Genomic DNA, 57471 nt, shown 5'->3' on the forward strand with positions numbered 1-57471 from the left:
ACGACCTGTGGCAGTTGGTCGATGTCCAAGCCCCGGGCAGCAATGTCGGTGGCGACCAGAATACTGACTTTACCGGCTTTAAAGTTGGCCAGCGCCTTGGTGCGTGCACCCTGACTCTTGTTGCCGTGAATGGCCGCAGCCCGAATGTCGTTCTTTTCCAGAAATTCGGTCAGTTTGTTGGCGCCGTGCTTGGTGCGGGTGAACACCAGAGCCTGTTTCCAACCGCCATCATGGATCAGCTTGGCCAGCAGGGCAGGCTTGCGCTTTTTATCAACCGGATGCACTTCCTGTGTCACCGTAGCCGCTGTGGTGTTGCGCGGGGTCACGGAGATTTCAACCGGATCGTTCACCAGGCCTTTGGCCAGGGTGCGAATTTCCGGAGAGAAGGTGGCCGAGAACAGCAGGTTCTGGCGCTCTTTGGGCAGGACGGCCAGAATTTTCTTGATGTCGTTGATGAAACCCATGTCGAGCATGCGGTCGGCTTCGTCAAGCACCAGCACTTCCAGTTGCTTGAAGTTCACCGCACGCTGGTTGAACAAGTCGAGCAGACGACCCGGTGTCGCCACCAGGATGTCGGCGCCTTTGCGCAGGGCCATCATTTGCGGGTTAATTTTAACGCCACCGAAAACAACGGTGGAGCTCAGGTTCAGGTGGCGGCCGTAGGTGACGACGCTTTCCTGAATCTGGGCGGCCAGTTCGCGGGTTGGGGTTAGAATTAAGGCGCGGGTGCTGTTGCTGCGGGCACGTTCGCCGTCAGCAAGGCGTTGCAACAGGGGCAGGGTAAAGCCTGCGGTTTTGCCGGTGCCAGTTTGGGCAGCGGCCATCACATCACGGCCGGACAGTACGGCGGGGATCGCCTGGGCCTGAATGGGTGACGGTGTATCATAGCCTTGGTCGGCCACTGCTTTTTGCAGTGGCAATGACAGGCCGAGAGAGGCAAAGCTCATAGTTCGGAGGTTCTCTATTTAAAAGACAAAGATGGGTGACCCATCCTTTTAACAGGCAGGTCGCGGCGCCCGTTTTTGAGCGGCGGTGCAGCTTACAGGAAGGGGCTGCAGAACGCCATGTTTGGGTGCGGTTTAGGCTGGTGGTTGCTTGGGGTCTGTGGCGTCATGGGTTAGAAATTCGGTGGGTAATTGGAGACTTTCTTTACTTTAACTTCGGTGGCAATCGGACCACTGCGCACACCTACTGGAGGTACGCCGTAAACCCGTCCATGGGGGCTCGGAGGCCGCATCCATGCGGCCTAACGACCTCCAGTAGGTGTACCCAGTGGTCCTTGGGTCACCTGTGGTCAATTTGAGCCGAATTTCTAATCCATGGCGGGTGAATTCGAGGTTACAAATTGACACTTAGTCCTGTTTCGCTGATTTTCGTGAGTAAAAGCCGACTACTACTCGCACGCAAAGCTATCAGCCGAAGCTTCATCACCACCGGAGTATCTCGCTACTTGTGGATAAGGGCAGAGCTTACGCTCTACCTGACCCAGTTGCGCCATGGCATCGTCATTGCCGGGCATTACGCCTGCTACAACGGCTTCAGGCGCCTTAGCCTGTTCGACCCAGTCGACCAGGGCGGTGAAGAAGTCGAAATCATCCACCGTAGGGCCGCCCGCTCCGTGCGGCATGCCGGGGACGCGGTAGTAGCGGGCGAAGGCTTCTACCTGATCGTTGTTGTTGGCATCGAGTTTCTGGTACCAGTTTGTGGTGTCGTTGACGGAGAACACCGGGTCGCTGACGCCGTGGAAGATCAGCATCTTGCCGCCCTGGTCGTTGAAGTCGGCCAGGGTGGGGTTTTCTGAATCGGGTGGGGTCATGTAGTCCATGGCCGATTCTGTGTAGCGGTCGGTGGTGGCGTAGATTTTTGGGGCGTCGCTGTCGAAGTCGAAGTCGAGCAGGTACTGCTCGAGCGCCTGGGGGGTGCCGGCCACTTCGGTAGGCGGTGTGGTAAACAGCTGAGCCAGTGAGGCGGAACCCATTACGCCGATCAGGGGCTGGTTGTTCCAGGGTGGAATCGGGGTTTCCAGTTTCCAGAAACGCCAGTCGCCGGAACCGATGCCGATGTCCCAGGGCCAGTCACTGTACAGCGGCACACCCTGGGAGTTGACCGGGCCGTTGTGAATCGCTGTTAGGGCCGCGACCTGGGCTTTGCTCAGGCAGTGGCCGGTCATGGCGGCATCGCATTGCAGGGATTGAATGTTGAAGGTTGTCTGGCAGGCATCGGTGTCGGCGATGTAGCCGTCTTCGAGCCCGTCCAGTGAATCACAGGCCTGAGCGATGCCGTCGGCCACGGCTTTTAATTGCTCGCGGCTAAAGGCGGTTCTTACGTCGCCGTTGATGGCTTTGAAAGCCTGAATATCCCAGGCGTGTTGCACCGCGGCCCGGGGCAGGTTGAAGCCGGGGTAGCCGACCAGCAAGCCATCGAACGCTTCTGGCATGCGCGAGGCCGCGACCATGGCGTGACGCCCGCCGTTGGAACCGCCTACACCATAGGTGTATTCAATGCGGTTGTCGTAATAGGTTTCTACCAGGGTGGTGGCCAGCGGGTGCAGTTTGCTGACGGCGGTGTAGCCGTAATCGCGACGGGCTTCCGGGTCGAAACCAAAGCGGGCGCCACCGGCCAGGCCGGCTTCAGGGTTGGCATCACTGGCGTGGCCGGCATCACTGGAAACCACGGCATAGCCGCGGTTCAGGGCGGTATCGGATTCATCACCGCCCTTGAGTTCACCGACAGCGGGGACGACCGAGCCGTCGTTGCCGCCGTTGAACTGATGCACGAAACGCTGGTTCCAGTCGTTGGGCAGGCGCAGTTCAAAGCTGATCTGGTAGTCTTTGCCATCGGCCCCGGTGCGAGCGTGTGCGACCCCCAGTATGCGACAGTGGTCGGCGGCAAAGTCATCACCGGCGCCAACGGTTTCGATTTGGCTGATCGACAGATCGGCGCTTTCCAGGGCAGCAATACTGTCATTCGCACAGGCCAGGCCTGCGGCGAAAGCGGGTGCGGTGCCAGCGGCAAGCAGGCTGGCGAGCAGGGTGATTTTGGGTTTCACACACATCTCCTTCTTGTTGTTGTCGTGTTGTGTCGAGTCGTGTTATTTGATCATTACTCAGCGGTTAAACGCCTGTATCACTTCCTGCGGAATGGGTTGGGATTTGATCTTGTCAGGGTCTTCCGGGTCTTTACCGACCCAGACACGGGTTTCGAACCCTTCGACGGCCAGGGCATCGCCTTTCAGAATGCGGTGATGCACGTCGAAACTGCTGCGCCGGAATTCGGTAATGGTCGATTCAATCACCACGTCTTCGCCGAAGTGCGACGGAATGTAGAATTTCGAACGCGTGTCGACCATTGGAATGCCGACCATATTAAACTGCTTCAACATGTCGAATTTCGGGAAGCCCGCCTTGGCAAAGAGCTTGCCGGTGCAGGCATCGAAGTAGGCAAAATAACGCGGGTAAAACACGATGCCGGCCGGGTCGCAATCACCCCATTCGATGGTTTGTGTGTGTCGGTTAATGAGCATGGAGTGTTCCTTAATCGGTGAGTTTGATAACAGCGGCGGATGGCGTTGACTGATACATATCGTCAACCACGGCAGCGCGGTTCTCCAACACGGCGCGCTGGTTGATCGAACCTTTGTCGGTAATTTCATGAGCATCGAGACGCGGCAATTCTGTGAGCAGCACCAACCGTTCGACGCGGTTTGAACTGCCCGTGCTGCTCGCTTTCAAATCACGCAGCAACTGCTGAAAGCGCTCAATAACGGCCGGGTGTTTCACCACCTCGCTGATGTCGGCGTCTGCACCCAAACCCGCCAGCAGGCGACACTGTTCCCGCTCTGGAAACACCAGCGCGGATACAAAGGCCCGGTCGAGCCCGGCGATCACGACGTCCTGCACCACAGGTGCACCGGCGTCGATGATTCGGGCGCGTAACGGCCCGACACTGACCCAGGTACCGGTATCGAGTTTGAAATCTTCCGAAATACGGCCATCGAATTTCATGCCGCGTTGCGGGTTATCCGGGTCAATGAATTTGGCGGCATCGCCCAGGCAATAGAAACCTTCTTCATCGAAAACCTTGGCGGTTACCTCTGGCTGGCGCCAGTAGCCCGGCATCACATTCGGGCCCTTAACCCGGCATTCCAGCTTGCCGCCGTTCGGCACCAGCTTCACCGACACGCCCAGCGCCGGCAAACCGATCACGCCAGACTGAGATTCTTCCAGCGAGGCAAACATCGCCGAGGGCGCCGTTTCTGTCGCACCCAGGCCGGTCAGCATGCCAATTTTGGCGCCGATGGATTTCACCGCCAGGTTATCCAGTTTGTCCCACACATGCTGGGCCAGGCCGGCACCGGCAAAAAACATCAGGTTCAGGTCCCCGAAGAAGCGATCGCGCAAGGCATCGTCCTGTTCTAGGCGATCGGCCAGCAGCTCAAACCCCTTGGGCACATTGAAATAAACCGTGGGCGAAATTTCCTGAAGGTTACGAACGGTGCGTTCGAACAACGCCGGCGTCGGCTTGCCATCATCGATGTACAGGGTGCCGCCGTTGTACAAGACGATACCCACGTTGTGGTTACCACCAAAGGTGTGATTCCAGGGCAACCAGTCGAGCAAAACCGGTGGCTCTTTTTTCAGAAACGGCATAACACCAGCGAGCATTTCCTGATTCGAGGCCAGCATCCGGTTGGTGTTAATCACACCCTTGGGCATGCCGGTAGAACCGGAGGTAAACAGAAATTTGGCAATGGTATCGGGCGTCAGCGCCGCGTGAGCCTTGTCGACGGCATCGGTAACCGGGGTAGCCAGCAAACTTTCAAATGCGAGCGCCCCACCGGCATAACCCTTTGAATCAATGGCAATGACTTCAGCATCGTCGGCTGCAAATGCATTCAGCGCATCACCGTAGTCAGCGGCCTTATCCACAAGATAAGCACCCGGTGTCAGCAGATCACAAATGTATTTTGCCTTACCAAAATCCTTGCTGATCAGACAATAAGCCGGTGACAAAGGCGCATAGGGAATACCCACATACATGGCCGCCAGCGCCAGCAATAAATGCTCGGTGCTATTGCCACTCAAAATCGCAAGTGGCCGCTCGGGCGACAGCCCCATATCCAACAACGCCTGCGAAAGCGAACGAACCCGCTGCAGCGTTTCGCCATAACTGACCGGTTCCCATTCACCCTCGCCATTTCGCTCAGCCACAAACACCCGGTCTGGCGCCACACTGGCCCAGTGATCCAACCGCTCGATCAGCGTATCGGGATAGGCTGGCAGTTGCTCTTCGGTTTCCAGCAACTGAGTGCCATCGGAACGCTTCGTCAACCGGGCTGTCGCCCGACCAATCTCAATATCGCGGTAATCGGTTGCCATGTCCTCACCTTCTTGTTTTAAGTCACCCGGCTCTTTTTTTGGTTTTGAGCGAGAGTGTTTACTGTGGTTAACGTAGAACTTTACTTGGGGCAGTCGTTCGGGTTGCAGGCCCGCTTCACTCCGTACCCTTTGCAGGCACATCCCTGTGCCGCCAAAGGGTACGCGGGCGTCCTGCCCGCTACTGCGTGAAACGCCCCTGCAACCCTGAATCAATTGCCACTTTTAATTTTTCAAAATCTAAAAATTATTTTTCATTTAAAGGTTAAAGGTCGCCACCAAACTAAGAGCAAGCTGCCGGGTGTACCTATCCGGGGAAGTCCGCAGCATGGATGCTGCGGTCTAGGCCCCATGGACGGGTTTACGCCGACCCCGGATAGGTACACCCGGTGGCTGGCGCGAACTCAAGGCAACAAGGCCAACCCTGGAGAGGTCAACCCGGCTGGCAACACGAACGCCTGGCAACGAAGTCAGCCGAACTGGTACTTAAGAAGCCCCCGATCCGCACTTTGAACCCGGTCCAGGTGGACTCGAATTTCTGGTAAGTGGTGCGCGCAGTAGAACGCCAATAACGCTTGAACGTTGTTTCGTTCTTTGGGTGTTACGCCGTCGTCTTCGGCGGCCAGCACCGATAAGCCCAGTTGCCAGCCGAGGGCCAGAATGCCGGTGGCTTCCAATAGTGCTACTGAAGCTGCATGGAGCTGGGTGGCGTTGTTGGCCTGGTGTTCCAGCAGGTCTCGAACCGTGTTGCGCAGAGCATCGATTTTTCTTGTCAGCAGTGCCCAGTCTGATGAGCACTCCGGGTGTTCGCTGAGCGGCTGCAGATTGGTTTTTATCCGGTTCAGCCAGTCGTAAAAAACTTCGCCTTGGTCGCGTTGGATTTTTCTGAACAGAAAATCCTGAGCCTGAATGCCGGTGGTGCCTTCATAAATGGTGCTGATGCGCAGGTCACGATAGAACTGGGCAACGCCGGTTTCTTCGATGAAGCCCATGCCGCCGAAAATTTGAATGGCATCGCCGGTCAGGTGGTTCGCCATTTCAGTGACGTGTGCTTTGAAAATGGGCGTCAGTAAATCGAGTTCCTGCTGCGCTTGCTGTGACTCGGGGTGCGTTTTTTCGCGGGCGCAATCGACCTGGTGGCCCAAGTGCAGGCCAAGCATACGGGCGGCAAAGAGTCGGCTGCGCATGCCGAGCAGCAGGCGTTGAATGTCGGGGTGCTCGACCAGAGCGACCGGGCCTTTGCCGGTTTCGACATGGCGGCCTTGTTTTCGCTCCTGCGCCCAGGCCAGTGCAGCCTGGTAGGCGCGTTCGCCGACGGCTACGCCTTGCAGGCCAACGCTCAAACGAGCCTCGTTCATCATCACGAACATGACCGCCAATCCACGGTTGGGTTCGCCAACCAGCTGACCCCAGGCGCCCTGGTTGCCACCCAATTGCAGTGAACAGGTCGGGCTGCCGTGCAGGCCGAGCTTGTGTTCGATGCCGGTGCAGACTACCTCGTTTGGCTGGAGCTGACCGTTCTGGTCTTCGATGTGGCTCGGCACGGCAAACAAGGAAATGCCTTTACTGCCGGCGGGTGCATCCTGAAGGCGAGCCAGCACCAGATGGAGTTTACGTTCGGTGAAATCGTGCTCGCCGTAGGTGATGTACAGCTTGTCGCCCGTCAGCCTATAGCCGCCAAGACCGTCGGGAATCGCCCGGGTTTTCATCAGCCCCAGGTCCGAACCGGCCGCCGGCTCAGTCAGCGCCATGGTCGCGGTCCAGTCACCGCTAACCAGATGTTCGCCGTACTGTTCGATCAATTGGCTGTCGCCACTGGCCAGCAGCGCTTCGACCGCACCTTCGGTCAGCGGTTGAATCAGGCTGAACGCCAGGTTGGCGCCCTGCCAGCCTTCGGTCACTGCCATCGCCAGCACCTTGGGCAGTGACTGGCCGCCGAGCGCTTCTGGCAGACACAGACCGGTCCAGCCAGCGTCGCGAAATTGCGCGTAAGCATCAGCCCAGCCATCCGGTGTTGATACCTGACCCTGATCGAAGCGACAGCCTTGCTGATCGCCGGTCGCATTCAACGGTGCCAGTGCTTGTTCGGCAAAGCGGGCGGCTTCGTCGATGACGGCATTCATCAGTTCGTCGTCGAGTGCTTCGCAGGCGGATAACCGGTTCAGCCGCTCGCGGCCGATCAGATGCTGCAGCCCGAAACGGATGTCTTCAACCGGAACTCGATAGGCCGTCATGACTTTACCTCGCCGCCATGCGCAGGGCGCCGTCGAGGCGAATGACTTCGCCATTGAGCATCGGGTTTTCCAGAATGTGGGCGGCGAGGGCGGCAAATTCATCAGGCTCACCCAGGCGAGCCGGGAAAGGCACCGAATCACCAAGCGACTGTTGCACCTCTTCGGGCAATACCGACATCATCGGCGTTTTAAACAACCCGGGGGCGATGGTCATCACCCGAATGCCGAACGCCGAGAGTTCCCGCGCCAGTGGCAGTGTCATGCTGACGATGCCACCTTTGGAGGCCGCGTAGGCCGCCTGGCCGATCTGGCCATCGTAGGCGGCAACAGACGCCGTATTGATGATAACGCCCTGCTCCAGCCCGTCGTTTGGCGGGGTGTGCTGCATTGCCTCGGCCGCGAGCCGAATCACGTTAAAGGTGCCGATCAGGTTGACCTGAATGGCACGCGAAAAGGTTTCCAGGCGGTGTACGCCTTTGCGGCCGAGCACCCGCTCGGCACCGGGAATACCGGCGCAATTGATCAGAGCGTTTAGCGGCCCCCAGCGTTCCTGCAGCGCTGCCAGGGTGGTGCTGACGTTGGCTTCATCGGTGATGTCGGTGTGGGCAAATACGGCATTGTCGCCGAGCTCTTCGGCAAGCCGGCGTCCAGCTTCGTCGTTTACATCAGCCAGGGTAACACGGGCACCAGCGGCGACCAGATGGCGCGCCACGGCTTCGCCGAGGCCGGAGCTGGCCCCGGTGACCAGGGCGTTGAGTTCAGACAGTTTCATAACGCCCCCTTAACCCGCGTTTTCCAGCAGCACACTGATGCCCTGCCCGCCCCCGGCACAGGCTGAGGAAATGCCGAATTGCTCACCGCTTTCTTTCAACTGGCGGGCCACGGTGTGGGTGAGGCGCACGCCGGTTACACCCAGGGGGTGGCCGATGGCGATGGCGCCGCCGTTGACGTTGACCTTGTCGCGGTCGAGACCAAGCTCGCGCTCAACGGCAATATACTGGGCGCCAAAGGCTTCGTTGATTTCAATACGGCCAATGTCGGCCAGTTTCATTTTTTGCCTGGCCAAGACACTGCTGATCGCCGGGGCCGGGCCAATGCCCATGATTTCCGGTGGCACACCAACCACTGAGCCGCCAACAATTCTGGCCAGCGGTTTCAGACCGTGCGCCCGAACGTAGTCGCCGGAGGCAACCAGCACAGCAGCCCCGCCATCGACAATGGCCGAGGAATTACCGCCTGTCTGCACACCGCCAAAGGCCGGGCGCAGCTTGCTTAAAATCTCCAGCGGGCTGGGGCGAACGTGGCCATCGCGATCAAAGCTAGCCGCCCGGTCGGAGAGCTTGAGACCCCGGGTTTTATAGCCTTCGAGTGGGAATTCAGTGCTGCTGACGGATACGACTTCGTCGTTGTAAAAGCCTCTGTCCCAGGCATCGATGGCCGTGGCAAAACTGCGGGCGGCGTAGTCGTCGACTTCAGCGCGGCTGATGTCGTAGCGTTTTGCCAGCTCCTCGGCGGTGTGGCCCATGGCCATATCCGGGGCGGTGTCTATCATCGCTTCCCAGAGGAAATCACCGAACTCCACCTGGCCGAGTTTGAAGCCAGCCCGCTGGGTGTAGGAGGCCACCGGGTTGCGCGACATCGATTCGGCACCGGCGCACAGCACCAGTTTGGCTTTGCCGAGCTTGATCTGGTCGGCCGCGGTCAGAATGGCTTCAAAACCGGTAGCACACAGCCGGTGCACCAGCAGTGCCGGTGCGGTTTGTTTTACACCGGAGTACAAGCCGATGTGACGCGGCAACATAAACGCATCGAAACTCGCCTGGGCAACGCTGCCGGCAATAACGGCATCGACATCGCTGGCCGGAATACCGCTGTGCTCGAAGGTGGCGCGGGCGGCATAGATGCCCAGGTCGATCGGTGAGACTTCACGCATCACGCCGCAGTAGTCGGCAAAGGGCGTGCGCCGACCGTCGACCAAATAAACATCATCGTATTCGGATAAGAGCGCATCGCGCTCGGACGCCTGGTAAGTGTTACTCATGATCATTTCTTCCTGTTCAGAAATTGGCCTATGCGGGCCTGAACCTCGGGGCTGGTCTGGGTCATGCCGGCAACCAGCGATTCAGTAAACAAGCCGTCGTCCATCGACATGCTGTCGATCCGGCTCATGGCACTGACCATAGCCCAGTTCGACAACGGCGAATTCTGCGCGATGCTGGCCGCCAGCTCACGGGCTTTGGCTTCGCCCTCGCCCTCGGCCACGCGGTAGTGCGCCAGGCCAACCCGCTCGCCCTCATCGGCACTCAACGTTCGGCCGGTGAGCATCATTTCCGTCATCCGGCCTGCGCCGATCACTCCGGAGACCCGCACCGAGGCACCACCGCCGACGAAGATGCCGTGGCGGCCTTCCGGCAAGCGGAAAAAGGTGGAGTCTTCAGCAATGCGTACGTGGGCGGTCGCGGCCAGTTCAAGCCCGCCGCCAATCACGGCGCCTTTTAACACCGCCACAATGGGAATGCCGGCATTGGTCATCTTGCCGAACACCCGGTGCCACATCTGGGAGTGGCGTACCACTTCAAACGGCTCCCGCGCCTGATGTTCGGCCAGGTCGAGCCCGGCGCAGAAGTTGTCGCCAGAGCCCGTCAGCACGACCACGCGAATGGCATCGTCCAGCGGGTTGAACAGTGCTTCCAGTTCAAGCAGCAGGGCGTCGTTAATGGCATTGTGTTTGGCAGGGCGATTCAGACGAACGTGGGCAATGCCATCGTTGATCTCCATCGTTACCAGGGCAGTGTCGGTCATTGCGGTTCCCATCCTGATCGGGTTGGTGGCTACCGGTTAGTTAAGGTTGATACCCGGAGGCCGCCGATGAATTCATTGAGGCAAAGACTACCGATTAATTGTTGTACTTGTAAACAATTTATTTTTAATCATATTTCGCGATAAGCAACACCGGCTATGGAACAAAACGCTCTATAGAGGGCTCTAAATTAGATTTATCCGGGTCCATACTCTTCTTCAGATGGTATAAGGCCATCCAAGATTTACGCTATTTATGTTGATAAGCACAACAATATATGACATAAACAACACAGACTTTACTCGGTGCCTGACAGCGCCGATGGAACACCGGCACGACCCACAAATACAACAAGACACAAAAGAGGTTACCAAGATGCGTACTACCGGATTTCTTGCCACCCTGACCCTCAGCGCCGCGGCGCTGGCGTTTGCCACTCAGGCCGCTCACGCCGAAAACCTGCGCCTGGCTCCGGGCACGCCACCGGCTCACCCGGGCCACACACCCTTGTTTACCAGCTTCCAGGACCAACTGGCCGAAAAAACCGGCAGCCGGATGACCGGCAATATTCTGGGCACCGAAGTGGCCAACCTGGGCAACATGCGCAATGCCGTAACCAGTGGCCTGGCCGATGCTGGCATGTTCCTGCCCGCTTATTTCCCGTCGGACCTGCCAGAAATCAACCTGGTCGGTGACCTGTCTTTCCAGGGCACCAACTCCCAGGCGATGGGTGCGGCCATGACCGACTACATCGTCAACTGCGCCGACTGCCAGGACAACCTGAAAAGCCTGGGCATTGTGTACACCAGCAGCCACGCTTCCGACCTCTACCAGTTGCTGACCACAGAACCGGTCAGTGACCTCGACGACATGCAAGGCCTGCGCTTGCGTGCGGGTAACCCACAGTATGCTCGCTGGGCCAGCGCCATGGGTGCATCGCCTTCCAACACCTCGGTTGGTGAAACCTTCGAAGCCATTTCCCAGGGCATTCTCGATGGCACCATCGCGTCCTCGGCCGATCTGATCTCGTTCCGGCTCGACGATGTGATCACCCACATCACCACCATTCGCCTGGGCACTTACCACTCCACCATTTCCCATGCCTTCGGTCGCAACAGCTGGGCGCGCCTGAGCGAAGCGGACCGCAAGATGCTGGCCGAGTCATCCAGTCTGTCGAGCGCTCTGGCAACTCAGCGCTGGGCCCATGAAATGCCTGCCGAAGCCGAGGCACTGGCCCGCAGTGAAGGCATCGAGTTTGTTGAACCCAGCCAGGCATTGCTGGATGCGACGGCCACCTTTGTTGTAGACGACATGGCTCAGGTGATCGCCGATGCCGAATCCCGCTATAACCTGAACAACGTCGAGGCCAAGCTGGAACAATTCACCACCCTGGTTGATAAATGGACGGCCATTGCCAACGAACTCGACAACGACCCGGAAGCCATTGCGGAACGGGTTAATGAAGAAGTCTGGGCCAAGGTCGACTTTTCTACCTATGGTGTTCAGTAACCATTCCCTGATCTATTGTTGACTTAAGCAGTTGGCGGCGCCCCTCAGGTCGTCGCCTTTTTTTATCACTTTCTTTCAGGACATGAGTGACTTACACGATGTCGATCACCGGATTAAATCGCCTGGCCGATCAGTTGTCTCGGGCCCTGGCATTGCTGGGCACCCTGGGCATTGCCGCCATGCTGATCCATGTTACGGCGGATGTGATATTGCGCAGCACCCTGTCGTATTCCATTCCTGCCACGCTGGAAATTGTCACCCGCTACTACATGATCACGCTCGCCCTGCTGCCGCTGGCCTGGGTGGAACATCAGCGCAATATGATCGCGGTTGAAGCCGTCAGCGATATGCTGGGTGACCGCTTCAAAGCCTGGACGGATGTGCTGGTCGCGGTTATTTCATTGCTCATTTATTTTATTTTCATGGTGGCGACCTGGACCAAGGCCGTCGACCAATTTGAACGCGGTGCCTATATTATGTCGCTCGATTTCCCGATGCCGGTCTGGCCAACCTATTTCGTTATTCCCATTTCATTTGCCCTGGCTTGTCTGGTCTGCCTGATTCGACTGGTGACGACGCTCTCGGCCACCCCATCCCCCAACGCTCCGGAGTAAGGATTCACCATGTCGGTTGAAATCGGTTTTTACGGTCTGGTTGCTCTGCTGGTATTGCTGGCCTTGCGGGTGCCGGTGGCATTGGCGTTAATGGCGGTCTCGCTTGGCGGTGTGACCTGGATGATTAACTGGGATGTGGCCATCGGCATGCTCGCCGGCACGCCCTATGATTTTGTGGCCAAGTGGACGTTGAGCGCCGTGCCCATGTTTTTGCTGATGGGCTTTGTCAGTTACCACGCGGGCCTCACTGCCGGGCTGTTCAATGCGGCCAAGGTGGTGTTTCGCTGGCTGCCGGGTGGCCTGGCGATTTCCAGTATTTTTGCCAGTTCGGGGTTTGCAGCGGTATCGGGTTCAAGCCTGGCCTGCGCGGCGGCCATGGGCCGTATTGCGATTCCGGAGATGGTCAACAGCGGCTACAAGCCGAGCTTTGCCTGCGGCACCATCGCCGCCGGTGGCACTATTGGTGCGCTGATTCCGCCGAGTATTCTGATGATTGTTTACGGCGTGTTTGCGCAGGTATCCATTACTCAGGTTTTTCTCGGTGGCATCACCATTGGTCTGCTGACCGCCCTCAGTTACACCATTGTTATTTTGCTGGTCAGCTGGCGCCGGCCCGACATTGTGCCGCGCAAGCTCGAAGGGGCTTACGATTACAGCCCGGCACAGGCCATTCGTGAAATCTGGCCGGTGTTGTTGCTGGGGGTAATGGTCTTCGGTGGTTTATTCAGCGGCTTTTTTACGGCGACGGAGGCCGGTGCCATCGGTGCGGCCGGTGCCATCATCATTTCAGCCGTGCTGGGCAAGCTGAGCTGGGGGCTGATTCGAACGTCATTGCTGGAAACCCTGTCGACTACGGCGTCGTTACTGATCATTGGGGTGGGCGCCAGTATGTTTACGGTTTTCCTCAGTCTGAGTGGTTTAGCGGGGTTCATTTCCCAGGCGGTCTCGGGCTGGGACCCGACCTATCTTCAACTGATGCTGGTGGTGGTACTGATCTATCTGTTCCTCGGTCTCTTTATGGAACCCTTCGGCGCCATGCTGGTCACTTTGCCGATTCTGATGCCTATTTTCGAGCAATACGACATCAGCCTGATCTGGTTTGGCGTGCTGCTGGTAAAACTGCTGGAGATCGGGATGATCACCCCGCCCGTGGGCATGAATATCTTTGTGATACGCGGCGTCGCCAGCCAATACGCGAGCCTGGTCGATATTTTCAAGGGCGTCAGTACCTTTCTGGTGGCCGACCTGGTGGTGGTAGCGCTGGTGATTTTCTTCCCGGCGATTGTGTTGGTATTGACGGGTAGTTGAACGTTCGGGGCTTACTCTGGCGCCAGGAGTTTTTACTGGCTGGTGGGCTTGCCCTTTCTCGGTTTACTACGGTGTCAATCGTCCGTACAGGCCACCGGGTATCCTTATCCGGGGTCGGCGTGAATCCATCCGTGGAGCCTAGGCCGCAGCATCCTTGCTGCGGACTTCCCCGGCTAAGGATACCCGGCAGCCTGCACTCGGTTTTAATGCCCGGTGAGGCTGCGTTATGAACTGTGAAACTTGAAATGGTAATATGGATGCTTTGTTCCCCGGCGGGAACGAAATTCACCCCAACACTGGCACATCAACAGGAGCCCCGATGACCCAGGACACCCAAAAAATAGATGCCACCCTGTTGAACAGTCTGGTGGGCTATCGGTTACGCCGGGCGCAGCTTGCCTATTTCGAGAACTTCACGGCAACCTGTACCGAGCAGGGGGTGACGCCAGGTTTGTTCGGTATTCTGTGTGTAGTACGGGATAACCCGGGGCTGACGCAAACCGCCGTGGCCAACGCCATTGATACCGATCGCTCGGCCATGGTGTCGGCGGTCGATAAACTTGAAAAGCAGGGGCTGATCGAGCGCCGTCAGTCGGATTCAGACCGGCGTTCCTACGCCCTGTTCCTAACGGATGACGGTGTGCGGTTTACCGAGAACCTGCACAAGAAAGTACTGGCGCATGAAGCGCATTTTGAGCAGGTGATGAACAAGGGTGAAAAGGAGTGGTTGCTGGGCATGCTTGAACGCATCATCGAGCTGGACCACCCCGAGGGCTAAACACCGCCCTACCATCCGGTCAGGCCATAAACTGCCGCAGCTACCGGAAGAAGTTCACACTGGTGACTATCAGCCGGTGTACAGCCCGCCTGCGCTCCGCTAATCTGTACGGCGGTTCCCTACCCAAACCGTGTCAAAAAGGATTTAACATGATCGCACTGGTCATCGGCCTGGTTATTTTTCTCGGCATGCATTCCACCCACATTCTGGCTCCGCAATGGCGCGAATCGATGATTCGCCAGATGGGTCTGATGCCCTGGAAAGGTCTGTACAGCTTGCTCTCGTTGCTGGGCTTTGGCCTGATCATCTGGGGCTACGGCATGGCCCGGCTCGAGCCGGTCTGGCTCTGGTTCGCCCCCGGCTGGACCCGCCACCTCTCGGCGCTGCTGATGATACCAGCCTTCGTTTTTCTTGCCGCCGCTTATGTGCCGGGCAACCGCATCAAAGCCCGGTTCGGTCACCCCATGGTACTGTCGGTAAAAACCTGGGCCATTGCCCATTTAATGGCCAACGGCACTCTGGCTGACGTTCTCCTGTTCGGCAGCTTCCTGGCCTGGGGCGTGATGTATTTCATTCATGCCCGCCGTAAAGATCGGGCAAACAATACCCAATACCCGGCCAAGGGTGCCAAATACGACGTTATCGCCGTTGTCGCCGGCCTCATCGCTTATGTCGCGTTCGCCTTCTGGGCTCACCAGTGGCTAATCGGCGTTCCGCCCTTCGGTTGAGTTTTCTACAGAGGCAGTTGCGGAGTTCGAGTTGGCTCTGGTGCCAGGAGTCCGTGTCAGGCACTGGGTTCACTTATCTGGGGTCGGCGTAAACCCTTCCATGGGGCCTAGACTGAAGCATCCATGCTTCAGACTACCCCAGATAAGTGAACCCAGCACCTGACACTCAACTGGTCCCCAATTCTGAACTTGCATTCTACAAGCCTCAGCTTCTCTGCAGACCCCCAGACAAACTGATAAACTGAATATCCAATTCTTTTAGGCTCGCATTCTAAGTTGGCACTATACCAAGTGGCGGTGACCGGATTGGCCTATCCGGGGTAGTCTGAGGCATGGATGCCGAAGCCTAGGCCCCATGGATGGGTCCATGCCGACCCCGGATAGGCCAATCCGGTTGCCGACACGAACCAAAGGCAAAAAGGCCAACCCTGGCACCGGAATGCGAGCGACACCCTCAGGACATAGCCGATGATGCAATCTGACGATCTCCACCTTCACCTGCGCAATCTGGTTGTGGGTGACTACCCCCAACTTCAGAAACTGATGGACCGGGTATACGACGATATTGGCGGTGCCTGGCCGGAAGACACCATTAACCGGCTGATCAAGGATTTTCCGGACGGCCAAATCGCCATTGATGACGATGGTGAACTGGTCGGCGTGGCGCTGAGCGTGCTGGTGGACTACACCACCTTCTCCAACCCTCACAAATACGACGACCTGATTGGTCAGCGCGAGATCATTCTGAACAACACCAGCGGCGATGCCATGTACGGTCTCGATGTGCTGATCGACCCCGACTACCGTGGACACCGCCTGGGCCGCCGGCTTTATGACTCACGTAAGGAGCTGTGCCGGCAATTGAACCTGCGTGCCATTCTGGCCGGTGGTCGCATTCCCAACTACCACGAGCACGCCGACGACTTAAAGCCGACTGAATACATTGAACAGGTCGCCCGCAAGGAAATACACGACCCGATTCTGTCGTTCCAGCTGGCCAACGATTTTCAGGTAAAACGCCTGATGCGGCGTTATTTGCCGGAAGACGAGAAATCCCTGGGGTTCGCCACGCTGCTTGAATGGAACAACATTCTCTATGAGCCGGCCGACCGGGTGCTCGATAACACCAGAAACCACGCCCGGGTTGGCGCAGTTCAATGGCAAATGCGGGAGTTTGCGTCAGTTGAAGACGTATTGCAGCAAGTTGAATACTTCGTGGACGCGCTGTCAGGCTACCAGAGTGATTTTGCCGTCTTCCCGGAGCTGTTCAATGCCCCGCTGATGGGCCTGACCGATCAGACCGACCAGGTGGAGGCGATTCGCTTTCTGGGTACCTTTACCGAACGTTTCAAGACCGAAATGAGCCGAATGGCGGTCAGCTACAACATCAATATCATCGGTGGCTCAATGATTGAGGCCGATGACGATGGCTACCTGTATAACATTGCCTATCTGTTCCGCCGCGATGGCACTCAGGAACGCCAGGCCAAACTGCACATCACGCCTCAGGAGCGGCGCGACTGGATCATCGAAGGTGGCAACGAACTGGCGGTGTTCGACACCGATGCCGGACGCATTGGCATGCAGGTCTGTTACGACGTTGAGTTCCCGGAGTTAAGCCGGCTGCTGGCTGATGACGATATGGATATCCTGTTCGTGCCGTTCTGGACCGATACTAAAAACGGCTACCTGCGCGTGCGCCATTGTGCCCAGGCCCGGGCGATTGAAAACGAGTGCTATGTGGTGTTGTGTGGCAGCGTAGGAAACCTGCCCTCCATCGAAAACCTCGATATTCAGTACGCCCAGAGCGCGGTCTTCAGCCCGTCAGATTTCGCCTTCCCACACGATGCGGTGCTGAACGAAACCACGCCCAACACCGAGATGATTTTCTTCTCGGATCTCGATTTCAACAAGCTGAAACTGGTGCGCAGCGAAGGCTCGGTTACCAACCTGAAAGACCGGCGCAAAGACTTGTTTAGCCTGACCAGGCGGAATCCGAAGTAAACTTCAAGATTCGGAGTTCGCACACCAGGCTAGCGTCGGCTGCCTGGGATGCTCATGCGGGGGTATCTGAGGCATGGATGCCGAAGTTAAGCCTACATGGATGTATTCACGGCGCCCCCGCAGGAGCATCTCAGGTAGCCGGCGCGGGTTTCATGCGATGCAACTAATTCGAACTCCGAATCTTTATTAGGCGAAATCGACTCTCGCATTGAACGCAACAACAACCCGGTCTTTGCCACCAAAATACGGCAGGGCCGAGTGTTTTAGATAGGATGGAAAAATCACCACCTGCCCCGCGACTGGCTGGATGTCGTAAATGCCCTGCCCGTTCAGATAGAGACTCCCCGCATCCAGAAAATGATCGGCATTGACCCTCGGGTCGTAGAATCGGTTGACGCCACTGCGCCGGTCGAAGTCGGCATCGCCTGCGTCCAGGTAGTAGATACCGCACCAGGAGCAGTTCGGGTGGGAGTGGGCATCGTGGTAGCCGCCCGTTTGAGTGAGGTGATACCAGCTTTCGGTGATAGTAGCCTCTGCGCTGGCACCCTCGGGCCAGTGGCCCTCGTTTACGTAGGCGGCGATGTCCAGAACCAGGGACGATAGCGCCTGGTTCAACACCTGAACGTCGAGGTCGTCTGCGTCGAGAAAGTCCAGTTCGCTTTCGAACAGATGTTGCTTGGCACCCACCGCGACCTCGCTGGCTACGGCCGTTTTGTGCTGTGCGTGATGGCGATAGATGTGTGAAATCAGGTGGCTGGCAATCAGTGAATGTTCCGCCAGGGTTGCGATGAACAGGTCGCTGCCCCATAGAGGTATCGGTTCGATGACCGGTTCGTCTGACGCACTGCTGGTTGGAAAATCGTCTTGCTGAGAATCGTGACGCATGGCGAGCGGGCCTGATGTTGGTTAACGTCGAGTTCATGCCAGTGTAAGGCCGGGGACCACCTCAGACAATCACGAGCCAATGTTGCGCTGCGGGAACGAAGCGGTCGACCCAGAATAGCCAGGCCGTGGTACCCTGAACCTATGAGAAAACCCATAATCCGGAGATTTGAATGAACGCTGTTACCCAATTGCTCCAGTCCCACCGCTCGATTCGTGCCTTTACCGATAAACCGGTTCCGCAGACGCTGGTTGAAGATCTGATCCGTTGTGGCCAGGGTGCTGCGACGTCGAGCTTTATTCAGACGACGACAGTCATTCAGGTCACCGACCCGGAAAAGCGCGCCAAGCTGGCGGAATTGGGTAATAACCAGAAGTACATTAACGAAGCGCCGGTTTTCTTCGTGTTCTGTGCCGATATGAACCGCCACAAGCAAGCCTGCGAGATGCACGATGCCCCCATGCTGAGCGGTTTTACCGAGCAGTTCCTGACTGCGTCGGTCGATGCGGCTTTGTTTGCCCAGAACCTGGTCGTCGCAGCCGAATCCCAGGACCTCGGCATTTGCTACATCGGTGCGTTGCGCAACAACCCGCAAGGCGTCAGCGAGGTGCTTGGCCTGCCCGACCTGGTCTACCCGGTCTTCGGCCTCTGCATCGGCTACCCGGATCAGAACCCGGAGGTCAAACCCCGGCTGCCGGTCTCGGTGGTGCTGAAGCAAAACGGTTATGAGCCAGACGATGTTGCGACGGTGAAAGACTACGACGAACACGTCCGCCACTACTACGCGACCCGCAGCGGCAATCCGAAGAGCCAGAGCTGGAGCGAGCAGATCTCAGGCATGCTGCAAAAAGAAGCGCGGCCACATATGTTGCCGTTCTTGCAGAAGCGTGGGTTTTTGTTGAAGTAAGATGCTTAACCAACCTTGGCCCGGCGTATTGTCGGGCTTGGGGCTGCCAGTGTCATGACTTGGAAATTCGATGGCCAACAAGGCTGAAAGATTTCTTTGACTTCGGTGCCAAACGGACCACCGCGCACGCCTACTGGAGGTACGCCGTGAACCCATCCATGGGGGCTCGACGATCGCATCCCTGCGATCTAACGACCTCCAGTAGGCGCACCCGGCGGCCCTTAGTTCATTAGTGGTTCAATAATCAAGAATTTCCAAGTCATGACACTAGCGATTCGTCCCGGCACCAACTTCACCACTTACTTCTAAACCATCCACAAAACCATTTCTTGCGGCTGCTCCAAAAGCGCTTTCCAGTCATTGCAGAAACGAGCAATGGTACCGCCGTCCAACACCCGGTGATCACCAGACCAACTAACCTGGATAATGTCCCGAATTTCGAGTTCATCATCGTTGTTGGGTCTTGGCAGGCGTTGCAGGCGACCGATGCCCACGATCGCCACTTCGGGCGCATTGACGATGGGTGTGGTGACGGTACCGCCAATGGAACCGATGTTGGACACGGTGATGGTGCCACCTTTCAAGTCGTCCGGGCTCAGGCGCCCTGCTCGGCCGGCTTCGGTCAGGCGCTTTATTTCGTCAGCCAGTTCGAGCAGGCTCAGGTTTTGAACGCCTTTGATGTTCGGCACCAGCAGGCCCATGGGTGAGTCCACCGCCATGCCGATGTTGTGGTCGGCGAACTGGTGGATCTCATCGCCCGCGTCGCTCATGTGGCTGTTCACAATGGTGTGGCGCTTGAGTGCGACGGACAGGCTCTTGATAAACAGGCTCATCACCGTGAGTTTAACGCCCTGGCTTTCCAGTCGCTGGTTCAGCGAACGACGCAGCCGGGTCAGTTCGGTGACGTCGATTTCTTCTGAATAGGTAAAGTGCGGAATGGTTTGGGCCGAATGCATCATCTGCCGCGCCATGGCCGCGCGCATGCCTTTAACCGGAATCACCTCGACGTCGCCCTTGCTGGCCGATTTTGCTTTGGGCTTGGCCGACTCCGCTGGCTTGGTATTGGCTGCCGGTTCGTCTTCCAGTTGACCCATAAAGCGCAGCATGTCTTCTTTCAGTACGCGGCCATTCTTGCCGGATGCCGGCACGTTACCCAGCTCAATATCATGCTCCCGGGCGATGCGCCTCACGGCCGGAGTTGCCAGTACCTTGCGCCGGTTTTCATCGGTGCTGCTGATGCTCTGGCGCGTTTGCGTCACCGCTTCCGGTGCTTTGGGTTGAGCGACAGCCGGGGCGGTGGGTGCATGGCCTTCGTAATCGCTTAGCGCGAGCCGGAACAGGGGTGAGTGCACTTTGGCGATCTCGCCTTGTTCGACGTAGCGTTTTACGACGCGGCCTGCGTGTTTGGCAGGAATCTGCACCAGGGCCTTGTCGGTTTGTACATCGGCAACCGGTTGGTCTTCGGTGACGGTATCGCCTTCTTCGACCAGCCATTCCACCAGTTCGCATTCAACGATGCCTTCGCCGATATCCGGCAGAATAAAGTCTTCTTCGTAATCGTTTTGCGTTACGGGTTGAGCGGTCGGTTGCGCTGCTTCCGGTGTTTCCGACTGTGCCTTTTGGTCCATCTTATTCGTGGCAACCGGCGCTTCGTCGGCGATTTCCAATGCGAACAGAGGCGCATGTACTTTCGCTATCTCGCCCTGTTCAACATAACGTTTCAGCACCCGGCCCGCATGCTTGGCGGGTATCTGTACCAGGGCCTTGTCGGTTTGCACATCGGCTACCGGCTGGTCTTCGATCACGGTGTCGCCTTCTTCAACCAGCCATTCCACCAGTTCACACTCAACAATGCCTTCGCCGATGTCCGGCAGGATAAAATCTTCTTTCATGGTCCTGCTCCTTAATAATTCATCGTGGCGACAATGGCTTCAAAAACCTTGGTCTCATCTGGCATGTATTCGGCCTCATGAGACAACGGATACGGCACATCGAGCCCACAGACGCGATTCACCGGGGCTTCGAGATGCAAAAATGCCTGTTCCTGAACAGTAGCGGCGATCTCGGCGCCGAAGCCGTTGGTCAGCGGGGCTTCGTGGGTGACGACCAGGCGGCCGGTTTTCTTCACCGAGGCGACCACCGCATCGACATCCCAGGGCAAGATGCTGCGCAGGTCGATGACTTCGCAATCGATCCCTTCTTTCTCTGCCCGCTCGGCAGCCTTACTGGCCACTTCCATCTGGGCGCCCCAGGCGAGCAGGGTGCAATCCTGCCCTTCACGCACCGTTTCGGCTACGCCGATGGGCAGCTCATAATCCTCTTCAGGCACGTCACCCACGGCAGCGCGGTACAAACGCTTCGGTTCAAAGAAGATCACCGGGTTGTCGTCACGAATCGAGGCCAGCAACAACCCTTTCGCCTGATGCGGGTTGCGCGGCACAACAATTTTCAAACCCGGAGTGTGCGCGAAGTACGCTTCAGGGCTTTGCGAATGATAGTGCCCGCCGCGAATACCACCGCCGTAAGGCGTGCGAATGGTCAGGCCACCAACGTTAAATTCGTTACCGCTGCGGTAGCGAAACTTGGCGGTTTCGTTCACGATCTGGTCGAACGCCGGAAAGATGTAATCGCCAAACTGAATTTCAGCGATGGCCTTGTGCCCTTGCGACGCCAGGCCATTGGCAAAGCCAACAATGCCCTGTTCGGTCAGCGGTGTATTAAAACAACGCGCCCGGCCAAACTTTTCCTGCAAGTGGCTGGTCGCCCGGAACACGCCACCAAAATGGCCAACGTCTTCGCCAAAGCAGACGACTTTATCGTCTTTTTCCATGGCGGTGATCAGGGCGTTGTTGATCGCCTGTAACAGATTCATCTGACTCATGCGTCCAACCTCCCTGATGTTTTTGGATACTGATCCGGGTATTTGCGCATGTGCGCTTTCAGCTGTTTCAGCTGCTGACGCAAATGCGGTGTGGGTTCATCGTAAACGTCGGTAATCAGGTGATCGATGGTCGGGACCGGCCGTTTTTCGGCGGCTTTCATCGCGGCCAGAATGTTGGCCCGGTGTTCGGCGTAGAGGGTCTTCTCCTGCTCATCACTCCACCAACCCTTGTTCGTTAGCCAGTGCTTGTAGCGCAGTATCGGGTCTTTCTTGGCCCACTGGGCTTCTTCATCTTTGGAGCGATAACCGGTCGGGTCATCGGACGTGGAGTGCGCGCCGAGCCGATACGACATGGCTTCAATCAACACCGGTGCATTGTGTTCCAACGCATAGGCTCGCGCTGCAGCGGTCGCCGCATAAACTGCGAGCAAGTCGTTACCGTCAACCCGCATCGTAGCAATACCATACCCAATGCCACGCGAGGCAACGCCATCACCACTGAACTGCTCGGCCGAAGGCGTGGAAATCGCATAACCGTTGTTGCGACACAAAAAAATCGCCGGGCATTTCAGCACCGCCGCCATGTTCAGGCCGGCATGAAAGTCCCCCTCACTGGCCGCGCCTTCACCAAAATAACAAATGGTGCAGGCATCAAGGCCGTCGAGTTTCTGGCCATAGGCATAACCGGCGGCTTGAGGAATCTGAGTACCGAGGGGCGAGGAAATGGTGTTGTAATTCAGCGCTTTGCTGCCGTAGTGAATCGGCATCTGGCGGCCCTTGCCGAGATCGCGCTCATTGGAAAAGCACTGATCCATAAACTGGTCGACACTGAACCCCCGGTGGCGCAAAGCGCCCTGCTCCCGATACTGGGCAAAGATCATATCCTGAGGCTTCAGCGCACCCGCACTACCCACACTCGCGGCTTCTTCACCCAGCGAGGCCAGATAAAACGGAATGCGACCCTGGCGCTGCGCCCCAACCATGCGTTCATCCAACACGCGAATAAACACCAGGTCGTCGTACAGCTTCAACGCCATCGCTTTATCAAGCTCAGGCTCCTGCGCACCCTTATACAAGGTGCCGTCCTGCTTCAATACTTTAAAGGTGGGGATATCGAGGGCATCGCCCAGCACAAAGCCTGGCTTATGGATGCTTTTACTCATAGGACCCGTTCCTGTTCTTATAGTTTATTAACATTCAGACCGCCTTTTGGGCGCTCCCGCTTTATGTTCTATGTTGCCCAGGGGATCACCCCGGTTCTGGTTAGCTTAGGGGCTAATCGTTGGGTTGGCAGCCACTTCTGTGTACATGGCATGCGTTACCCTGTTGGGCTGGGTTTACGGTTGTGGCTTTGGGCCGCGATGGGCGCCGGGTACAGCCTTGGCGGGTCGCTGTGAATACCTCCATGTAAGCTCGGCGGTCACCTTCCATGGTGACCGACGCCCCGCCAAGGCTGCACCCGACACCCATCGCTGGTCTTGGGTGGTTACTCCCAACACTCATTCAAAACCGCAAGTTAATCTTCACCAGTGCGCTCAGTTTGCTACTCCTGATCGCTTTTTCATTTTCGCAACCATGGCAGGCGCAAGGGAATGTTGGGTATACCTTTTGTGGGCCGTTAGACCGCATGGATGCGGTCTCCGAGCCCCCATGGATGGGTTTACGGCGTGCCCACAAAAGGTATACCCGACGTTCCCCACAATCTCCCAGGCAGCTATACAACTTGCCACAGCCCTCAACCCATAGCCTGGTTAACCTTGGAAGGCACGGGCTTGCCTAGCTTTTCAAACAACCACCGACCTGTAGCCGCCAGCTCCTCAAGGTCGACGCCGGTATCGAAGCCCTCGTTTTCCAGAAGGTAGACCACTTCTTCGGTCGCGACATTGCCGCTGGCCCCGGGCGCATAGGGGCAGCCGCCGGCACCGCCGACGCTGCTGTCGAAGGTGCGAATGCCGAGGTCCAAACCAGCCATGATGTTGGCGGCGGCCATGCCATAGGTGTCGTGGCAGTGGAGCGCCAGTTGGTCGGCGTCGTGTTCGGCCAGCAACGCGGTGAGGACGGCTTTGATTTGGCGTGGCGTGCCGCGACCGATGGTGTCGCCCAGGCTGACTTCGTAGCAGCCCATATCAAACAGGGCGCGGACCACCGGCAGCACCTGCGCTGGGGTGATTTCGCCTTCGTAGGGGCAGGCGACCAGGCAGCTGACGTAGCCGCGTACGCGGACGTCGGCGGCCAGTGCCTGTTCTGCTACCGGTTTGAAACGGGCCAGGCTCTCTTTGATGGAGCAGTTGATGTTTTTCTGACTGAAGGTCTCGCTGGCGGCCCCGAAAATAGCAATGTCTTTCGCGGCGCAGGCCCGGGCGGCTTCCCAGCCTTTCAGGTTCGGGACCAGTACCGGGTAGCGCTCGACATTGTTTAGATCAAGCCCAGCCAGGACCTGATCGGTTCCGCTCATTTGCGGGACCCATTTGGGCGAAACGAAACTGCCTGCCTCGACGGTTGTTAAGCCTGCCTCGACTAACCGCCGAATCAGCTCCAGCCGGTCAGCGACCGACAGGGGCGTCGATTCATTTTGCAGGCCGTCACGCGGCCCGACTTCAACGAGATTTACCGCGGGTCTGCTCATGCGACGGCCTCCTCTTCAGAGTCCACTACAAACAGCACCTGGCCGTCTTCCACCCGGTCGCCCACTGCGAGCGAGCATTGCACCAGAGTGCCGTCTACAGGCGCAGACAGGGTGGTTTCCATTTTCATGGCTTCCATCGACAGGATCTTGTCGCCGCGTTTTACCCGGGCACCTGCCTTCTGGTGCACGGCGGTCACGGTGCCGGGCATTAATGCTTTAACCTGTCCATCGCCGCCCTGGCCATCCTCATGGGCGGCTTCAGCCTGCCACCAAACCTGGTGCCAGCGACTGTGGCCATCGTCTACTTCAATGCCGGTAGCATCGGGCCAGGCGTCCAACTGACAGCGGTGCTGACCTTCTCTGCCTTGCAGGCGGAAATGCCCGTCATCCAGATCCTCGACGGTAACGTCGCTCAGTGTCAGCGTTTCAGAGGCGCAATGCGCTTGCCAGACGCCCTGGTGCTCGGTGACCACGCATTGCTCGGTTTCGCTGCGGTTGTACAACCAGCGCCGTTGCTGAAACCGGCGCCAGCCGGAGAGCCGCTGCCAGGGGTCGGTATGACCAGCTTCCTGATGATTCTGCACCACGCTGGCGGCCAGGGCGGACCAACAAGCCGGTTGGTCTGGCTGGTGTTGCCAAAGGTCCCGGTGAGCTTCGATCCAGTGGGTGTGAATGTTGAAATCGGCGACATCGGTGGCAGCGCAGAGGCGGCGCAGGAAGTTCAGATTCGTAGTAAGGCCGACCAGTCGGGTTTCAGCCAGCGCTCGGTTCAGGCGGGCCAGGGCTTCGTCCCGGTTGGCGCCGTGCACGATGAGTTTGGCCAGCATGGGGTCGTAGAAAGGCGACACCTCGCTGCCACTTTCGATGCCGGTATCGATGCGCACACCCAGGCCCCGGGGCCAGACGACATGGCTGAGGGTTCCGGTGGTCGGGCGAAAATCCTGATCCGGGTCTTCGGCGTAGAGGCGCACTTCAAAGGCATGGCCTGCCGGGTGTGACGGTCGCTCATTCGGCAACGGCTCGCCTTCGGCGACGCGCAATTGCAGCGCAACCAGGTCGAGCCCGGTGATGCATTCGGTGACCGGGTGTTCGACTTGCAGGCGGGTGTTCATTTCCAGAAAGAAGAAGTCGCCGCTGGCGTCAACAATGTATTCGACGGTGCCCGCGCCAACATATCCAATGCTGGAAGCTGCCACTTCGGCGGCCTGCCACATGGCGTGGCGGGTCTCGTCATTCAGTGTCGGAGCCGGGGCTTCTTCGACCACTTTCTGGTGGCGCCGTTGCAACGAACAGTCGCGTTCAAACAGCGACCAGACGTTGCCGTGCGTATCGGCCATGATCTGCACTTCAACATGGCGCGGGTTAACCAGATAGCGTTCCAGTAACAAGCGGTCGTCGCCGAACGCATTGCGCGCCTCGCGGCGGGCGCTTTCCAGGGCATCGGCAACCAGCTCGAGTTTTTCAACCACACGCATGCCCTTGCCACCGCCCCCGGCCGAGGCCTTTACCAGCAACGGGAAGCCGATGCGTTCGGCTTCTTCCAGCAGGCGGGCATCGCTTTGGTCATCGCCGTGGTAGCCGGGAATCATCGGCACGCCGCGCGGTTCCAGCGTTTGCTTGGCGGCGGCCTTCGAGGCCATGGCACGCATCGCAGCAGGCGGTGGCCCGACCCAGGCGATGCCGGCTTCAGTCACGGCCTCGGCGAATTCGGCGTCTTCCGACAAAAAGCCATAACCCGGGTGCACGGCATCGGCACCGGTATCGCGCACCGCTGCCAGCAAGGCATCCCGATTCAAATAACTCTGGCTCGCGGTCGCGCCACCGAGGCAAATGGCCTGGTCAGCCTCACGCACATGCAGGGCGTTGCGATCGGCGTCGGAATAAACCGCAACGGTTTCGATGCCAAGCGCGCGAGCGCTGCGTTGAATGCGGCGCGCAATTTCGCCGCGGTTGGCGATGAGTAAACGGTGTATGCGTTTCATGAGGGTTCAATCCAGTTCGGGTTGCGCTTGTCGAGAAAGGCGGTCAGTCCTTCCTGGCCTTCGGTACCGACGCGCTGGCGGCCGATGCGCTCGGCCAGTTCATCCATCAGCGCTTCATCAACCGAGCGCTGGGCAACGTCTTTTACCAGGGCTTTGGCCATGGCCTGCGCTTCGGGGCCACCAGCGGTCAGATCGCTAAGCAGTCGCGACAGCTCGGTGGTTAAGTCTTCTTCATCGACGACTTCGTGCACCAGGCCCATGGCACGAGCTTTCTGTGCAGAAAAACGTTCACCCGTCTGGAAATACCGGCGCGCCTGCCGTGCGCCCATGGCTCGCACCACAAAAGGCGAAATGGTCGCTGGGGTCAAACCAAGCCGCACTTCACTCAGTGCAAAAAACGCATTTTTGGTGGCCAGCACAATGTCACAACAAGCCAGCAAGCCAACGCCACCACCCATGGCCGCCCCCTGGGTAACCCCCACCAGAGGTTTGCGACAGGCATCGAGTTTCTGCATCAGCGTTGCCAGCTTGCGCGCGTCGTCCCTGTTTTCGGTTTCGGTGCGATCTTTCATCGCTCGCATCCAGTTCAAATCGGCACCGGCACTGAAATGTTTGCCTTCGGCTTGCAACACCAACACTCGAACCGCCGGGTTGGCATCAAGTGCGTCAATCTCATGCGTCAATTCAGCAATCAGTTCCGCACCAAAGGCGTTGCGAACCTCGGGCCGATTCAAAGTCAGATAAGCAACAACGCCTTCGTGTCGAACAGTTAATACCTGCATAACGACTCCTGTCTCAATCCTTCAAGTTTCAGAGTTGGCCAATAGCTGAGTGCCAGAGGTCGGGTGTGTCTATCCGGGGAAGTCCGCAACATGGATGTTGCGGTCTAGGCCCCATGGACGGGTTCACGCCGACCCCGGAGAGGCATACCCGACCTCTGGTACGGACTCCTGGTACATCAGCTAAGCGAGCCTCCGAAACTTGAGTCAATTACATTCTGAACACGCCATAGCGTGTTGGCTCTGTTGGCGCATTGCGACTGGCCGAGAGTGCCAGTGCAAGCACGGCACGGGTGTCGGCCGGGTCGATCATTCCGTCATCCCAGAGTCGACCCGTGGCGTAATAGGGGTCACCTTGGGTTTCATATTGCGCCTGAATCGGTGCTTTGAATTCGGCCAGTTCCGCCTCGCTCATCGGGTCACCCGCTGCGGCTTTCTGGTCGGCTTTTACAGTGGCCAAAACGTTCGCAGCCTGTTCACCACCCATGACTGAAATACGCGCATTGGGCCAGGTCCACAGGAACCTGGGGTCGTAAGCGCGGCCGCACATGCCGTAATTACCCGCACCGAAACTGCCGCCAGTGATGATGGTGTATTTGGGCACTTTCGCGCAGGCCACGGCGGTGACGAGTTTGGCGCCGTCTTTGGCGATGCCGCCATTTTCGTATTTCTTGCCGACCATAAAGCCGCTGATGTTTTGCAAAAAAACCAGCGGAATGTCGCGCTGATTGCATAGCTCGATAAAGTGGGCGCCCTTTAATGCTGATTCCGAAAACAGAATGCCGTTGTTGGCGAGAATGCCGACCGGCTGGCCTTCGATGTGAGCGAAACCGCACACCAGCGTTGTGCCGTAGAGGGCTTTGAATTCATCCAGCCTTGAGCCATCGACTATGCGCGCAATCAGTTCACGGGCATCGATGGGTGTGCGGGTATCGTCGGGGATCAGACCGTATATTTCTTCGGTCGGGTAGGCCGGTGGCTCGGCTGGCTGCAAACCACGCTCCGGTTTTGCAGGCCAGTTAAAGTGGCGCACGGCCTGGCGTGCCTGCACCAGAGCATGATCATCGTTGTCGGCCAGGTAGTCGGCGACGCCACTGGTGCGTGCGTGTACATCACCGCCGCCCAGATCTTCAGCCGAGACTTCTTCGCCGGTGGCGGCTTTTACCAGTGGCGGACCGCCGAGGAAAATCGTGCCCTGGTTGCGCACGATGATGCTTTGGTCACACATAGCTGGTACGTAGGCACCGCCCGCAGTGCAGGAACCCATGACCACCGCAAGCTGGGGAACACCCTGAGCCGACAGATTGGCCTGGTTGAAAAAGATGCGACCAAAATGTTCGCGATCGGGGAAGACTTCATCTTGCAGTGGTAAATAGGCACCGCCGCTGTCGACGAGGTAAATACAGGGCAACCGGTTTTCAGCGGCAATGGCCTGAGCACGCAAGTGTTTCTTTACCGTCATCGGGTAATAGGTGCCGCCTTTAACCGTTGCGTCGTTGGCGACGATCAAACAGTCGATGCCTTCCACCCGGCCAATTCCTGCGATGACACCTGCGCTGGGCACGGCGTTTTCATACAGCCCCCAGGCCGCCAACGGCGCAATTTCCAGAAACGGAGAACCGGCATCCAGCAAACGTTCGATGCGTTCGCGAGGCAGGCGCTTGCCCCGAGCCAGATGTTTGGCACGCGGGCCTTCACCACCGCCCAGCTCAACCTGGTGCAACCGTTTTTGCAGTTGGTCACGCAGGTCGCGGTTCGCTTTGTCCTGTCGCTGAAACTGTTCGCCGCGCACGTCGATGCGCGATTGAATCCGGCTCATGCGCCACGCTCCTCAATGGATCGAACGATAATTAAATTCTGAATGTCGCTGGTGCCTTCGTAGATTTTGGTCACCCGCACATCCCGGGCAATCTGCTCCAGCGGGAAATCTTTCAGGTAACCATAGCCGCCGAGTGTCTGCAGCGCATCGGAACAGACTTTTTCAGCCATTTCGCTGGCAAACACCTTGGCCATGGCAGCTTCGCGCAAGCAGGGTAAACCGGCGTCTTTCAGCCGCGCCGCATGCCACACCAGCTGGCGCGCCGCTTCAATTTGCGTGGCCATGTTCGCCAGGCGAAAACTCACAGCCTGATACGTCATTAAAGGCTCACCAAAACTGGTGCGTTCCAGAGCGTAGGCACAGGCCACTTCATGCGCCGCCTGCGCCATACCCACGCATTGAGCGGCAATGCCAATACGGCCACCTTCAAGGTTACCGAGGGCAATCGAATACCCCTGGCCTTCCTTACCCAGCAAAGCATCTGCAGGCAAAGCAAGATCATTAAAAGTCAGCTGCGCCGTATCCGACGCCCGTTGCCCCATTTTTTCTTCAACCCGGCTCACTTCGTAACCGGGCAGATGCGTTGGCACCAGAAACGCGCTGATGCCTTTCTTACCCGCAGCCGGGTCCGTCACCGCAAACACAATGGCAAGGTCGGCAATCGCGCCATTGGTAATAAACTGTTTCGTGCCATTTAACACCCAACCACTGTCGGTTTTAATCGCCCGGGTCTTCAACGCCGAGGCATCCGACCCGGCCTGTGGCTCAGTCAGACAAAACGCACCCAGTTTTTCACCACTGGCCAACGGTACCAGCCATTGCTGTTTTTGTTCCGCAGACCCAAACCCAAGCAAGGGTCCACACACCACTGAATTCATCACAGAGGTAATGGTCGACAAGGCTCCATCACCCCGGGCAATTTCTTCAACCACGAGCGCCAGGGTCAAATACCCCGCATCCACACCCCCAAGCTCTTCCGGCACAGTCAGCCCATAAAACCCCTGCTGACCCATGGCCCGAATCACTTCAACCGGATGCTCACCACTGCGATCCCACTCAGCCGAATGCGGTTTCAACTGCTCGCGTGCAAAGGCCCGCGCCGCATCACGCATCATGATCTGAATATCACTTAACCCAAAATCGGACTGTACTGTCATGAAAAAGTGCCTGTCGTTTGAATCCAGTTTGCTTCGGTGCCGGGAGTTATATTCCCAGGCTTCCCTGTTGGTTCTACTTGGTTGCCGGGCATTCGTGTCGGTCACCGGGTAGGCCCTTCCGGGGTCGGCGTAAACCCGTCCATGGGGCCTAGACCGCAACATCCCTGTTGCGGACTTCCCCGGAATGACCTACCCGGCACCCGCCACTAGTCTCATGGCTTAACTCAAATTTAATCACTTCAGTCTTTGGTCTTTTTCCAAGTGATTCTGCAACCACCGTGGACCAGCTCTGGGGGTCGGGTGCGGTGCTGGCGGGCGTCGAGAGCCATGGATGGCTCTCGCCGAGCCTACATGGACGTATTTACGGCGTCCCGCCAGAACCGTAGCCGACCTCCAGAGCGACTTCCGCCACAGAACAACCGAAGCCGCCGTTCAACCACCAAGCCAACCAACACCACCCTAATCAACGTGTCTCGTTGAACAATTCGCGGCCGATGAGCATGCGTCGGATCTCGCTGGTGCCTGCGCCGATTTCGTAGAGTTTGGCGTCGCGCAGCAGGCGGCCGGTTGGGTATTCGTTGATGTAGCCGTTGCCGCCGAGTACTTGAATGGCATCCAGCGCTGCCTGGGTGGCGTTCTCGGCGGCGTAGAGGATGGCGCCGGCGGCGTCTTTGCGGGCAGTTTCTCCGCGGTCGCAGGCCGCACCGACCGCATAGACGTAGGCGCGGCAGGCGTTCAGGCGTGTGTACATGTCGGCGACTTTGCCCTGCACCAGCTGGAACTCGCCGATGGGCTGGCCGAACTGCTCGCGTTCGTGCACGTAGGGCAATACAACGTCGAGGCAGGCTTGCATGATGCCGACCGGGCCGGCGGCGAGCACCGCGCGTTCGTAGTCGAGGCCGCTCATCAGGATTTTTACGCCATCGCCCTCTTTGCCCATGACGTTTTCGACCGGGACTTTGCAGTCGACGAACACCAGCTCGCAAGTGTTGCTGCCGCGCATGCCGAGTTTGTCGAGTTTCTGGGCGGTGCTGAAACCGGGGAAATCTTTTTCGATCAGAAAGGCGGTGATGCCGCGTTTGCCGCCAGCCGGGTCGGTTTTGGCGTAAACCACCAGAACATCGGCGTCCGGGCCGTTGGTGATCCACATCTTGTTGCCGTTGAGCAGGTAGTGGTCGCCTTTGTGTTCGGCTTTCAGTTTCATGCTCACCACGTCGGAACCGGCGCCGGGTTCGCTCATGGCCAGGGCACCAACGTGCTCGCCACTGATCAGTTTGGGCAGGTATTTGGCTTTCTGGTCGGCGCTGCCATTGCGGCGAATCTGGTTAACGCAGAGGTTCGAGTGGGCGCCGTAGCTCAGGCCCACGGAGGCTGAGGCGCGGCTGATTTCTTCCATGGCGACCATATGGGCCAGATAGCCCATACCGGTGCCGCCCAGTTCTTCGTCGACGGTGATGCCGAGCAGGCCCAGGTCGCCGAATTTTTGCCACAGGTCGGCCGGGAAGAGGTTGTCGTGGTCGATTGCGGCCGCGCGCGGGGCGATTTCTTTCTGCGCGAAATCACGGACGGTGTCGCGCAGCATGTCGAGGGTCTCGCCCAGGCCGAAATTCAATGCGGGGTAGGTGTTCATAGCGAATCTGCCGTCCTGTTGGATTTGTTGTGATTGGATCAGTCGCTGCAGGCTAATTAACGTTGACGTTAACGTCAACTTAGACCAGCAGGGCAGGTAGTCAAGAGAAGTTGACGCTTTCCTGAAAGCGCCATGGCGGGCAGGGTCTGTAAAAGATGGGTCAGACGGGCTGCCCAGTGCTATAGCAATGGGGTATTGTAGCGCCAACACGAATAACCACAGGTTAACCCATGAAACACCTTCTGATTCTGCTCGTCGCTGTCACGCTGGCGGCCTGCTCTTCCAACCCCACCAAAGCCCCCTATGCCGGGGAAAACGAAGGCCTGGTGATCTTCGCGGCCGATATCGAAGTCCGTGGCGATACAGAACTTGAATACGATTTCATGTTCACCGTTGAAGACGTTGCCAGTGGTGAACAGCACCGCTTGCGCATGCCGGTTGTGGAAAACCAGACCTACGCGGTGATGGGACGGCTGACGCCGGGTGAGTATCGCTTTGTGAAACGCGAAGATGTTCGACGCGATGGCCGGGGCATTCGCCTGTTCGATATTGAGGGTGAGTTCAGTGTTGAAGCCGGGTATGTGACGCTGCCCAAGCACGTGATGGTTGAGAAGAAATTGTTCACTCGCAAAGCCGAGATTACTGACCTCGGCAGCGATGCCGCTGAAGTGCTGTTTTTAAGCGACATACTGACCGACGATACCTACGAAGGCTGGTCGTTGCTGCGCCCGGCGGAATAATCACTGCGACCGCCCGGGCCCTAAACCCGATACTGATCCCCCGCGCGCCGGTCTATCAGCATACCCCGGCGCTGGCATTCGCTGATCAGCAACGCCACATCCCCCGGGTTTAAAAAAACCGCAAACGCCTGCTGGTCATCCCGGTAGGCGAGTGCCAGCTGCGGTGGCCCGAGCGGATGAATGGGCGGTGAAATCACCAACCGGGTATAGCGCCTCGGCCCCTCCCAGTGGCGCTGCCGTCGGTATACGCCCTGTTCCAGACGGATTCGGTCTTCCTCGAACCAGAGTACTTCCTGCTGCTGGCAACGCCAGGCGGTCACGATCAGCCCGGCCGCTACGGCCAGCCATTCCAGCCCGGCAAAGGGCAGTACCACCCAGGCACCTATCCACACCATACCGGCGACAATCACCGTTGAGACGGCCAGCAAGGCGCCCAGTACTTTCATAGTGCCTTGCCAGCTCATGGAACGGTTGGGCTGCAGGACCAGAAAAGGCCCCTTGTCTGACGCATTTACGGTGACCAATCGTTTTACGGCTCCTCTTTAACTCAACTAACTCAAGTTCCGGAGTTTGCTCGGGAGACTAGCACCGGGTGCCGGGTATGCCTCTGTGGGGTAGTCCGCAGCAGGGATGCTGCGGCCTAGGCCCGAGACGTCGGACCGCCATGGACGGATTTACGCCGACCCCACAGAGGCATACCCGGCATCCGGTGCGGGACAACGCCTTTAGGTGAACCGAACTCAGAAACCTGAGATCCAACCGTCATTGCACTTCAAGATCGGCCAGGCACAAATCGGTTTGCTGGCCGCTGTTGTCAGAATCGGCCATTAGGCCGATGGCGTCAAAGTGGTCGGGCCGGTCGCCGAAGGCCACCTCCCAGTCATCGAGGATACGCCGTTCGATCTGGTGCCAGTCGCCCGGCTCGCCATTGCTGACCACCCACATGTGAAACTGGCCGGTAAAGGGGTTGGGCCAGTGGGTATCTATGTCCAGTTCACTGGCGTGCACATAGGCCAGCACCCGGGAACGCCAGAAAAACAGCGGGTGCTCAACCGCCACGTAGATGCGGCCGGCAAAATCATCTCCGGGTTTTTCCTGCCGGGTGACACCGGAGATGTCCTGTTCCGCGCGCCAGCGCCAACGAATCCGGGTGCTGCTATCGAGTTCAACTTCCTGCTCCCAAATCCGCGCCGAGGCCGTACTGTCAGACCTCATGCGCAGGCAAGCCTCGTCGGCAAGCCATTCAAACCGCGACTCGCCTTCGAAGCTGTGTTCCGCCCAGGTGTCTATTGCCTCAAGCGGCAACGGCTCGGCTAGGGCAGACGCGAAGTAAAGAGCCAGCAAAAATGTGATGCCGTGCCTTGGCACAGCGCTCAGGGGGCGTATCATTAAAACGTTACTCCATATCATTCGCCGGTTTCACACCTCACCACAGGGCCATCATGTTGTCGCACCTTAGCCGCGGTTTTTTGCACCACTCACGGATTGCCATCGTCACTGTAGCAGCGGCCTTTGTACTGGTCGCCTGCCAGACCGAGGAAGAGGCCAGTGTGGCCGAAATCGCCAATCGTCCGGCCGAACCAGTGGTGGCTGAAAACGCAGCAGATTCACCTGGCTTGTCACTGTCTGAAGAAGAACAAACCCTGGAGCCGCCCGAAGGCTCGGAAGTCGCCCCGATGTCAGTTGCCCCCGGTGACGACCTGGCGTTTCAGGAACTGAGCTGGGACGATCTGCTCCCCGCCGATTTCGATTTCAACACGCTGCGTGAAAAGATTGATCTGGAGAGTTACGAGATATATGACCTGACGGATGAAGACCCGGAAGCCCAGCGCCTGTATTCCGATCTGCAATCGGTCATGGCTGATGTTCCCATGGTCGAGGCACTCGACGGTGTTGACGCGCGCATTCCAGGCTTTCTGGTTCCGCTCGAAATGACCGCCGATGAAGTCCGTGAATTCTTCCTGGTGCCCTACTACGGTGCCTGCATTCATAGCCCGCCACCCCCGGCCAACCAAATCGTTCATGTGGTGCTCGATGAACCCGTAGCTTTCGACAACATGTTCGAACCATACTGGGCGAAAGGCACCATCGATGTCATTAAAACTGATACTGATATTGGAACCGCCGGGTATCGGTTAAATGTAGCGTCAATCTCGCCCTACGAGTGAGCCCTGCCCGGCTCACCCGGCCACAGCTTATTCCCAAGCACGAAAACATCGTCGTGGGTCACGATGACCAGAGGCTCTTTATTGTCTCGCCACGCCTGCTCCACTGGTTGTTGCATCGAGCGCCACTCGCTCGTACGGTTTAACCATTGAGCAGACCGTTGTCAGTGGTCTGCCACCGCATTACAGGCTAGTTTCTCCAGCTGGGTTTTTTTAATCCAGACGAACCGCGTACACTTCCAGCAGGGGAATAACACCCTGGCGCGCCAGCGTTAATGCATGTTGGGTCAGCGGTGTCATACCGTCTGATATTGCCTGCTTTTCCAATGCCTGGGCCGATACGCCAGGCTTAATCAGCTCGCGCAGGGAGGCTGATACGGTCAGTAACTCGTAGACGGCCACTCGACCGCTCACTCCGGTATGATGGCAATGCTCGCAACCCCGGCCCTTGTAAAAGACCTCATCGTTACTCACTCCGAGCAGTGAGCGAACCTCGGCCGTTACGGTTTCGGGCTCCTTGCAAAATGAGCAATTCCTGCGCACCAAACGCTGCGCCAACACGCCCAGCAAGGCGGCATTGACCAGATAAGGCTCAATGCCGATTTCCAGCATACGGGTCAGCGTTGTGCTGGCGCTGTTGGTGTGCAATGTACTCAGCACCAGATGGCCCGTCAGTGCACTTTCAACGGCCATTTTAGCGGTTTCCTGATCACGCATTTCCCCGACCATGATGATATCCGGGTCATGGCGGAGTATATGGCGCAACGCCCGGGCAAAGGTATAACCAATCTCGGCTTTGGTCTGTATCTGGGTCAGGCCATCAAGATGGTATTCCACCGGGTCTTCAACCGTGATGATGTTACGGTGGGTTCTTATCAGCTCGGTTAAGGCAGTGTACAGGGTGGTCGACTTGCCCGAACCCGTCGGGCCGGTGACCAGTAACATACCCTGGTTCCTGGCCAGCAAATGGCGCAGCCGGGTCTCATCGTTGGCAGAGTAGCCCAGCGAACGCAGGTCCTTTAGCGCAAAGTTGGTATCGAGCAGGCGAATCACCACACTCTCCCCGCGAATCGATGGAATGACCGACAACCGCAAGTCAATCGACTTGCCGTGCTGCGTCACACGATAGCGGCCATCCTGGGGAAGCCGGTGCTCTGCGATGTTCATGTTACCCAGCACCTTGATGTGGCTAACCAGGCGCGGCATCAATCGTTTGTTGAGGCTGCGTATGGTCGTCAGCGTGCCGTCTATCCGGTACAGCAGATCCAGACGATCTTCCCGGGGCCGGAGGTGAATATCCGACGCGCGGCGGGTCATGGCATCCGCCAGCAGATTCTGCACCAGCTGAATGATCGGACGGTCTTTCTCGTCGACGTTTGGCGAGAGCCGCGTTTTTCGACGGGTTGCATCGGACATGGACTGTTCGGCTGGCAACTCAGCCAGGGCTTCACGCTCTTCGTTCTGGTCGTAATGCTCGCTGATGGCAGTGTGAATGGCCTCTTCTGTTGCAATGGCCAGCTCAACGGTCTTGCCAACCATAAAGCGCAACAACTCAACCAGCTCCGCATTGGTCGGGTCACTTGCGGCCAGGTACAGGTGATCATCGTCTTCAAGCAGTGGCATCACGCCATGTTCACGGGCAAAACGAGCGGGCACTCGACTGATAACGGCCGGATCGATGTCGAACGCTTCCAGGTCGACTTGCGGTATTGTCAGCAACTCTGCCAGTGCTGACACGATGTCGATCGGCCGGGCCCATCCTTTTTCGCCGAGTATGGCCCCCAGTCGCTCACCTGGAAGTCGCGACTGTTCAGCAAGTGCTTGCTTGAGTTGCTCCTGACTGATGACGCCGGATGCGACCAGCACATCACCCAGATGCAGGTGTCCGAAATCTCCACGACGCAGCTGACTGAAGGCAGTCAACTCTTCTCCGGTGTGAATGGTTCGATGAGGTTTGTAGGTCGGTTCGGGGATGTCTAAACGCACCGTTGACAACTGATAGACTCCTATCCAGCGGGCATGCAGGGGCCGTTCCGCGCAAGCACGACCGCCCTGACTATTAATTAAGCATAGTCTAATGCAAAACTGGCCTGTTAATAAAGCAGGCATCACTGCCCAAGTTTAAACTCGGACAATGGCGCCAGTGCCCCGGCGAAGGCGTCGTCGTGCGTCACCAGAATCAGGGTGCCGCGATAGTCCTGCAGCGCCTGCTCCAACAAGACTTTCGAGTCGAGGTCCAGGTGATTGTCCGGTTCATCCAGCAACAGCAAATCGACCGGCGTCTGGTGGCTCAGTAGCGACAGCAACGCAACCTTTAACCGTTCACCGCCACTGAGCGATGCGACAGGCTGCAAGGCCTGGTCGCCGCGCAAGCGCAAGCTGGCCAACTGGGTGCGTAACTCGGATGCGGGGCGTTCGGGCTGGTCGCGCTGCAGGTTTTCGAGCGCCGACGCAGTCGGATCCAGTCCGGAGAAATGCTGATCGAGGTATCGGACCGAACCGCGTACTTCCCGCTCGCCAGTCAGTGGCTCAATCCACCCCGCCAGGCATTTAAGCAACAGAGATTTGCCACAGCCGTTAGCGCCCGTCACCCGCCAGCGTTCACCACCGTGCACCGTCCAGGCAAGCGCCGGCTGCCTCACAAACGGCAACCGCAGATTCGCCAGGTGAACCTGAACCGCACCGGTTACTTTCGGCTGGGTAATCACCAGCCGCTGGGTTCGCAATTGCTCAAGCTCGGCCTGAGCCGTCTGGCGCTCTTCATTCAGAGCGTCGCGACGTTGGGTTTGCTGCTGGCTCAGACGCGCCTGCGTCTGTTCCGAACGGTTTTTACGCAGCCCCAGTAACAGTTTGCCCTGAGAGTGCGAGCGCCGCTCCTGAATGCCCTGCTGGCGTCGGCTGGCCGCTTTCTCGAGCGTTGCCTGCTGTTGTTGCTGCAGCCTTCGCTGCTGGCCGGTCAGGTGATCCAACCGTTGCTCTTGCGCCTCAAGCTGTGCATCGCGTTGCGCCTGGTACAGGTCGAACCCGCCGCCGTACTCCACCAGCTGGCCATTGCGCAGCTCCAGAATCCGGTCGACCTGTTGCAACAGGGTTCGGTCGTGGCTGACCACCAGAGCGCCGCCCGGGTGCCGCGCCAGTGCATGCTGCAACCAGTGCCGGCCGGCTCTGTCCAGATGGTTGCTGGGCTCATCCAGCAACAGGTAGTGACCGGTCAGCACCAACGCCCGACACAGGGCCAGGCGGGTACGCTGACCGCCGCTCAGCACCTCAACCGGCAACGCCAGGTCTGGCTCGAGCCCGGCGTCTGCCAGTTGTTTTGCCCATTCGGCGGGCCGGTGCCAGTGGTCGGCCACGCGCTCCAGATCACTGGGCTCGGCATCGCCTTGTTCCAGCCGGCTAAAGGCATCAAACAGGGAGGCGACGCCCAGTGCGTCGGCCACCCGGGGCCCGGTCAGAGGGTCCAGCTGAGTTTGGTAGTAAAACGGGACCGACCAGGTCACCTGGCCATGGGTTGGCGCGCACTGCCCGGCCAGAACCTCCAGCAAGGCCGATTTGCCATGCCCGTTAGGCCCCACCAGTGCGGTAACGCCCGCCGGCAACGACGAGCTTAGCCCGGACCACAAGGGATCATCGCCCCATTGCAGCGTCAGTTGATTAAAAAAACAGATTGGATCGGACACAGACACCCTCCCGAGGGCACGGGACCGGTGACGCGCAATGCGGATTTACCGCCAGGGAAAGGAAATAGAGCGACTCAAAACGCCAGCTACTCCGGAACGCCACCTGTCCATAAATTCAACGTAGGCCATACCGATCAATCAGCTCAGTAACACAGCTCATCGACAGGCTGGCTGTTACTCGACTATCGAGTACATCCGTTGGAGACAGGTTCACTTCATTGGCGTAGGGCTCGCTTTATGGAATGGAAAGACACGCGCCGGGTGACACTGCCACCCGGCGCATTGGCAAGTTACTCGAGGTTTTGTGTTTTTTCAACCCAGGCGGGTCAGTTCCAGCGGCGTGACGCCCGGCAGTGACCAGACAAAATCCGGCCCCATCAGCTGCGAAGGTGTTGTGCTACCCGGCCCCGTAACCGCTTGTTCCAGCACCGCCGTTACCATTGCCAGGGGTGCGGTGATGGTCAGGTCGTAGCCATTGGGCGTTTCAAACCGGCCAACCACTTTCTTACCCGTTGCATTGCGCGCTTCACCCCAGAGGTAGGTGCGGCTTCTGGCACGTTGCTCCGCGGTTGGGCCCGGTACATTCTTTTCGATGCGACGTTTCAGGAACGATTGCACCCAGTGCTGCCCCATCAACCAGCACATCGACTGCAACCGTTTCATGCGCTTCACCGTTCGATCTGCCACCGGCACATACACCACAACGTTTTCCACACCGGTGCTGTGATAGGCCGTGCTGACATCGCCCCAGGGAATGCTGACCGCCGTGCGTTCGCCCTGGCCCATGTCGAGCCGACGTGTTTTCAGTGGGGTTTCCACAATGCGCCCGTTGTGACGAATCCGGCTCAGGCCCGCCATGCCCTCCACTGAGGTTTTGGCAGTACCAGGGCTCATCGGGCCACCGGCCTTGAAGGCCAGATCGAGTTCGGTCATGTCAGGCAGAGCTTGCTTGAGCTGGGCGGCCAGGCAATCGGTCGGTACCACATCAAATCCCACACCCGGGCAGACAAGAATGCCAGCCTCCCGGGCGCGTTCATTCATGCGCGCGCTGTGGGCGTGCTCAAACACGTCCATCTCACCGGTAATGTCGAAGTAGTGCGCCTTGCTCGCCAGACACCCTTCCAGCATGGGTGCACTGGTCGCGGAAAACGGGCCGGCACAATGCAGCACCAGAGTCATGTCTTCCAGCTCGCGTTTCACAGCGGTCGAATCGGACAAGTCAAATACCCGAAACCCCAACTTGAGTTCGTGGGCCAGGGTGCGCAACTTGTCTTCATTGCGACCGGCCAGCATGGGTTTCAAACCACGGGCAACGGCTTCACGGGCAATCAATTCACCGCTGTAGCCGTAGGCACCGTAAATCATCCAGTTCTTTTCCATGCTTACTCCCTCCAGAGCCTGATAAGTGTCTGCCATCCCACAGCCTAGCCCATCGGGCTGCAGGATGTTGGTTTGGTAGACCAAAGCCTTGGGGTTGGTGAATTGAATTCAAGAATGGCGAAAAGCAGCCGGGAATTAGCAGCGCAGTAACGCTGAGGAGTTTCTCTAGACGGAAATATCAAAATGCAGGACATCTTCTCGCTGGCCCAGCTTCGAATACAAGGCAATGGCGGCGGCATCTTCAATACCGGTGTCGGCCTGAACAAAGACCACATAAGCGCCCCGGTCGGCCGCGATACGCCGCAAGGTATTGATCAGGGAGGTCGCTACTCCCTTGCGCCGGTATTCAGCCAATACCGCCAAGTCGTATAAATAGATTTCACTGCGCGCCTGCTCAAACTTGGGCAATTCGTAAGCCGCCAGGCCACCGACAACCGTGCCGTTTGGTTCCACCGCCACCAGTGCAATAAACGCCTCATTGCCCAGCAGCTTTTGCTGATACTCCGGAGCCGGTGGCTTCCCGGTGTAGGTCGGCAAGTCATCAAAGGCCTTACCAAACACCTGCATCAAGGTGTTCAGCAGTGGCAGGTCAGCGGGGGTTAACTGCTGTATAGTCGCTTTCATGAAGGCACCCACTCCCAGTAAGCGGATCTTAAAACTGGTAGGCCGGTTACCCGCGCAAACCGAGCTTAGCGGGTATCAGGAATCAAGCGTTTGCCCAGACTCACCGCCGGATCAACACCATAGCCCAGCGCCTGGTAAAACGCGATAACATCCTCATTGGAGGAGCGGACTTGCAAATTGACCTTAGGGCACCCTCTGTCTTTGAGCAACGTTTCCACCTGCTGCATCAAGTGCCGGCCATAGCCGTAGCCCTGATAGCCCGGTTGGACCGCCAAGTAATTAACCCAGCCGCGATGCCCCTCATAACCGGCCATTGCCGTGGCGACCAGAGCGCCCTCTACTTCGCCGACCAGAAACAGTTCCGGGTTAACCTTTAACTTTCGGTCGATGTCTTTGTGCGGGTCGTTATGAGGCTTGGTCAGCCCGGTGGTATTCCACAGCTCAACCACCGCAGTGCGGTCTGATTCCTGGTAAGGTCTTATGTGACACGGGGGAGCATTCAACGGTGTTCCTCTCCTATTGTGTTATTGGCTGGCCATGTCCAGTGCCTGCAGCAACTGGTCCATCTCCGTCTGGCTGGTGTAGTGGACGAACGACAACCGCAGCACGCCGGTCGTCGGGTCAATGCCCATGGCCTCGAGCAATCGCACGGCATAAAAATGTGCAGCCCCGCATTGAATGCCTTGGTCGACCAGCGATTGCGCCAACACCTGAGGGCGGTGGTGTTGGTGAAGCAACGATACCGTCGCTGCGCGCTGACGGGCATCGGCAGGGCCGACAAGACGCAATGTTGGATGGTCGTTTATAAACCCCAGCAGCTGAGCCAGCAAGGGTTGTTCGGCGGCATGAAATAATGAGTGCAGCTGATGCGCTTTAGCAGACGGGTTGGTGGCTGCCGCAAAATGATGAGCATAGAGTGCATCAAAATAATCCAGTACCCCTTGAGCCGCCGCGACCTGAGCGTGGTCCGGCCCGGCCGGTACAAACCATTTGTGTGGGTAGGCTTCGTTAAAATAGTGCGCCTGGTTGCCGAGCGTGTCGGCAAGTGCCTGGCGAACCACCATCACGCCCTGATGCGGTCCATAGGTTTTATAGAGTGAGAACAAGTAAATGTCCGCACCCAGCTCATCAACATCCGGAAAACCATGACCCGCATAGGACACACCATCAACTACGGTGATGACACCCGCTTGTTTCGCCTTCGCACAGATGTCAGCAACCGGGTTAATGTGCGCCACGATATTGGAACAATGCGGAAAGGCCATCAGTTTGGTTTTTTCGGTGATCAGTGACTCGAGATCACCAACGTCCAGCTCGCCGGTCTCTGCCTTCACCAGCCACTCGCGGATGACAACCCCCTTATGTTCAAGCCGGCGCCATACGCCACTGTTGGCCTCATGATCCTGATTGGTCACAATCACCTCATCGCCCGGTTTCAACCAGTTTGCAAACGCCTGAGCCAGCACATAGGTATTTTGCGTTGTGGACGGACCAAAATGCACTTCATCAGCCGTCACGTTCAGGTAGTCGGCAAAGCGCTGATGGGACTGATCCATCCGTTCACCGGCTTGCTGCGATACCGGATGCAAGTGGTAGGGTTGCACCTTGGTTTGCCGGTAAAAGGTGGTCAGCCGGTCGATCACCTGCTGACAAGCGTAGGAGCCTCCGGCATTGTCAAAAAATGCCTGGCCTGCCAGAGAGGGTTCGCTGAAGGCCGGGAATTGAGTGCGTACAAAATCGAGGTCCAGAGCTGACATTATTCCTCACAAGTATCTGAAAATAGGGGTGGGCCGATCAGCCGGCATTGGCCAACAACTGTCACATTACCACTACCACTCTGGTCAAATCAGACTCGTGTCGCGTCCTTTGAGCATGAGTGCTAGTGGAGACATAAAGTCTTATTCTTCTTTACCCCTTTGCGACCCCATCAACATTTTTGCCGGTGTCAGAAGCCGCAGGGTGATAAACGTCAGAATGCTCAGGATCAATGCGATCTCGAGCCGTCCGGTGGCGACTGATACTCCAATCGCTCCAGTTAACCACAGGCTCGCCGCAGTGGCCGTGCCGGACACAAAACTTTCACCGTTCACGACATTTTTCAGAATGGCACCCCCGCCAATAAAACCAATACCGGTAATTATGCCTTCCATAACACGCGCTTCTGCATCCGAGGTGCTCAGCACTTGTAGGCCGACCAGCATGTACCCGCAAGCGGCCATGGCGACCAGGGGAAAGGTACGCAATCCCGCCGTCCGTTCACGCTTTTCACGATCCCACCCGATGGGTAGGGCGAGTAAATAAGCGTACAATAAATCACGAATATGAAGCGCAACAACGCTCCATTCAAGATCCGGTATCAGGTTCATAAACTGCTCCTTCAACTGTAAAAAGATGCGTCTAGTTGTAACGATGACCTCGCTATGAACCCACTTCCATAAAAGTTTGCGACGCTTTTACCCAGAGCCTGGTCACTCTTGCATCATTCCTCAGGTCTTTCAACTTCAAGCCCGTATAGACTCTTCATGACCTCATTGCGCAGCCACCGGTTGGCCGGGTCCGCATCGCGTGACCGGTGCCAGTACATATAAACAGACAACTGCAACCCCGAAAGAGGAAACGCCACCGAATCAAAACGCTGAATGTTCAGCGCTTGTTGCAGAAACAGACGCGGCACGGTCAGCAGATAATCCGTCGTGGCGACCACCTGACAGGCCGTCCACAAGCTTTGACAACGCAAGGCCGGTACACGCCGGTGACCGTGCCGAAGCAACCAGTCGTCTTCCAATCCGGGTCCGTCGGCACGACGCGACACCAGAATATGCCGGTTGGCCAGGTAGGCTTCCAGACTGATCGGCTGCTGCAAGGCCGGGTGCCCGGGACGGCCCATGACCACGTAATCCGACCGCAATACCGCTTGTTGCTCAATTTGTTCACTGACATGCACCGAGGCATCGATCGCCAGATCCAGTTGCGCCTGGGCCAGGCCATCGACCAGAGAAGACCTCGCAATGGCCTGGCCAGCGATACGCACCCCTGGAGCCCGCTCAGCCACCCGCGCCATGAGCGACGGCAACATAACGTTTTCAAAAGCGTTGTTCAGGCCAATGACAAACGACTGCTCCGAGGTGCCCGGATCGAACTGAGCCAGCCCACTCAAAACGCGCGTCAATTGCTGCCAGGCACCGGCGGTATCGGCCAGAAGCCGCTGCGTCTGGGCAGTCGGCACCAGAGTGCGGCCGCGACGTTCAAACACCGGGTCATCAAAATGCTGGCGCAATCGCTTCAGGGCGTGGCTAACGGCCGGCTGGGACAGATGCAGGATTTCAGCCGCCCGGGTTGTGGAGCGGCATTCATCGAGCACCCGCATCACCACTAGCAGGTTCAGATCGAGCTTATCGAGGTTCACGGATACTATTCATTTGGTTAATGGAATTTTATTCATAGAATTCATTCTTTTTATACCTGGACCTTGGCTAGACTGCAAGCAAGCCACTGCTGACGGGAACCACCATGGTCTACGATCTGTCCAAACGCGCCGAAGTCACCCTTGCCAGGGTGCAGGCCAGTGTCGGGAACGACATCATTCCGCTCGAACGCCCTTTTGCCGAAGCGATGAAAAACCCGGACCGGGACTGGCAGTTGATGCCTGAGATTGAAGCCTTGAAAGCGCGCAGTCGCGCTGCCGGGCTGTGGAATCTGTTTCTGCCGCCCGATGCCCGCCTTGAAGGGCTTGCTGCAGAGACACCCACCCAGGGGTTCAGCAACTATGAGTATGCCTTTATGGCCGAGGCCATGGGCCGCTGCCTGCTGGCGCCGGAGGTGTTCAATTGCAATGCGCCGGATACCGGCAACATGGAAGTGTTGCTGCATTACGGCAGCGACGCGCAGCAACAGCAATGGCTGGCACCGCTGCTGAAAGGCGAGATTCGCTCGGCGTTCTGCATGACCGAGCCGGAGGTGGCTTCGTCTGACGCCACCAACATGGAAGCCACGGCTGTGGTGGAAGGCGATGAGATCGTGCTTAATGGCACCAAATGGTGGAGCACCGGTGCCGGCCACCCGAACTGCGACGTGTTGATTTTTATGGGCCGCAGCAGCACGACAGCACCGCGCCACCAGCAGCATTCCATGGTACTGGTGCCGCGCCATACACCGGGCGTTACGGTAGAGCGGTTGTTGAGTGTCTTTGGTAATGAGCACAAACCCTACGGCCATGGCGTCGTGCGGTTCGATAACGTGCGCTTGCCAGCGTCGGCTCTGATTGCCGGAGCGGGCCGTGGCTTTGAGATTGCCCAGGGCCGGCTCGGGCCCGGACGGATTCATCATGCCATGCGCGCCATTGGCGCGGCAGAACGCCTGCTGCAACTGATGATAGAACGCGGTCTGTCACGCACCGCCTTCGGCAAGCCGCTGGTCGACCTCGGCGGTAACCGGGAGCGAATTGCCAACCACCGTATCGCCATTAACCAGGCGCGCCTGCTGTGCCTGCATACGGCCAAGCTGATTGACCGCGAAGGCGTGCGCAGTGCCTTGTCGGAAGTCGCGCAAATTAAGGTGGTAGCCGCTAACCTGATGCAGACGGTCGCCGACGACGCCATTCAAATGCATGGCGGCGCGGGCGTTGACGATGCCCTGCCTCTGGCTGAATTCTGGGCGGGTGGTCGGGTGTTGCGCCTGGCCGACGGGCCCGATGAAGTACACCGTGCCACCATCGCCAAACTCGAACTGAAACGCTACGGAGCCCAGCACTGATGCCGACGTCAAACACGCCCGATACCGTGGTCATTACCGGTAGCGCCAATGGCCTGGGGTTCGCGCTGGCCAAAGTACACGTCGCCCGGGGCGATCGCGTTGTTCTGGTCGACCGTGATGCCGAACAGGGCAAGGCCAGTGCCGACGCCCTGGCGGGCAATGTTCACTTTATTGCCTGCGACCTGACCGGGGCAGCAGAGTGTGAAACCCTGGCGAGCAACATCGCGTCAGTCACAGCGTCGGTTTCCCGCCTTTACAACAACGCCGGTATTGCCGGCAGCATCGGTACCTTGAAACACCAGACCGATGCCAACTGGGAGGCCGTATTCGGCATCAATGTCTTCGCACCGGCCCGGCTCACCCGGTTGCTGCTGCCGCTACTGGAAGCGGCACCGCGCGCGCGTGTTGTGAATGTTGCCTCAATGGCCGGTTTGTTATCGGCCAGCCATATGTCGGCGTACAGTGCGAGCAAGGCGGCACTGGTGTCGCTATCGGAAACCTTGCATAAAGAATTGCAACCCGGCGGCATCGGCGTAACGGTCGCCTGCCCGGCTTTCTTTAAAACCCGGCTGACCGACAGCATTCCCCCGCAGGAAAGCAAAGCCAGGGCAGCCGTTGAAAAACTCATGGCAAACGGCAAGCTCAGTGCTGACCAGGTGGCGCAGACCATCGTCGATGCGGCGGATCGTGGTCAGTTTATGGTCTTGCCTCATGCCCGTGAACGCTGGCTCTGGTATTTGAAACGGTTCTCCTACCGTGCCTTGCATGCGGTGATGATGAGCCAGCAACCGGCACCGGCCAAAGCCCGCCCCGAGACAGGAGCCCCGCAATGAGCCAGACCGACCCCACCATTACCATGCGCCAGGGCGAGACGCTGGATGTTGCGGCGCTGGACCGGGAACTGAAAACGCATCTGCCTGACCTCACTGGCACACCCGAGGTAACCCAGTTTCCCGGGGGCGCCTCGAACCTCACCTATCGACTGGCGTATCCGGACCAGGTGTTGATTCTGCGTCGGCCACCGCACGGCCCGTTGCCAAAAGGCGCGCACAATATGGTGCGCGAAGCCGAGCTGATGCAGGCACTGCACCCGCACTATCCGAAAGCCCCGTCAGTGCGTCTGATTGTGACCGACTCGCCTTTACTCGGTTGCGATTATTATTTGATGCAAGCCATACCCGGTTTGATACTGCGGCGAACACCGCCCACCGACCTCTCGAACGAACAGTGCCGCCACCTCTGCCAGGTGTTCATTAACGGCCTCGCCGAGTTGCACAGCATTGATGTCACAACGACCGGGTTGTCAGCGCTCGGCAAAGGCGAGGGTTACATTGAACGCCAGGTAAGCAGCTGGACCGAGCGACTGGCCCGCGCCCAAACCCCCGATGTGCCCGCCTTCGACGACGTCGGTCAATGGCTTGCACAGCATCAGCCCGAAGAACAACCCGCCTGCCTAATTCACAACGACTACCGGTTCGACAACCTGGTACTCGACCCGAGTGACTTCCATGTGCGCGGCGTACTCGATTGGGAGCTGGCAACCCTCGGCGACCCACTGATGGATCTCGGCACCGCCCTGGCCTATTGGGTTGAAGCCGCCGACCACCCCGCCATGCTGGCCATTCGTCCCCAGCCCACTCATTTGCCCGGCATGATGAAGCGCGATGAACTGGTGGCAGCCTACGTTGAAGCGCGCGGGCTGGCGCCAGTCGATTTTCGGTTTTACACCGTCTTCGGGCTGTTTCGTCTTGCCGGAATCCTGCAACAGATATACGCGCGGTTTTATCAGGGCCAGACCCAGGACAAACGCTTTGCCGGCTTCGGCAGCGTGGTCGCCCACCTGCACCAGCGTTGCCAGGAACTGATCGGATAATGGCCACCGTTTATCTGGTAAGACATGGCCAGGCCGCGCGCGATGTACTCAACTACGATTCACTCAGTGCCCTGGGCCGATTGCAGATTCAGCACCTGGCGAACTACTACCGGCCATACTGGCAACCGGCCCTGCGCCACAGCGGCACCCTGGTCCGTCAGCGTCAGAGCGAGTCGGCGTTTGGCGAACAGGTCGGCGACCAAGAGGCCGCAACCGCCGATGCTCGCTGGAACGAATTCGACTTTCTCGACATCGTTCGCCAGCATCGCCCCGACTGGCAAGACCCGGCCCAAATGCAACAAGACCTGAGCCGCGAAGATCACCCCGGGCGGGCGTTTTTATCGGTGTTTCGCGGCGCACTCGAACGCTGGATCGATGCCGGCACCGACGCGCCCTACACCGAAAGCTGGGCCGACTTTACTGCCCGAACCGCCGCTGTGCTGTCGACATTGGATGACGATAACACGCATTGGGTATTCACCTCGGGCGGGGTGATATCGGCTCTGGTTTGCCAGGCACTGAAACTGGATGCCGCAGCTGCCATGCGCATTAACCTGGGTTTGCACAACGCCTCTGTGACCACGCTAGTATCGCAACGGGGCCAATGGCGCTTGCAAGGCATGAACCAAACCCAGCACTTTGTCGACCAACCCGACTGGCTGACGTTTCATTAATGGCCATCAAACCGACACAAGCACACAGAAAACGGAGTGACCATGACCAACCCTTTTGATTTAACCGGTAAAATTGCCCTGATCACCGGCGCCAGCAAAGGCATCGGTGCCGCCATTGCCCATGCACTGGCCGACCAGGGAGCCTATGTCATCGTCACCAGTCGCAAGGCCGAGGCCTGCGCCGAGGTGGTCGAGGAAATAATAGCAAAAGGGGGTAAAGGGGAAGCCGCGGCGTGTCACATCGGCGACTTGCACGCCATGGAAATGACGGTTCAAACCCTGCTGGAACAGCATGGGAAAATAGACATTCTGGTCAACAACGCCGCCGCCAACCCTTACTTCGGGCCCATCGACCAGACACCGCTCGATGCCTTCAATAAAACACTGGAAGTCAACATTCGCGGTTATTTCTACATGACCAACCTGGTCGGCCAGTCGATGAAGAAAACCGGTGGCAGCATCATTAACGTTGCCTCAGTAAACGGTGTGATCCCGGGTGATTTTCAGGGCGTGTACTCGATCACCAAATCAGCCGTCATCGCCATGACCAAAGCCCACGCCAAAGAGTGGGCCCGCCATAACATTCGCGTCAATTGCCTGCTGCCCGGCCTGACCAAAACCAAGTTCGCCAGCGCCATTACCGACAACCCGGACATGATGAGACAGGTGATGCCACACATCCCGATGCGTCGCGCCGCCGAGCCGGACGAAATGACCGGCCAGGTGGTGTACTGGGCCAGCGATGCCAGCAGTTACACCACCGGCAGTGTCGTCAACGTGGATGGGGGGTATTTGCTGGTGTGAGTAACAGAAAAACCCGGTCAGGGTTTTTCCTGGTTTTTTTAACAGGCGATATTGCCCTATGAAGAAAACCGACTTTACTATGGGGCACCAACGCCCGAGGAACACCCCAATGCTCATGTCAGCCGCCAAATCCACTCTGGTCCTGGTCGATTTTCAGGGCAGGCTCTTGCCTGCGATCAGCGAAGGTGAAGCGGTAGTCGGGCGAGCCCTTACCCTGGCTACGATCGCCGGGTTACTGGATGTACCCGTTATCGGGACCGAGCAAACGCCCAATAAGCTCGGGCCCAACGATGATCGAATCTATCAGCTCTGCCAGCAAACGCTGCACAAGCATACCTTCGATGCTTGCGAAGGCGGCCTGCTGAATGCGTTAGAAGATCACCGGACTCACGTCATCATCGGTGGCTGCGAGGCTCATATCTGCGTGCTGCAAACGGCCATGGGATTGCTGGATGCGGGCTATCGGGTCTGGGTCGTGGCCGATGCAGTCGGCTCTCGCCTGCCTGCCAACAAGGAACTGGCCTTGCAGCGGTTACGCCAACAGGGGGCTGATATTGTGTCGACCGAAATGGTCGCCTTCGAATGGCTCGGTGAGTCAGAACACCCTCAATTCCGGAACGCACTGGCGCACATAAAATAACGGCAATCGGGTTACACTGGTGCTCCTAACCCTCACCGGATGGCTGTTTTATGCTTGACCAACTGACTCAATGGATGCCGGACTCGCTGAGCGCCTTTGCCTTCTGGAGTCTGGTGTTTGTCAGTTACCTTACGTCAGCCATCACCGCCGCTCTTGGCATTGGCGGTGGTGTCACCCTGTTGGCGATCATGGCCAACCTGCTGCCGACCAGTGCGGTGATCCCCCTGCATGGCGTCGTGCAATTCGGCTCCAATGTCGGGCGGTTAACCCTGCTGTTTCGTGTCGTCGACTGGCGGCTGGTGCTGTGGTTTTCAATAGGCAGCCTGATCGGTTCGGTGGTCGGCGCCGGAGCCTCAACCCAAATGCCTGCCGCCGGTCTGCAGGTCGCCATGGGCCTTTTTATTCTCTACACCGCCTGGCTCCCGCCCATCAAATTACCGTCCGGTAAGAAGTTTCTGTCTCTACTCGGCGTCGTTACTTCGTTCATCAGTATGATTGTCGGCGGTGTCGCGCCGCTGGTTTTTGCGGCGATCAAACCCATGTTCACCGAACGACCCGCACTGGTCGGAACGATGGCCGCGCTGATCAGCGGCCAACAACTCATGAAGGTGTTGTTCTTCGGTTTCTTCGGGTTCGTCTTTACCGACTGGTACCTGATGCTGGCGCTGATGTTGTTCACCGGCTACCTCGGCACCCTGACCGGGCGGATTTTTCTGGAACGGTTCACCGCCGAACAGGTGCAACCGGTTCTGAAAGTGGTGCTAACGCTGATGGCCGCACGACTCTTGTACTTGGGTGTGCTGGGTTAGCGTGAAAACACATCCGGGTTATACAGATTGTGCCGACCGACATTCTGAATATCACGTTCACCGCACAGCGCGAGGCTGACATCCAGTTCATTTCGCAGTATTCGCAGAACATCACTCACACCGGCTTCGCCGGCGGCACCCAGACCGTATAAAAACGGTCGCCCGATGTAGGTGGATCTGGCACCCAGGCACAGCGCTTTCAGCAACGCCTGGCCCGTGCAGATACCGCCATCGATATGAACTTCCAGATCATCACCGACCGCATCCAGAATCGACGGCAGCACTTCGATACTGGAAGGCGCACCATCCAGCTGACGACCACCATGATTCGATACAACAATGGCATCGGCACCGGTTTTCACGGCCAGTTTGGCGTCTTCAGGGTCCATGATCCCTTTCAGAATAATCGGCCCGCCCCAGCGCTCTTTTATCCAGGCGATGTCGTCCCACGACAATTTAGGGTCCAGTTGCTTGGCCGACCATTCCGACAGTGAGGTCATGTTTTCGATGCCTTTGACATGGCCGATTACATTGCCAAACCCCCGACGTTTCGTACCCAGCATGCGCATCGCCCAGGCGGGTCTGGCCATGATTTGCAGCAGACTGTTCAGGCTGAAGGAAGGCGGTGCACTCAACCCATTACGAATGTCTTTATGGCGCTGACCCAGAATCTGAAGATCCAGCGTCACCACCAGCGCGCTGCACCCGGCGGCTTTGGCACGGTCTATCAACCGCCCAATAAAATCCCGGTCGCGCATGACATACAGCTGAAACCAGAACGGCTTGGCGGTATGTGCCGCCACATCCTCAATCGAACAAATGCTCATGGTCGACAACGTAAACGGCACACCGGCTTTCTCCGCCGCCCGGGCAGCGTGAATCTCGCCATCAGCCCATTGCAAACCGGTTAACCCCGTCGGCGCCAGCGCCAATGGCATCGACACCGTTTGGCCAACCATGGTGGTTTCGAGGGTGCGATCACTCATATCAACGGCAACGCGCTGACGAAATTTCAACTTGTCAAAATCCGATGCATTCGCCCGATAAGTCGACTCGGTCCACGAACCGGAGTCTGCGTAATCGTAAAACATCCGCGGTACCCGACGACGGGCCAGACGCTGATAATCGAGAACATCACAGGGCTTAGACATTTGATTCTTCCTTAAACATCACTTATTTCGGTCAAGACAAAACTTACCGCGGATAGAGTGCAGGCTGCCGGGTAGACCTCTCCGGGGAAGTCTGAGGCATGGATGCCGAAGCCTAGGCTCCATGGATGGATCTACGCCGACCCCGGAGAGGTCTACCCGGTAGTCAGCACGAACTCGAGGCAATGACCCCAGCCTGTTCAGCGAAGCTAAACAGGCTGCTAATCACTCGCTTCCAGCGTAATCTCCGGATGCGGACTCTCAGTCGGCGTTGCCCGTTGCGCCAGATATGCCCCGACAACAACGACCAGTGCCCCCGCCAATTGCACAGTCGACAAGGCCTCACCCAGCAGTATCCAGGCCAGCACAATGGCAGTCACCACTTCCAGATACGCCACGCCACCGGCTACCGGCGCCGACAACCGCCGAATGGCCGCAACGCCGGTGGCATACGCCAATGCTGTCGCAATCAACCCAAGCCACACCACCGAGACCATCGCCGAGGTTTGCATGCCGGCAATGGTGATGTCGCCCGCCAGGATCGACCAGGGTAATGCCCAGGGCTGGGCAATCAGTGACAGGGACAGAAAGGCCACAACGCCACCAATGGAAATGAGTGCGAGGGGTTCGACATCGTCCTGTGCCGCATCAGACAGTAAGAAGAAGGAAGCCTGGCCTACTGCAGCACCCGCTGCGAGCAATAAACCGAGTGGATCCAGTACCAGACCCTCCCAGACTTCCAACAGAACCGCCAGGCCCAGTACGGCCAGCGCAACGCCCAGAATCGCTGAACCGGCTACAGGCTGGCGGCGCACCAGAATGACCCAAAGCAGAACCAGAACCGGGCCAAGGAACTCAATCAGCAACGCAATGGCAACGGGAATGCGGGAAACAGCGCCAAAATAAAGCGCCTGAACACCGGCGATGGGGAATACGCCATAGGCGAGCAGCAAACGCCATTGAGTTTGCAACAAACGCCGGTGATGCCAGGCGACCGGCAACAGAATCAGCACCATGCCCAGCAGGCGCAACCAAGTCACATGCAGCGGTGACATGCCTGCCACCATCAGCGGTTTGGCAAAGGCGCCAGCCCCACCGAAGGCAAGTGCAGACAGCAGGGCAAAGCCCAGCCCGGTTAATTTCTGGTGGGCTGCGTCCGGCGCAGTTATAGCAGAGGACATGGTTCAGATTCGGGTTAAAAATGAACCCGGAGTCTACTCCGGCAGACACCTGAATGCATCTGCACGGAGCGTTGCAACAGCCGTTATCGCCAGGCGCCCAATATCAGCCCCATCAGCGTGAAGACAACCGTCCAGTAGCCACCATGAATCAGAATATAGCGCCAGCTGCGCTGTTCAAACAGCCCGGTTACACCAAAGGCAAACAGCAACCAGCCAAAGCCGGTTAAGAAGCCATAAAGGGCACCGGTGCCAGCGTTAATCTCGGGCGTATTCAGAAACATGGCCAGGCAATAAGCCATGATCAGCAAGAAGATAAACGACAGCCCAAAGATTTTGGGCATGTTGGCCGATTTTATTTTTTCTTCGTCCAGTCCGGCTTCACGCATCCAGACATTGGCAAACAACAGGGGGGAATACCAGAGGGCGCCAACGGCGAAGCCGATGAGTGACGCCAACAGAATTGCCCAGATGTTCAAGGTTGCTACGTCCATTCCGTTGTCTCCTTTAGGGAGCCTCTGAATAACTCCCTCAGGGTTAGTGATTCAGAGGCTTCTAAGTTTTGTTGTTGCAAGCCAACCTCCGGGAAGCCCCTGGCTTGGTCATTGAGTATAGAACGAGCGCGTCAGGACGGAAGAAATAATGCGGCCATTTCAGGGCCGCTTTAAGAGGCAGTTCGCGCTGAATAACCCGCTCTCCCTCTGCGATATTCGCGCGAATGAACCACAGGACAACGCCTAAAAGCTAGGCTATGCTGGCCAAATTATCGCAACCGGGCAATAACCATGATCACCGTTACCTTCACGCCCAATCTGCAACGTCATGTGGCGAGCCCACCCCGCGAACTTCAGGCAAACACCGTTGCCGATGCGCTGCACCAAATTTTTGCCAAAAACCCAACGCTCGCGGGCTACATTCTGGATGACCAGCACCGGCTGCGGAAAAACATCGCTGTCTTTATTGACGGCACCATGATTCAGGATCGCAACACCCTGTCCGACTCACTGCAGCCGTCGTCTGATGTGCAGGTGCTGCAAGCGCTCTCCGGTGGCTGATACACCGGAACACAACAACAAAAGCGGGGGAGACTCCCATGAACGAAACCGTGCACATCGGCACCCGAAAAGGGTTATTTCAATTCACGCGCACTGCCCCTGGCCAGTGGCAACGCAGCGAGACGGCCTTTCTCGGCGACCCGGTCACCATGGTGCTGACCGACCCGCGCACGGGCGACCGCTATGCCGGGCTGAACCACGGTCATTTCGGCGTAAAACTGCATGCGGCCCGGGCGGGCACCAATGAGTGGAAGGAAATTGGCACACCGGCCTTCCCGAAGGTGGAAGACGGCGACGGACCTACGGTCGACCTGATCTGGGAACTGGTAACAGGAGGGGAAGATGAACCCGGCACCTTATGGGCAGGCACCATTCCGGGCGGTTTGTTCAAATCGACCGACAACGGCGAAAGCTGGCGACTGATCGACGCGCTCTGGCAAAAACCGGAGCGCGATAAGTGGTTTGGTGGCGGTTACGACAAACCCGGTATTCACTCCATTTGCGTACACCCTCACGACAGCAACACCATTCGGCTGGCCATTTCCTGCGGCGGCGTTTGGGAGAGCACTAACGGTGGAGAAACCTGGCAGCAAACCGGCCAGGGCTTGCGAGCGGCTTTTATGCCACCCGAGCTGGCCTACGACCCGGTCTCACAAGACCCGCACCGCATGGTGCAATGCCCGGCGTCGCCCGACCACCTGTGGATACAGCATCACAATGGCATTTTCCGCTCGGAAGACGGCGGCCAAAACTGGACCGAATTCACCGACGTCTCACCTTCGGTCTTCGGTTTCGCTGTCGCGGTTCACCCAACCCAACCCGATACCGCCTGGTTCGTACCCGCGATCAAAGATGAGCATCGCATTCCGGTAGATGCCCAACTGGTTGTCACCCGCACCAGAGACGGCGGCAAAACCTTCGAAACCCTCAACCGGGGCTTACCCGAAGAACCCGCCTACGACCTGATCTACCGCCACAGCCTCGACATCGACGCCAGCGGCGACCTGCTCGCCTTCGGGTCCACCACTGGCAACCTCTGGGTCAGTGAAGACCAGGGCGACCACTGGCAATGCCTGTCAAAGCACTTGCCGCCCATCAATGTGGTGCGGTTTGATTCATGATCTAGCCTTGTCGTTGAGGCCAGCTTTGTTGGCAATAACTCGTGCCGGATACCGGGTATACCTATCCGGGGTCGGCGTTGATCCATCCATGGAGCCTAGACCGCAGCATCCTTGCTGCGGACTACCCCGGATAGGTATACCCGGCACCCGTCACTTGGTTTTTTGCCAATTCCAAGCTTAGTTATTGAGTTACCTCAAGACGCAACTCACCCATAGCCTGACGAATAATACTCACACTCGATTTCAAAAAGAGCCCGGCCATCAGCGCTGCCACCACCAGATCCGGCCAGGGGCTGGCCGTGAACGCCACCAATACAGCGGCGGCGATTACCGCTACGTTGCCAATCGCATCATTACGGCTGCACAACCAGACGGACCGGACGTTGGCATCGCCATCCCGGTAACGCAGCAGGATCAGAACGCTGGCCAGGTTTGCCACCAGGGCCATCACACCGATAGCGCCCATAATGCCAGCGCTGGGAACGCCCAGAATCCACACTTGCCAGATCGTTGAGCCCAGCACCCAAACCCCCATCAGTGCCAGGCTAATGCCCTTTAACAAGGCCGCACTGGCCCGGGTTCGCAGTGACCGGCCAATCACCCACAGGCTTAGGCCATAGGTCAGTGCATCGCCCAGAAAATCCAGTGCATCGGCTTTCAGCGCCTGCGAACCCGCCCAGGCACCGCCGAGTAGTTCGACCACAAACATAGCCGCGTTTATGACGATAACGGCTACCAAGGCTTGCCGGTAGCCCCGGGTAGTGCCATCAAAATTATTGGTTCCACAACACTGCTGACCCATGGTGATTCCTCGCAATTGTTCAACACAGAGCCCAGTCTATTAGCTACAATGATTGTAGGTTCAAGCACTTTTTTGAGGAGTGTCCAAGCATGCAGCATTACAGCATCGGCCAACTGGCCAAACGACTGAACTGCGCCGTTCAGACGCTGCGGTATTACGAGAGTATAGGCCTGGTCGCGCCGCCGCACCGTACCGAGGGCAACCAACGGCGCTACAGCGATGCCCACCTGAACCAGCTGCGCTTCATTCGCCATGCACGGGAACTCGGCTTCTCACTCGAGGCCATCAAATCCCTGCTGCGCCTGTCACGTCACGCCGACGAGCCCTGTCATGAGGCCAACGCCATTGCCGAAGAGCAACTGACAGCCGTACGTTCGCGGATTGCCCGGCTCCAGGCACTGGAGGAGGAATTATCCCGGATGGTAGGAGTCTGTGAAGGCAATACAGTGGAGCATTGCCGGGTCATTGAAGTGCTGGAAAACCATGCTTTGTGCTTGCATGACCACGACGATGTGAACCTTGAAAAGTCTCTGGCAAACGACTCATAAACTGGGTACTTAGCCCTGCTTTCTGGCCAGCGCCGCCCGACAATCCCGTTCCGCCTGTTCAAGCTCCTGCAAGGTTTTCTCGAGATCCTCCTTCTGTTGCAGCAGCGTCTCCCGATGTTCGGTCAGGGTTTTCAGGTACTGTTCCAGCTGGGGAATCTCATCTTCGGGGGTTTCATAGGCGGTGACCAGTTGCTGGATTTCATCCAGGCTGAAGCCCAGACGCTTGCCACGCAGTATCAGCACCAGCCGGGCACGGTCACGCTTGTGGTAGATGCGTCGCTGGCCATCGCGCTCTGGCGTTAGCAGCCCTCTGTCTTCGTAAAAACGGATGGTTCGCGTAGTGACATCAAACTCACCCGCGAGGTCGCGGATGGTGAAAGTTTGCAGGTCAGGCGTTGCTTTGTTCATATCGTCAGGGTCTTCAGAAGAAAAAACACAGGTCACCAATTCTCGTCAGCTATTACCAACAATCGGGTATAGATCACATACGGTTAGGAATCTGCGAGGGCTGAGTGCCAGGTACCGGGTATGCTTATCCGGGGTAGTCCGCAACAGGGATGTTGCGGTCTAGGCCCCATGGACGGGTTCACGCCGACCCCGGATAAGCATACCCGGTGCCTGGCACGTACCTCCTGGCACCAAGGCATACCAACCTCCAAAGCCTGAGTAACCACAGACCTGTTCGCCAGAGTTTACGGCCATGGTTTGGCACTCATCATCGCCTTAAGTTGACGTTAACGTAAACGAAAACTAGCCTCGGGATCAATAAAAATTACAGCTCATCCACAGGATCCTCTATGACGACGACCGCGTTTAGTACCGACTCACTTCACACTATCGGTGTTCTGGGGGCCGGCACCATGGGCCATGGCATCGCCCAGGTGTTTGCCCAGAGTGGCTATACCGTTCATCTCGTCGATAACCAGCAAGCCCAACTTGAGACCGCTTTAAAAGCCGTCGACCGCAGCCTGGGCAAGTTCGTAGAGAAGGGGAAGCTGACGGCCGACCAGCATTCAGCAAGCCTGGGCCGATTGCACACCCATACCGACATTGAGGTGTTTGCCGGTTGCGACCTGGTGGTCGAGGCCATTACCGAGAACGAAACGGTGAAAATCGACCTGTTTCGCAAGCTCGATGCCCTCTGCCCTGCCGAAACGCTGTTTGCCTCCAACACCAGCGCTATTTCCCTCACTCGCATGGCCGCAGCAACCTCCCGGCCCGATCGTTTTATGGGCATGCATTTCATGAACCCGGTGCCGCTGATGCAACTGGTGGAACTGATTCGGGCGTTGCAAACCTCAGATGAAACCTTCAATGCCATTAAATCGCTCAGCGAACAACTGGGTAAAACACCCATCGAAGTGCGAGACGCGCCGGGCTTTGTGTCGAACCGCATTTTAATGCCGATGATCAACGAAGCCATTTTCACAGTGTACGAAGGCGTTGCCGAAGCCGAGGCCATCG

53 protein-coding genes (2 of these 53 running past the window's edge) are annotated in these 57471 nt (G+C 57.9%); 20 read left to right on the forward strand and 33 right to left on the reverse strand.

Features of this window, described 5'->3' with window-relative positions; genetic code table 11:
- The 8 genes from ACHUE7_RS18540 to ACHUE7_RS18575 all read right to left on the reverse strand — a co-directional run.
- Positions 1 to 947, reverse strand: the 5' portion of a protein-coding gene (locus ACHUE7_RS18540; RefSeq protein WP_394171373.1) for a DEAD/DEAH box helicase. The gene continues 388 nt to the left of window position 1, outside the view; the window shows 947 of its 1335 coding nt (coding positions 1-947); the start codon lies at positions 945 to 947; the stop codon falls past the left edge of the window.
- A gap of 446 nt (positions 948 to 1393) precedes the next feature.
- On the reverse strand, positions 1394 to 3049 hold the full coding sequence (locus tag ACHUE7_RS18545) for a tannase/feruloyl esterase family alpha/beta hydrolase (protein WP_394171374.1): 1656 nt from the start codon (positions 3047 to 3049) through the stop codon (positions 1394 to 1396).
- Positions 3050 to 3106: 57 nt separating this feature from the next.
- Positions 3107 to 3523, reverse strand: a complete 417-nt coding sequence (locus tag ACHUE7_RS18550) for an acyl-CoA thioesterase (RefSeq protein WP_394171375.1) — start codon at positions 3521 to 3523, stop codon at positions 3107 to 3109.
- A 10-nt stretch (positions 3524 to 3533) separates the two neighbouring features.
- Positions 3534 to 5378, reverse strand: a complete 1845-nt coding sequence (locus ACHUE7_RS18555) for a feruloyl-CoA synthase (RefSeq protein ID WP_394171376.1) — start codon at positions 5376 to 5378, stop codon at positions 3534 to 3536.
- A 467-nt stretch (positions 5379 to 5845) separates the two neighbouring features.
- Positions 5846 to 7609: an acyl-CoA dehydrogenase gene (locus ACHUE7_RS18560; protein ID WP_394171377.1), complete on the reverse strand. Its 1764-nt coding sequence runs from the start codon at positions 7607 to 7609 to the stop codon at positions 5846 to 5848.
- A gap of 4 nt (positions 7610 to 7613) precedes the next feature.
- On the reverse strand, positions 7614 to 8381 hold the full coding sequence (locus ACHUE7_RS18565; protein WP_394171379.1) for a 3-hydroxyacyl-CoA dehydrogenase: 768 nt from the start codon (positions 8379 to 8381) through the stop codon (positions 7614 to 7616).
- A gap of 9 nt (positions 8382 to 8390) precedes the next feature.
- Complete coding sequence (locus tag ACHUE7_RS18570; RefSeq protein WP_394171381.1) at positions 8391 to 9650, reverse strand: thiolase family protein; 1260 nt, start codon at positions 9648 to 9650, stop codon at positions 8391 to 8393.
- 2 nt (positions 9651 to 9652) lie between these two features.
- Positions 9653 to 10411 (reverse strand): crotonase/enoyl-CoA hydratase family protein, encoded by a 759-nt coding sequence (locus ACHUE7_RS18575; RefSeq protein ID WP_394171382.1) that lies wholly within the window; start codon positions 10409 to 10411, stop codon positions 9653 to 9655.
- A gap of 373 nt (positions 10412 to 10784) precedes the next feature.
- On the opposite strand from ACHUE7_RS18575, the gene ACHUE7_RS18580 reads away from it, so the two are divergent.
- From ACHUE7_RS18580 to ACHUE7_RS18605, 6 genes are all read left to right on the forward strand, one after another.
- The gene (locus ACHUE7_RS18580) at positions 10785 to 11918 is read left to right on the forward strand and encodes a C4-dicarboxylate TRAP transporter substrate-binding protein (protein ID WP_394171384.1); all 1134 of its coding nucleotides are present in this window, start codon (positions 10785 to 10787) and stop codon (positions 11916 to 11918) included.
- Positions 11919 to 12004: 86 nt separating this feature from the next.
- Positions 12005 to 12532, forward strand: a complete 528-nt coding sequence (locus ACHUE7_RS18585; RefSeq protein WP_394171386.1) for a TRAP transporter small permease — start codon at positions 12005 to 12007, stop codon at positions 12530 to 12532.
- Between the two features lie 9 nt (positions 12533 to 12541).
- Positions 12542 to 13840 (forward strand): TRAP transporter large permease, encoded by a 1299-nt coding sequence (locus tag ACHUE7_RS18590; protein ID WP_394171387.1) that lies wholly within the window; start codon positions 12542 to 12544, stop codon positions 13838 to 13840.
- A gap of 319 nt (positions 13841 to 14159) precedes the next feature.
- Positions 14160 to 14618: a MarR family winged helix-turn-helix transcriptional regulator gene (locus ACHUE7_RS18595; protein ID WP_348476621.1), complete on the forward strand. Its 459-nt coding sequence runs from the start codon at positions 14160 to 14162 to the stop codon at positions 14616 to 14618.
- Positions 14619 to 14767: 149 nt separating this feature from the next.
- Positions 14768 to 15346, forward strand: a complete 579-nt coding sequence (locus tag ACHUE7_RS18600; RefSeq protein ID WP_394171388.1) for an NnrU family protein — start codon at positions 14768 to 14770, stop codon at positions 15344 to 15346.
- 471 nt (positions 15347 to 15817) lie between these two features.
- Entirely contained in the window at positions 15818 to 17350 is a 1533-nt protein-coding gene (locus tag ACHUE7_RS18605) for a GNAT family N-acetyltransferase (protein WP_394171471.1), read from the forward strand.
- A gap of 186 nt (positions 17351 to 17536) precedes the next feature.
- Here the strand turns inward: ACHUE7_RS18605 and ACHUE7_RS18610 are convergent, their stop codons facing one another.
- The gene (locus ACHUE7_RS18610; protein ID WP_394171389.1) at positions 17537 to 18235 is read right to left on the reverse strand and encodes a putative 2OG-Fe(II) oxygenase; all 699 of its coding nucleotides are present in this window, start codon (positions 18233 to 18235) and stop codon (positions 17537 to 17539) included.
- A 170-nt stretch (positions 18236 to 18405) separates the two neighbouring features.
- Here ACHUE7_RS18610 and nfsA point away from each other — a divergent pair, with 170 nt between their 5' ends.
- Positions 18406 to 19140 carry an oxygen-insensitive NADPH nitroreductase gene (nfsA, locus tag ACHUE7_RS18615; RefSeq protein WP_348476625.1) on the forward strand — a complete coding sequence of 245 codons (735 nt, stop codon included), beginning with the start codon at positions 18406 to 18408 and terminating at the stop codon, positions 19138 to 19140.
- A 305-nt stretch (positions 19141 to 19445) separates the two neighbouring features.
- Here the strand turns inward: nfsA and ACHUE7_RS18620 are convergent, their stop codons facing one another.
- The 9 genes from ACHUE7_RS18620 to ACHUE7_RS18660 form a co-directional block, all read right to left on the reverse strand.
- A complete protein-coding gene (locus tag ACHUE7_RS18620; protein ID WP_394171390.1) occupies positions 19446 to 21032 on the reverse strand; it encodes a dihydrolipoyllysine-residue acetyltransferase in 1587 nt (528 codons plus the stop codon).
- 11 nt (positions 21033 to 21043) lie between these two features.
- Positions 21044 to 22021 (reverse strand): alpha-ketoacid dehydrogenase subunit beta, encoded by a 978-nt coding sequence (locus ACHUE7_RS18625; RefSeq protein ID WP_394171391.1) that lies wholly within the window; start codon positions 22019 to 22021, stop codon positions 21044 to 21046.
- Positions 22018 to 23184: a thiamine pyrophosphate-dependent dehydrogenase E1 component subunit alpha gene (locus ACHUE7_RS18630; RefSeq protein ID WP_394171392.1), complete on the reverse strand. Its 1167-nt coding sequence runs from the start codon at positions 23182 to 23184 to the stop codon at positions 22018 to 22020. The genes ACHUE7_RS18625 and ACHUE7_RS18630 overlap by 4 nt, the downstream gene beginning before the upstream one ends.
- A 572-nt stretch (positions 23185 to 23756) precedes the next feature.
- A complete protein-coding gene (locus tag ACHUE7_RS18635; RefSeq protein ID WP_394171393.1) occupies positions 23757 to 24647 on the reverse strand; it encodes a hydroxymethylglutaryl-CoA lyase in 891 nt (296 codons plus the stop codon).
- Entirely contained in the window at positions 24644 to 26629 is a 1986-nt protein-coding gene (locus tag ACHUE7_RS18640) for an acetyl/propionyl/methylcrotonyl-CoA carboxylase subunit alpha (protein WP_394171394.1), read from the reverse strand. The genes ACHUE7_RS18635 and ACHUE7_RS18640 overlap by 4 nt, the downstream gene beginning before the upstream one ends.
- Positions 26626 to 27411, reverse strand: a complete 786-nt coding sequence (locus ACHUE7_RS18645) for an enoyl-CoA hydratase/isomerase family protein (RefSeq protein ID WP_394171395.1) — start codon at positions 27409 to 27411, stop codon at positions 26626 to 26628. Before ACHUE7_RS18645 ends, ACHUE7_RS18640 begins: the two co-directional genes overlap by 4 nt.
- 208 nt (positions 27412 to 27619) lie before the next feature.
- Positions 27620 to 29227, reverse strand: a complete 1608-nt coding sequence (locus ACHUE7_RS18650; RefSeq protein WP_394171396.1) for a carboxyl transferase domain-containing protein — start codon at positions 29225 to 29227, stop codon at positions 27620 to 27622.
- Complete coding sequence (locus tag ACHUE7_RS18655) at positions 29224 to 30384, reverse strand: acyl-CoA dehydrogenase family protein (RefSeq protein WP_394171397.1); 1161 nt, start codon at positions 30382 to 30384, stop codon at positions 29224 to 29226. Before ACHUE7_RS18655 ends, ACHUE7_RS18650 begins: the two co-directional genes overlap by 4 nt.
- 463 nt (positions 30385 to 30847) lie before the next feature.
- A complete protein-coding gene (locus tag ACHUE7_RS18660; protein WP_348476635.1) occupies positions 30848 to 32014 on the reverse strand; it encodes an isovaleryl-CoA dehydrogenase in 1167 nt (388 codons plus the stop codon).
- A 230-nt stretch (positions 32015 to 32244) separates the two neighbouring features.
- On the opposite strand from ACHUE7_RS18660, the gene ACHUE7_RS18665 reads away from it, so the two are divergent.
- Positions 32245 to 32754, forward strand: a complete 510-nt coding sequence (locus ACHUE7_RS18665; RefSeq protein WP_394171398.1) for a putative periplasmic lipoprotein — start codon at positions 32245 to 32247, stop codon at positions 32752 to 32754.
- A 20-nt stretch (positions 32755 to 32774) separates the two neighbouring features.
- Here ACHUE7_RS18665 and ACHUE7_RS18670 read toward each other — a convergent pair whose 3' ends face one another.
- Positions 32775 to 33278: a DUF2244 domain-containing protein gene (locus ACHUE7_RS18670; protein ID WP_394171399.1), complete on the reverse strand. Its 504-nt coding sequence runs from the start codon at positions 33276 to 33278 to the stop codon at positions 32775 to 32777.
- A 238-nt stretch (positions 33279 to 33516) separates the two neighbouring features.
- Positions 33517 to 34143, reverse strand: a complete 627-nt coding sequence (locus tag ACHUE7_RS18675) for a DUF3047 domain-containing protein (protein ID WP_394171400.1) — start codon at positions 34141 to 34143, stop codon at positions 33517 to 33519.
- A gap of 53 nt (positions 34144 to 34196) precedes the next feature.
- On the opposite strand from ACHUE7_RS18675, the gene ACHUE7_RS18680 reads away from it, so the two are divergent.
- Positions 34197 to 34922, forward strand: coding sequence for a DUF3299 domain-containing protein (locus ACHUE7_RS18680; RefSeq protein ID WP_394171401.1), 726 nt, complete (start codon positions 34197 to 34199; stop codon positions 34920 to 34922).
- Between the two features lie 210 nt (positions 34923 to 35132).
- Here ACHUE7_RS18680 and ACHUE7_RS18685 read toward each other — a convergent pair whose 3' ends face one another.
- The 8 genes from ACHUE7_RS18685 to ACHUE7_RS18720 form a co-directional block, all read right to left on the reverse strand.
- Entirely contained in the window at positions 35133 to 36905 is a 1773-nt protein-coding gene (locus tag ACHUE7_RS18685; protein WP_394171472.1) for a GspE/PulE family protein, read from the reverse strand.
- A 122-nt stretch (positions 36906 to 37027) separates the two neighbouring features.
- The gene (locus ACHUE7_RS18690) at positions 37028 to 38599 is read right to left on the reverse strand and encodes an ABC-F family ATP-binding cassette domain-containing protein (protein WP_394171402.1); all 1572 of its coding nucleotides are present in this window, start codon (positions 38597 to 38599) and stop codon (positions 37028 to 37030) included.
- Positions 38600 to 38911: 312 nt separating this feature from the next.
- The gene (locus tag ACHUE7_RS18695; protein ID WP_394171403.1) at positions 38912 to 39979 is read right to left on the reverse strand and encodes a saccharopine dehydrogenase family protein; all 1068 of its coding nucleotides are present in this window, start codon (positions 39977 to 39979) and stop codon (positions 38912 to 38914) included.
- A 165-nt stretch (positions 39980 to 40144) separates the two neighbouring features.
- Positions 40145 to 40603: an AAC(3)-I family aminoglycoside N-acetyltransferase gene (locus ACHUE7_RS18700; protein WP_127558702.1), complete on the reverse strand. Its 459-nt coding sequence runs from the start codon at positions 40601 to 40603 to the stop codon at positions 40145 to 40147.
- A gap of 65 nt (positions 40604 to 40668) precedes the next feature.
- Positions 40669 to 41106, reverse strand: a complete 438-nt coding sequence (locus ACHUE7_RS18705; RefSeq protein WP_127558704.1) for a GNAT family acetyltransferase — start codon at positions 41104 to 41106, stop codon at positions 40669 to 40671.
- 21 nt (positions 41107 to 41127) lie between these two features.
- Entirely contained in the window at positions 41128 to 42360 is a 1233-nt protein-coding gene (locus ACHUE7_RS18710) for an aminotransferase class V-fold PLP-dependent enzyme (protein WP_394171404.1), read from the reverse strand.
- 141 nt (positions 42361 to 42501) lie between these two features.
- Positions 42502 to 42969: an MgtC/SapB family protein gene (locus ACHUE7_RS18715; RefSeq protein WP_394171405.1), complete on the reverse strand. Its 468-nt coding sequence runs from the start codon at positions 42967 to 42969 to the stop codon at positions 42502 to 42504.
- Positions 42970 to 43082: 113 nt separating this feature from the next.
- Positions 43083 to 44009, reverse strand: coding sequence for a LysR family transcriptional regulator (locus ACHUE7_RS18720; protein WP_394171406.1), 927 nt, complete (start codon positions 44007 to 44009; stop codon positions 43083 to 43085).
- Between the two features lie 104 nt (positions 44010 to 44113).
- On the opposite strand from ACHUE7_RS18720, the gene ACHUE7_RS18725 reads away from it, so the two are divergent.
- From ACHUE7_RS18725 to ACHUE7_RS18755, 7 genes are all read left to right on the forward strand, one after another.
- Complete coding sequence (locus tag ACHUE7_RS18725) at positions 44114 to 45355, forward strand: acyl-CoA dehydrogenase family protein (protein WP_394171407.1); 1242 nt, start codon at positions 44114 to 44116, stop codon at positions 45353 to 45355.
- Complete coding sequence (locus ACHUE7_RS18730; protein WP_394171408.1) at positions 45355 to 46188, forward strand: SDR family NAD(P)-dependent oxidoreductase; 834 nt, start codon at positions 45355 to 45357, stop codon at positions 46186 to 46188. The genes ACHUE7_RS18725 and ACHUE7_RS18730 overlap by 1 nt, the downstream gene beginning before the upstream one ends.
- The gene (locus ACHUE7_RS18735; protein ID WP_394171409.1) at positions 46185 to 47228 is read left to right on the forward strand and encodes a phosphotransferase family protein; all 1044 of its coding nucleotides are present in this window, start codon (positions 46185 to 46187) and stop codon (positions 47226 to 47228) included. The genes ACHUE7_RS18730 and ACHUE7_RS18735 overlap by 4 nt, the downstream gene beginning before the upstream one ends.
- A complete protein-coding gene (locus ACHUE7_RS18740; RefSeq protein WP_394171410.1) occupies positions 47228 to 47902 on the forward strand; it encodes a histidine phosphatase family protein in 675 nt (224 codons plus the stop codon). Before ACHUE7_RS18735 ends, ACHUE7_RS18740 begins: the two co-directional genes overlap by 1 nt.
- A 42-nt stretch (positions 47903 to 47944) precedes the next feature.
- Positions 47945 to 48706, forward strand: coding sequence for an SDR family oxidoreductase (locus tag ACHUE7_RS18745; RefSeq protein ID WP_394171411.1), 762 nt, complete (start codon positions 47945 to 47947; stop codon positions 48704 to 48706).
- A 109-nt stretch (positions 48707 to 48815) separates the two neighbouring features.
- Positions 48816 to 49346: an isochorismatase family protein gene (locus tag ACHUE7_RS18750; RefSeq protein WP_394171412.1), complete on the forward strand. Its 531-nt coding sequence runs from the start codon at positions 48816 to 48818 to the stop codon at positions 49344 to 49346.
- A gap of 50 nt (positions 49347 to 49396) precedes the next feature.
- Complete coding sequence (locus ACHUE7_RS18755) at positions 49397 to 50155, forward strand: TSUP family transporter (protein WP_394171413.1); 759 nt, start codon at positions 49397 to 49399, stop codon at positions 50153 to 50155.
- On the opposite strand, the gene ACHUE7_RS18760 is transcribed toward ACHUE7_RS18755, so the two are convergent.
- The 3 genes from ACHUE7_RS18760 to ACHUE7_RS18770 all read right to left on the reverse strand — a co-directional run bounded on the left by ACHUE7_RS18760 (position 50152) and on the right by ACHUE7_RS18770 (position 52975).
- Complete coding sequence (locus ACHUE7_RS18760; protein WP_394171414.1) at positions 50152 to 51306, reverse strand: alpha-hydroxy acid oxidase; 1155 nt, start codon at positions 51304 to 51306, stop codon at positions 50152 to 50154. The two genes, ACHUE7_RS18755 and ACHUE7_RS18760, sit on opposite strands and share 4 nt — an antisense overlap.
- Before the next feature lie 218 nt (positions 51307 to 51524).
- Positions 51525 to 52484: an EamA family transporter gene (locus tag ACHUE7_RS18765; RefSeq protein ID WP_394171415.1), complete on the reverse strand. Its 960-nt coding sequence runs from the start codon at positions 52482 to 52484 to the stop codon at positions 51525 to 51527.
- Between the two features lie 83 nt (positions 52485 to 52567).
- Positions 52568 to 52975, reverse strand: a complete 408-nt coding sequence (locus ACHUE7_RS18770) for a DUF1761 domain-containing protein (RefSeq protein ID WP_394171416.1) — start codon at positions 52973 to 52975, stop codon at positions 52568 to 52570.
- 291 nt (positions 52976 to 53266) lie between these two features.
- Here ACHUE7_RS18770 and ACHUE7_RS18775 point away from each other — a divergent pair, with 291 nt between their 5' ends.
- Both ACHUE7_RS18775 and ACHUE7_RS18780 read left to right on the forward strand, forming a co-directional pair.
- A complete protein-coding gene (locus tag ACHUE7_RS18775) occupies positions 53267 to 53536 on the forward strand; it encodes a MoaD/ThiS family protein (RefSeq protein ID WP_394171417.1) in 270 nt (89 codons plus the stop codon).
- A 38-nt stretch (positions 53537 to 53574) separates the two neighbouring features.
- Complete coding sequence (locus tag ACHUE7_RS18780; protein WP_394171418.1) at positions 53575 to 54657, forward strand: WD40/YVTN/BNR-like repeat-containing protein; 1083 nt, start codon at positions 53575 to 53577, stop codon at positions 54655 to 54657.
- Between the two features lie 181 nt (positions 54658 to 54838).
- Here the strand turns inward: ACHUE7_RS18780 and ACHUE7_RS18785 are convergent, their stop codons facing one another.
- A complete protein-coding gene (locus ACHUE7_RS18785; RefSeq protein WP_394171419.1) occupies positions 54839 to 55459 on the reverse strand; it encodes a cation efflux transmembrane domain-containing protein in 621 nt (206 codons plus the stop codon).
- Positions 55460 to 55548: 89 nt separating this feature from the next.
- Here ACHUE7_RS18785 and ACHUE7_RS18790 point away from each other — a divergent pair, with 89 nt between their 5' ends.
- The gene (locus ACHUE7_RS18790; protein WP_348476662.1) at positions 55549 to 56007 is read left to right on the forward strand and encodes a MerR family transcriptional regulator; all 459 of its coding nucleotides are present in this window, start codon (positions 55549 to 55551) and stop codon (positions 56005 to 56007) included.
- Between the two features lie 9 nt (positions 56008 to 56016).
- On the opposite strand, the gene ACHUE7_RS18795 is transcribed toward ACHUE7_RS18790, so the two are convergent.
- A complete protein-coding gene (locus ACHUE7_RS18795; protein WP_394171420.1) occupies positions 56017 to 56415 on the reverse strand; it encodes a MerR family transcriptional regulator in 399 nt (132 codons plus the stop codon).
- Between the two features lie 389 nt (positions 56416 to 56804).
- On the opposite strand from ACHUE7_RS18795, the gene ACHUE7_RS18800 reads away from it, so the two are divergent.
- Positions 56805 to 57471: the 5' portion of a 3-hydroxybutyryl-CoA dehydrogenase gene (locus ACHUE7_RS18800; protein ID WP_394171421.1), read on the forward strand. It continues 209 nt past the right edge of the window; 667 of the gene's 876 nt are visible here — the first part of the coding sequence; it begins with the start codon at positions 56805 to 56807; its stop codon lies beyond the right edge, outside the window.

It is taken from the genome of Saccharospirillum alexandrii (assembly GCF_043641555.1).
GTDB classification, from domain to species: domain Bacteria; phylum Pseudomonadota; class Gammaproteobacteria; order Pseudomonadales; family Natronospirillaceae; genus Saccharospirillum; species Saccharospirillum alexandrii_A.

Coding starts and splice junctions, on each gene's coding strand:
- ACHUE7_RS18550 (WP_394171375.1), bottom strand. CDS start 3,523: ATGCTCATTAACCGACACACACAAACCATCGAATGGGGTGATTGCGAC.
- ACHUE7_RS18555 (WP_394171376.1), bottom strand. CDS start 5,378: ATGGCAACCGATTACCGCGATATTGAGATTGGTCGGGCGACAGCCCGG.
- ACHUE7_RS18560 (WP_394171377.1), bottom strand. CDS start 7,609: ATGACGGCCTATCGAGTTCCGGTTGAAGACATCCGTTTCGGGCTGCAG.
- ACHUE7_RS18565 (WP_394171379.1), bottom strand. CDS start 8,381: ATGAAACTGTCTGAACTCAACGCCCTGGTCACCGGGGCCAGCTCCGGC.
- ACHUE7_RS18570 (WP_394171381.1), bottom strand. CDS start 9,650: ATGAGTAACACTTACCAGGCGTCCGAGCGCGATGCGCTCTTATCCGAA.
- ACHUE7_RS18575 (WP_394171382.1), bottom strand. CDS start 10,411: ATGACCGACACTGCCCTGGTAACGATGGAGATCAACGATGGCATTGCC.
- ACHUE7_RS18580 (WP_394171384.1), top strand. CDS start 10,785: ATGCGTACTACCGGATTTCTTGCCACCCTGACCCTCAGCGCCGCGGCG.
- ACHUE7_RS18590 (WP_394171387.1), top strand. CDS start 12,542: ATGTCGGTTGAAATCGGTTTTTACGGTCTGGTTGCTCTGCTGGTATTG.
- ACHUE7_RS18595 (WP_348476621.1), top strand. CDS start 14,160: ATGACCCAGGACACCCAAAAAATAGATGCCACCCTGTTGAACAGTCTG.
- ACHUE7_RS18600 (WP_394171388.1), top strand. CDS start 14,768: ATGATCGCACTGGTCATCGGCCTGGTTATTTTTCTCGGCATGCATTCC.
- ACHUE7_RS18605 (WP_394171471.1), top strand. CDS start 15,818: ATGCAATCTGACGATCTCCACCTTCACCTGCGCAATCTGGTTGTGGGT.
- ACHUE7_RS18610 (WP_394171389.1), bottom strand. CDS start 18,235: ATGCGTCACGATTCTCAGCAAGACGATTTTCCAACCAGCAGTGCGTCA.
- nfsA (WP_348476625.1), top strand. CDS start 18,406: ATGAACGCTGTTACCCAATTGCTCCAGTCCCACCGCTCGATTCGTGCC.
- ACHUE7_RS18620 (WP_394171390.1), bottom strand. CDS start 21,032: ATGAAAGAAGATTTTATCCTGCCGGACATCGGCGAAGGCATTGTTGAG.
- ACHUE7_RS18625 (WP_394171391.1), bottom strand. CDS start 22,021: ATGAGTCAGATGAATCTGTTACAGGCGATCAACAACGCCCTGATCACC.
- ACHUE7_RS18630 (WP_394171392.1), bottom strand. CDS start 23,184: ATGAGTAAAAGCATCCATAAGCCAGGCTTTGTGCTGGGCGATGCCCTC.
- ACHUE7_RS18635 (WP_394171393.1), bottom strand. CDS start 24,647: ATGAGCAGACCCGCGGTAAATCTCGTTGAAGTCGGGCCGCGTGACGGC.
- ACHUE7_RS18640 (WP_394171394.1), bottom strand. CDS start 26,629: ATGAAACGCATACACCGTTTACTCATCGCCAACCGCGGCGAAATTGCG.
- ACHUE7_RS18645 (WP_394171395.1), bottom strand. CDS start 27,411: ATGCAGGTATTAACTGTTCGACACGAAGGCGTTGTTGCTTATCTGACT.
- ACHUE7_RS18650 (WP_394171396.1), bottom strand. CDS start 29,227: ATGAGCCGGATTCAATCGCGCATCGACGTGCGCGGCGAACAGTTTCAG.
- ACHUE7_RS18655 (WP_394171397.1), bottom strand. CDS start 30,384: ATGACAGTACAGTCCGATTTTGGGTTAAGTGATATTCAGATCATGATG.
- ACHUE7_RS18660 (WP_348476635.1), bottom strand. CDS start 32,014: ATGAACACCTACCCCGCATTGAATTTCGGCCTGGGCGAGACCCTCGAC.
- ACHUE7_RS18665 (WP_394171398.1), top strand. CDS start 32,245: ATGAAACACCTTCTGATTCTGCTCGTCGCTGTCACGCTGGCGGCCTGC.
- ACHUE7_RS18675 (WP_394171400.1), bottom strand. CDS start 34,143: ATGATACGCCCCCTGAGCGCTGTGCCAAGGCACGGCATCACATTTTTG.
- ACHUE7_RS18680 (WP_394171401.1), top strand. CDS start 34,197: ATGTTGTCGCACCTTAGCCGCGGTTTTTTGCACCACTCACGGATTGCC.
- ACHUE7_RS18695 (WP_394171403.1), bottom strand. CDS start 39,979: ATGGAAAAGAACTGGATGATTTACGGTGCCTACGGCTACAGCGGTGAA.
- ACHUE7_RS18700 (WP_127558702.1), bottom strand. CDS start 40,603: ATGAAAGCGACTATACAGCAGTTAACCCCCGCTGACCTGCCACTGCTG.
- ACHUE7_RS18710 (WP_394171404.1), bottom strand. CDS start 42,360: ATGTCAGCTCTGGACCTCGATTTTGTACGCACTCAATTCCCGGCCTTC.
- ACHUE7_RS18715 (WP_394171405.1), bottom strand. CDS start 42,969: ATGAACCTGATACCGGATCTTGAATGGAGCGTTGTTGCGCTTCATATT.
- ACHUE7_RS18725 (WP_394171407.1), top strand. CDS start 44,114: ATGGTCTACGATCTGTCCAAACGCGCCGAAGTCACCCTTGCCAGGGTG.
- ACHUE7_RS18730 (WP_394171408.1), top strand. CDS start 45,355: ATGCCGACGTCAAACACGCCCGATACCGTGGTCATTACCGGTAGCGCC.
- ACHUE7_RS18735 (WP_394171409.1), top strand. CDS start 46,185: ATGAGCCAGACCGACCCCACCATTACCATGCGCCAGGGCGAGACGCTG.
- ACHUE7_RS18740 (WP_394171410.1), top strand. CDS start 47,228: ATGGCCACCGTTTATCTGGTAAGACATGGCCAGGCCGCGCGCGATGTA.
- ACHUE7_RS18745 (WP_394171411.1), top strand. CDS start 47,945: ATGACCAACCCTTTTGATTTAACCGGTAAAATTGCCCTGATCACCGGC.
- ACHUE7_RS18750 (WP_394171412.1), top strand. CDS start 48,816: ATGCTCATGTCAGCCGCCAAATCCACTCTGGTCCTGGTCGATTTTCAG.
- ACHUE7_RS18755 (WP_394171413.1), top strand. CDS start 49,397: ATGCTTGACCAACTGACTCAATGGATGCCGGACTCGCTGAGCGCCTTT.
- ACHUE7_RS18760 (WP_394171414.1), bottom strand. CDS start 51,306: ATGTCTAAGCCCTGTGATGTTCTCGATTATCAGCGTCTGGCCCGTCGT.
- ACHUE7_RS18765 (WP_394171415.1), bottom strand. CDS start 52,484: ATGTCCTCTGCTATAACTGCGCCGGACGCAGCCCACCAGAAATTAACC.
- ACHUE7_RS18770 (WP_394171416.1), bottom strand. CDS start 52,975: ATGGACGTAGCAACCTTGAACATCTGGGCAATTCTGTTGGCGTCACTC.
- ACHUE7_RS18775 (WP_394171417.1), top strand. CDS start 53,267: ATGATCACCGTTACCTTCACGCCCAATCTGCAACGTCATGTGGCGAGC.
- ACHUE7_RS18780 (WP_394171418.1), top strand. CDS start 53,575: ATGAACGAAACCGTGCACATCGGCACCCGAAAAGGGTTATTTCAATTC.
- ACHUE7_RS18785 (WP_394171419.1), bottom strand. CDS start 55,459: ATGGGTCAGCAGTGTTGTGGAACCAATAATTTTGATGGCACTACCCGG.
- ACHUE7_RS18790 (WP_348476662.1), top strand. CDS start 55,549: ATGCAGCATTACAGCATCGGCCAACTGGCCAAACGACTGAACTGCGCC.
- ACHUE7_RS18795 (WP_394171420.1), bottom strand. CDS start 56,415: ATGAACAAAGCAACGCCTGACCTGCAAACTTTCACCATCCGCGACCTC.